Annotated in this window: 60 protein-coding genes; 19 read left to right on the top strand and 41 right to left on the bottom strand. The window is 59.7% G+C overall.

The features are described from left to right. Window positions 1–7: 7 nt before the first annotated feature. Window positions 8–616, bottom strand: a complete 609-nt coding sequence (locus ACIOYV_RS23270) for a short chain dehydrogenase (protein ID WP_401327369.1) — start codon at window positions 614–616, stop codon at window positions 8–10. A gap of 105 nt (window positions 617–721) precedes the next feature. Between ACIOYV_RS23270 and ACIOYV_RS23265 the strand changes: the two genes are divergently transcribed. Then, the gene (locus ACIOYV_RS23265; protein ID WP_401327366.1) at window positions 722–1630 is read left to right on the top strand and encodes a LysR family transcriptional regulator; all 909 of its coding nucleotides are present in this window, start codon (window positions 722–724) and stop codon (window positions 1628–1630) included. Window positions 1631–1759: 129 nt separating this feature from the next. Here ACIOYV_RS23265 and ACIOYV_RS23260 read toward each other — a convergent pair whose 3' ends face one another. After that, complete coding sequence (locus ACIOYV_RS23260; RefSeq protein WP_401327364.1) at window positions 1760–2674, bottom strand: DUF808 domain-containing protein; 915 nt, start codon at window positions 2672–2674, stop codon at window positions 1760–1762. A 135-nt stretch (window positions 2675–2809) separates the two neighbouring features. Between ACIOYV_RS23260 and ACIOYV_RS23255 the strand changes: the two genes are divergently transcribed. After that, window positions 2810–3415, top strand: coding sequence for a TetR/AcrR family transcriptional regulator (locus ACIOYV_RS23255; protein WP_046046335.1), 606 nt, complete (start codon window positions 2810–2812; stop codon window positions 3413–3415). A gap of 113 nt (window positions 3416–3528) precedes the next feature. Here the strand turns inward: ACIOYV_RS23255 and ACIOYV_RS23250 are convergent, their stop codons facing one another. Together ACIOYV_RS23250 and ACIOYV_RS23245 are read right to left on the bottom strand one after the other, a co-directional pair. Then, window positions 3529–3987: an REP-associated tyrosine transposase gene (locus tag ACIOYV_RS23250; protein WP_401327361.1), complete on the bottom strand. Its 459-nt coding sequence runs from the start codon at window positions 3985–3987 to the stop codon at window positions 3529–3531. Window positions 3988–4182: 195 nt separating this feature from the next. Next, window positions 4183–4623 carry a heme-binding protein gene (locus ACIOYV_RS23245; RefSeq protein ID WP_401327358.1) on the bottom strand — a complete coding sequence of 147 codons (441 nt, stop codon included), beginning with the start codon at window positions 4621–4623 and terminating at the stop codon, window positions 4183–4185. Between the two features lie 267 nt (window positions 4624–4890). Here ACIOYV_RS23245 and gcl point away from each other — a divergent pair, with 267 nt between their 5' ends. The 8 genes from gcl (at window position 4891) to ACIOYV_RS23205 (ending at window position 14528) form a co-directional block, all read left to right on the top strand. Continuing rightward, the gene (gcl, locus tag ACIOYV_RS23240; RefSeq protein WP_054615735.1) at window positions 4891–6666 is read left to right on the top strand and encodes a glyoxylate carboligase; all 1776 of its coding nucleotides are present in this window, start codon (window positions 4891–4893) and stop codon (window positions 6664–6666) included. A gap of 141 nt (window positions 6667–6807) precedes the next feature. Continuing rightward, a complete protein-coding gene (hyi, locus tag ACIOYV_RS23235) occupies window positions 6808–7590 on the top strand; it encodes a hydroxypyruvate isomerase (RefSeq protein ID WP_123510513.1) in 783 nt (260 codons plus the stop codon). A 149-nt stretch (window positions 7591–7739) separates the two neighbouring features. Further along, the gene (locus ACIOYV_RS23230) at window positions 7740–8633 is read left to right on the top strand and encodes a 2-hydroxy-3-oxopropionate reductase (RefSeq protein ID WP_054049420.1); all 894 of its coding nucleotides are present in this window, start codon (window positions 7740–7742) and stop codon (window positions 8631–8633) included. Between the two features lie 203 nt (window positions 8634–8836). Continuing rightward, the gene (locus ACIOYV_RS23225) at window positions 8837–10117 is read left to right on the top strand and encodes a glycerate kinase (protein ID WP_401327354.1); all 1281 of its coding nucleotides are present in this window, start codon (window positions 8837–8839) and stop codon (window positions 10115–10117) included. After that, the gene (pyk, locus tag ACIOYV_RS23220) at window positions 10107–11522 is read left to right on the top strand and encodes a pyruvate kinase (protein ID WP_401327351.1); all 1416 of its coding nucleotides are present in this window, start codon (window positions 10107–10109) and stop codon (window positions 11520–11522) included. The genes ACIOYV_RS23225 and pyk overlap by 11 nt, the downstream gene beginning before the upstream one ends. Before the next feature lie 144 nt (window positions 11523–11666). Beyond that, entirely contained in the window at window positions 11667–12581 is a 915-nt protein-coding gene (locus ACIOYV_RS23215) for an urea transporter (protein ID WP_401327348.1), read from the top strand. A gap of 21 nt (window positions 12582–12602) precedes the next feature. Continuing rightward, the gene (locus tag ACIOYV_RS23210; RefSeq protein ID WP_290027513.1) at window positions 12603–13427 is read left to right on the top strand and encodes an ion transporter; all 825 of its coding nucleotides are present in this window, start codon (window positions 12603–12605) and stop codon (window positions 13425–13427) included. Window positions 13428–13532: 105 nt separating this feature from the next. After that, window positions 13533–14528 (top strand): sulfate ABC transporter substrate-binding protein, encoded by a 996-nt coding sequence (locus tag ACIOYV_RS23205; RefSeq protein WP_054049411.1) that lies wholly within the window; start codon window positions 13533–13535, stop codon window positions 14526–14528. A gap of 195 nt (window positions 14529–14723) precedes the next feature. Here ACIOYV_RS23205 and ACIOYV_RS23200 read toward each other — a convergent pair whose 3' ends face one another. Then, entirely contained in the window at window positions 14724–15353 is a 630-nt protein-coding gene (locus ACIOYV_RS23200) for a hypothetical protein (RefSeq protein WP_401327344.1), read from the bottom strand. 235 nt (window positions 15354–15588) lie between these two features. On the opposite strand from ACIOYV_RS23200, the gene ACIOYV_RS23195 reads away from it, so the two are divergent. Further along, window positions 15589–16794: an MFS transporter gene (locus tag ACIOYV_RS23195; protein ID WP_401327341.1), complete on the top strand. Its 1206-nt coding sequence runs from the start codon at window positions 15589–15591 to the stop codon at window positions 16792–16794. Window positions 16795–16824: 30 nt separating this feature from the next. After that, on the top strand, window positions 16825–17664 hold the full coding sequence (locus tag ACIOYV_RS23190) for a hypothetical protein (protein WP_401327338.1): 840 nt from the start codon (window positions 16825–16827) through the stop codon (window positions 17662–17664). Window positions 17665–17723: 59 nt separating this feature from the next. Here the strand turns inward: ACIOYV_RS23190 and ACIOYV_RS23185 are convergent, their stop codons facing one another. After that, window positions 17724–18128, bottom strand: a complete 405-nt coding sequence (locus ACIOYV_RS23185; protein WP_401327335.1) for a type II toxin-antitoxin system HicB family antitoxin — start codon at window positions 18126–18128, stop codon at window positions 17724–17726. Then, on the bottom strand, window positions 18128–18340 hold the full coding sequence (locus ACIOYV_RS23180; protein WP_163909086.1) for a type II toxin-antitoxin system HicA family toxin: 213 nt from the start codon (window positions 18338–18340) through the stop codon (window positions 18128–18130). The genes ACIOYV_RS23185 and ACIOYV_RS23180 overlap by 1 nt, the downstream gene beginning before the upstream one ends. A 222-nt stretch (window positions 18341–18562) precedes the next feature. Here ACIOYV_RS23180 and ACIOYV_RS23175 point away from each other — a divergent pair, with 222 nt between their 5' ends. The 5 genes from ACIOYV_RS23175 to ACIOYV_RS23155 all read left to right on the top strand — a co-directional run bounded on the left by ACIOYV_RS23175 (window position 18563) and on the right by ACIOYV_RS23155 (window position 22158). Next, window positions 18563–19219 carry a peroxiredoxin-like family protein gene (locus tag ACIOYV_RS23175; RefSeq protein WP_401327333.1) on the top strand — a complete coding sequence of 219 codons (657 nt, stop codon included), beginning with the start codon at window positions 18563–18565 and terminating at the stop codon, window positions 19217–19219. A gap of 48 nt (window positions 19220–19267) precedes the next feature. After that, window positions 19268–19987 carry an SDR family oxidoreductase gene (locus ACIOYV_RS23170; protein WP_265044131.1) on the top strand — a complete coding sequence of 240 codons (720 nt, stop codon included), beginning with the start codon at window positions 19268–19270 and terminating at the stop codon, window positions 19985–19987. A 159-nt stretch (window positions 19988–20146) separates the two neighbouring features. Next, window positions 20147–21034, top strand: a complete 888-nt coding sequence (locus ACIOYV_RS23165; RefSeq protein ID WP_401327330.1) for a LysR family transcriptional regulator — start codon at window positions 20147–20149, stop codon at window positions 21032–21034. Window positions 21035–21118: 84 nt separating this feature from the next. Continuing rightward, a complete protein-coding gene (locus tag ACIOYV_RS23160) occupies window positions 21119–21586 on the top strand; it encodes a helix-turn-helix domain-containing protein (RefSeq protein ID WP_401327327.1) in 468 nt (155 codons plus the stop codon). Then, entirely contained in the window at window positions 21583–22158 is a 576-nt protein-coding gene (locus ACIOYV_RS23155) for a PIN domain-containing protein (protein ID WP_265044129.1), read from the top strand. Before ACIOYV_RS23160 ends, ACIOYV_RS23155 begins: the two co-directional genes overlap by 4 nt. Before the next feature lie 69 nt (window positions 22159–22227). On the opposite strand, the gene ACIOYV_RS23150 is transcribed toward ACIOYV_RS23155, so the two are convergent. From ACIOYV_RS23150 to ccmA, 10 genes are all read right to left on the bottom strand, one after another. Beyond that, window positions 22228–22632 (bottom strand): hypothetical protein, encoded by a 405-nt coding sequence (locus ACIOYV_RS23150; RefSeq protein WP_265044128.1) that lies wholly within the window; start codon window positions 22630–22632, stop codon window positions 22228–22230. Window positions 22633–22646: 14 nt separating this feature from the next. After that, window positions 22647–23846: a c-type cytochrome biogenesis protein CcmI gene (gene ccmI / locus ACIOYV_RS23145; protein ID WP_401327323.1), complete on the bottom strand. Its 1200-nt coding sequence runs from the start codon at window positions 23844–23846 to the stop codon at window positions 22647–22649. Then, a complete protein-coding gene (locus ACIOYV_RS23140; RefSeq protein WP_054049393.1) occupies window positions 23843–24313 on the bottom strand; it encodes a cytochrome c-type biogenesis protein in 471 nt (156 codons plus the stop codon). The genes ccmI and ACIOYV_RS23140 overlap by 4 nt, the downstream gene beginning before the upstream one ends. Continuing rightward, window positions 24310–24846 carry a DsbE family thiol:disulfide interchange protein gene (locus tag ACIOYV_RS23135; protein ID WP_401327320.1) on the bottom strand — a complete coding sequence of 179 codons (537 nt, stop codon included), beginning with the start codon at window positions 24844–24846 and terminating at the stop codon, window positions 24310–24312. The genes ACIOYV_RS23140 and ACIOYV_RS23135 overlap by 4 nt, the downstream gene beginning before the upstream one ends. Continuing rightward, entirely contained in the window at window positions 24843–26831 is a 1989-nt protein-coding gene (locus ACIOYV_RS23130; protein ID WP_054049389.1) for a heme lyase CcmF/NrfE family subunit, read from the bottom strand. The genes ACIOYV_RS23135 and ACIOYV_RS23130 overlap by 4 nt, the downstream gene beginning before the upstream one ends. A 2-nt stretch (window positions 26832–26833) precedes the next feature. Further along, window positions 26834–27289 (bottom strand): cytochrome c maturation protein CcmE, encoded by a 456-nt coding sequence (gene ccmE, locus ACIOYV_RS23125; protein WP_401327317.1) that lies wholly within the window; start codon window positions 27287–27289, stop codon window positions 26834–26836. Beyond that, a complete protein-coding gene (ccmD, locus tag ACIOYV_RS23120) occupies window positions 27286–27462 on the bottom strand; it encodes a heme exporter protein CcmD (protein ID WP_027922383.1) in 177 nt (58 codons plus the stop codon). The genes ccmE and ccmD overlap by 4 nt, the downstream gene beginning before the upstream one ends. Next, on the bottom strand, window positions 27459–28214 hold the full coding sequence (locus ACIOYV_RS23115; protein ID WP_054049385.1) for a heme ABC transporter permease: 756 nt from the start codon (window positions 28212–28214) through the stop codon (window positions 27459–27461). Before ACIOYV_RS23115 ends, ccmD begins: the two co-directional genes overlap by 4 nt. A 76-nt stretch (window positions 28215–28290) precedes the next feature. Beyond that, a complete protein-coding gene (gene ccmB / locus ACIOYV_RS23110; protein ID WP_007980754.1) occupies window positions 28291–28959 on the bottom strand; it encodes a heme exporter protein CcmB in 669 nt (222 codons plus the stop codon). Further along, entirely contained in the window at window positions 28956–29591 is a 636-nt protein-coding gene (gene ccmA / locus ACIOYV_RS23105; protein WP_401327312.1) for a cytochrome c biogenesis heme-transporting ATPase CcmA, read from the bottom strand. The genes ccmB and ccmA overlap by 4 nt, the downstream gene beginning before the upstream one ends. A gap of 211 nt (window positions 29592–29802) precedes the next feature. On the opposite strand from ccmA, the gene ACIOYV_RS23100 reads away from it, so the two are divergent. After that, window positions 29803–31368, top strand: a complete 1566-nt coding sequence (locus ACIOYV_RS23100) for a flagellar hook-length control protein FliK (RefSeq protein WP_401327310.1) — start codon at window positions 29803–29805, stop codon at window positions 31366–31368. Continuing rightward, window positions 31365–31694, top strand: a complete 330-nt coding sequence (locus ACIOYV_RS23095; protein WP_054049380.1) for an EscU/YscU/HrcU family type III secretion system export apparatus switch protein — start codon at window positions 31365–31367, stop codon at window positions 31692–31694. Before ACIOYV_RS23100 ends, ACIOYV_RS23095 begins: the two co-directional genes overlap by 4 nt. Window positions 31695–31810: 116 nt before the next feature. On the opposite strand, the gene ACIOYV_RS23090 is transcribed toward ACIOYV_RS23095, so the two are convergent. The 24 genes from ACIOYV_RS23090 to ACIOYV_RS22975 all read right to left on the bottom strand — a co-directional run bounded on the left by ACIOYV_RS23090 (window position 31811) and on the right by ACIOYV_RS22975 (window position 54492). Next, window positions 31811–32203, bottom strand: a complete 393-nt coding sequence (locus tag ACIOYV_RS23090) for a DUF2802 domain-containing protein (RefSeq protein WP_163909077.1) — start codon at window positions 32201–32203, stop codon at window positions 31811–31813. After that, window positions 32204–32689, bottom strand: coding sequence for a chemotaxis protein CheW (locus tag ACIOYV_RS23085; protein WP_008155806.1), 486 nt, complete (start codon window positions 32687–32689; stop codon window positions 32204–32206). It lies immediately after the preceding gene. 88 nt (window positions 32690–32777) lie between these two features. Beyond that, window positions 32778–33665, bottom strand: a complete 888-nt coding sequence (locus ACIOYV_RS23080; RefSeq protein ID WP_401327305.1) for a CheW domain-containing protein — start codon at window positions 33663–33665, stop codon at window positions 32778–32780. A 118-nt stretch (window positions 33666–33783) separates the two neighbouring features. Beyond that, window positions 33784–34572 carry a ParA family protein gene (locus ACIOYV_RS23075; protein ID WP_054049373.1) on the bottom strand — a complete coding sequence of 263 codons (789 nt, stop codon included), beginning with the start codon at window positions 34570–34572 and terminating at the stop codon, window positions 33784–33786. 43 nt (window positions 34573–34615) lie between these two features. Beyond that, on the bottom strand, window positions 34616–35506 hold the full coding sequence (motD, locus tag ACIOYV_RS23070) for a flagellar motor protein MotD (RefSeq protein ID WP_401327302.1): 891 nt from the start codon (window positions 35504–35506) through the stop codon (window positions 34616–34618). Window positions 35507–35521: 15 nt separating this feature from the next. After that, window positions 35522–36262 (bottom strand): flagellar motor protein, encoded by a 741-nt coding sequence (locus ACIOYV_RS23065; RefSeq protein ID WP_054049369.1) that lies wholly within the window; start codon window positions 36260–36262, stop codon window positions 35522–35524. Continuing rightward, on the bottom strand, window positions 36262–37407 hold the full coding sequence (locus tag ACIOYV_RS23060; protein ID WP_401327299.1) for a chemotaxis response regulator protein-glutamate methylesterase: 1146 nt from the start codon (window positions 37405–37407) through the stop codon (window positions 36262–36264). The genes ACIOYV_RS23065 and ACIOYV_RS23060 overlap by 1 nt, the downstream gene beginning before the upstream one ends. A gap of 49 nt (window positions 37408–37456) precedes the next feature. Beyond that, window positions 37457–39709, bottom strand: a complete 2253-nt coding sequence (locus tag ACIOYV_RS23055; protein ID WP_401327296.1) for a chemotaxis protein CheA — start codon at window positions 39707–39709, stop codon at window positions 37457–37459. 53 nt (window positions 39710–39762) lie between these two features. Next, window positions 39763–40551 (bottom strand): protein phosphatase CheZ, encoded by a 789-nt coding sequence (locus ACIOYV_RS23050; protein ID WP_054049363.1) that lies wholly within the window; start codon window positions 40549–40551, stop codon window positions 39763–39765. A 22-nt stretch (window positions 40552–40573) separates the two neighbouring features. Further along, window positions 40574–40945 (bottom strand): chemotaxis response regulator CheY, encoded by a 372-nt coding sequence (locus ACIOYV_RS23045; protein WP_003183998.1) that lies wholly within the window; start codon window positions 40943–40945, stop codon window positions 40574–40576. A 168-nt stretch (window positions 40946–41113) separates the two neighbouring features. Continuing rightward, on the bottom strand, window positions 41114–41854 hold the full coding sequence (fliA, locus tag ACIOYV_RS23040) for an RNA polymerase sigma factor FliA (protein WP_054049361.1): 741 nt from the start codon (window positions 41852–41854) through the stop codon (window positions 41114–41116). After that, entirely contained in the window at window positions 41851–42681 is an 831-nt protein-coding gene (fleN, locus tag ACIOYV_RS23035) for a flagellar synthesis regulator FleN (protein WP_003222917.1), read from the bottom strand. Before fleN ends, fliA begins: the two co-directional genes overlap by 4 nt. Before the next feature lie 116 nt (window positions 42682–42797). Next, window positions 42798–44132 (bottom strand): flagellar biosynthesis protein FlhF, encoded by a 1335-nt coding sequence (flhF, locus tag ACIOYV_RS23030; RefSeq protein WP_401327292.1) that lies wholly within the window; start codon window positions 44130–44132, stop codon window positions 42798–42800. Window positions 44133–44143: 11 nt separating this feature from the next. Next, window positions 44144–46273, bottom strand: coding sequence for a flagellar biosynthesis protein FlhA (flhA, locus tag ACIOYV_RS23025; protein WP_054049358.1), 2130 nt, complete (start codon window positions 46271–46273; stop codon window positions 44144–44146). A 378-nt stretch (window positions 46274–46651) separates the two neighbouring features. Beyond that, complete coding sequence (locus ACIOYV_RS23020; RefSeq protein WP_401327289.1) at window positions 46652–47320, bottom strand: hypothetical protein; 669 nt, start codon at window positions 47318–47320, stop codon at window positions 46652–46654. 185 nt (window positions 47321–47505) lie between these two features. Further along, on the bottom strand, window positions 47506–48645 hold the full coding sequence (gene flhB, locus ACIOYV_RS23015) for a flagellar biosynthesis protein FlhB (RefSeq protein WP_401327286.1): 1140 nt from the start codon (window positions 48643–48645) through the stop codon (window positions 47506–47508). A gap of 3 nt (window positions 48646–48648) precedes the next feature. After that, window positions 48649–49431, bottom strand: coding sequence for a flagellar biosynthetic protein FliR (fliR, locus tag ACIOYV_RS23010; protein WP_401327284.1), 783 nt, complete (start codon window positions 49429–49431; stop codon window positions 48649–48651). A 3-nt stretch (window positions 49432–49434) separates the two neighbouring features. Beyond that, window positions 49435–49704 (bottom strand): flagellar biosynthesis protein FliQ, encoded by a 270-nt coding sequence (gene fliQ, locus ACIOYV_RS23005; protein ID WP_054049350.1) that lies wholly within the window; start codon window positions 49702–49704, stop codon window positions 49435–49437. Beyond that, a complete protein-coding gene (fliP, locus tag ACIOYV_RS23000) occupies window positions 49701–50459 on the bottom strand; it encodes a flagellar type III secretion system pore protein FliP (protein WP_054049348.1) in 759 nt (252 codons plus the stop codon). The genes fliQ and fliP overlap by 4 nt, the downstream gene beginning before the upstream one ends. Beyond that, a complete protein-coding gene (fliO, locus tag ACIOYV_RS22995; protein ID WP_401327280.1) occupies window positions 50459–50905 on the bottom strand; it encodes a flagellar biosynthetic protein FliO in 447 nt (148 codons plus the stop codon). Before fliO ends, fliP begins: the two co-directional genes overlap by 1 nt. After that, window positions 50906–51364, bottom strand: a complete 459-nt coding sequence (gene fliN / locus ACIOYV_RS22990) for a flagellar motor switch protein FliN (RefSeq protein ID WP_054049344.1) — start codon at window positions 51362–51364, stop codon at window positions 50906–50908. 64 nt (window positions 51365–51428) lie between these two features. Beyond that, on the bottom strand, window positions 51429–52397 hold the full coding sequence (gene fliM / locus ACIOYV_RS22985) for a flagellar motor switch protein FliM (protein ID WP_054049342.1): 969 nt from the start codon (window positions 52395–52397) through the stop codon (window positions 51429–51431). A 9-nt stretch (window positions 52398–52406) separates the two neighbouring features. After that, on the bottom strand, window positions 52407–52913 hold the full coding sequence (gene fliL / locus ACIOYV_RS22980; protein WP_054049339.1) for a flagellar basal body-associated protein FliL: 507 nt from the start codon (window positions 52911–52913) through the stop codon (window positions 52407–52409). A gap of 202 nt (window positions 52914–53115) precedes the next feature. Further along, window positions 53116–54492 carry a flagellar hook-length control protein FliK gene (locus ACIOYV_RS22975; protein WP_401327275.1) on the bottom strand — a complete coding sequence of 459 codons (1377 nt, stop codon included), beginning with the start codon at window positions 54490–54492 and terminating at the stop codon, window positions 53116–53118. Between the last annotated feature and the right edge of the window lie 57 nt (window positions 54493–54549).

Below are 54549 nucleotides of genomic sequence, written 5' to 3'. Positions count from 1 at the left end.
GCAACTTTCAGGCATCGACCACCAGCACCTGACCGGTGATGAAACCGTCTACTGATCGCTCGAACGCCTTGCCCACCAGACTGCCCGGTACTGGCTGGAAACCAGGCATCATCTCGCCATAAACGTCCCACGCCTCGGTCAGCACGGTTGGATTAACCACGTTGATGCGGATGCCTCTTGGCAGTTCATTGGCAACGCATTTGACGAAGGTATCAATGGCACCGCTGGTGGTGGCGTCTGCGATGGCCCAAGGGATAGGTTTCAAGTTCAGGATCCCGGAGATCAAGGTGAATGATCCGCCGTCGGCAATGTACTCAGCGCCTATTTTGACCAGATTGATCTGACCTATCAGTTTGCTGCCAATGGTGGTGTTCCATTGCTCTGAGGTCATCTCCATAAACGGCGCGTACTCGCAAACACCGACTGTATTAACGACGGCATCAAACTTGCCAACCGTTTTGAATAGCTGAACGATGGACGCCGGATCAGTGATATCGACTTTATAGTCACACCCTTCCCCAGAGCGACTTGCGGTAATTATCCGATGTTTGCTCATACCCGACATTGCCGCCCGGCCCATTTTCCCCTGTGCACCCATTACAATTACAGTCTTCATAAATCACTCATCATTAGAAAAAGTATTTTGTTGAAACCGCTGGCAGTCTAAAAAACCGGCGATACAATAAAAAACAATCTTTCCTTGTAAGTGATACAAGCAATCATGGTAGACCGCATCGAAATCAAGCATATGCGCGTGTTTATGCACTTGATGAAAGAAAAAAACGCGTCGCGGGTGGGCCTGCAAATCGGCCTGTCTCAGCAGGCCATCAGTGAATACCTGAAAAAACTCCGTGAAGAATTCAACGACGTCCTGTTCGTCAGAAACAGTAATGGCCTCACGCCAACTGACTTTGCGTTCGAACTGGCGATCAAGTTTGAGCGAGTATTGGCCGAAGTCGACAAGCTGAACGACGATACGCCTTATGACCTCAAGAGTTTGAAACGCGAATACACGATCATCGCCAATGAACATGCGCAACAAGCGCTCATTCCGATATTGGTGTCGAAAGTACTAGCCAGTGCACCCAACATAAGTTTCAAGATTCTTGATTTTTACCCAGAACAATACCAAGACATGTTGTTGTCGGGGGAAGCGGATCTTTTAATTGGGTTCAAGGCCTTTATTGATCAAGGGCTTAATCAGATCGAGTTGAAAAAAGATCACTACGCCTGCGCGGTGGGCAATCGTTCAGACTTGATCAACCAGATTCACAGCCTGAAAGACCTGGAAAAATTCCCGCATGTCTCGGTCAGCAACCGGAAGGACCAGCTCAACGACACGGTGGACAGCTTTCTCAAAAAGCACGACATCTCAAGAAAGGTCATCGCGGTATTGCCTTGCTACACCTCTTTGCAACGGTTCCTGGACGCCAACGACGTCATTACGTTCCTGCCCTCGGCGCTGGCCCCGGGGGCCAATCTCAAGCTACTCGATCTTGACGACCAACCCGAGAGCTTCGACATTGTCGCCGCGTGGCATGGCAGGTCGTCACACAATCAGTTTCACAAGTGGATGATTGAAACGCTGTTGGGTTTGAATAGAGAGAACCAGTTTTCAGGACACCTCTAATCCAATGTGGGAGCGGGCTTGCTCGCGAAAGCGTTGTTTCAGTCAACATTTCTGTTGAATGTGACACCGCTTTCGCGAGCAAGCCCGCTCCCACATTGGGTTGTGGTTATCTCTGGAGATAACCAGCTTTCAGCCTTTCACCGATTTCCAGATTTTGCTCACCAGCATGACACCGGCCAACACAATGGCACCCGCCACAATCCCCGCCACGGCATTCAACAACGTCGGCACGATGAACCCGGCCCCGCCGGCACTCGCGCTAACGCCTTCAATCCAGTGATGCACCACCGGCACGCCATGGGTCAGGATTCCGCCACCGACCAGGAACATCGCCGCTGTACCAATCACCGACAGACTTTTCATCATGTACGGTGCCGCACGCAGGATCGCGCCGCCGATGCTTTTGGCCATCTGCCCTGGCTTCTGAGTCAGCCACAGACCGAGGTCGTCGAGTTTGACAATGCCCGCCACCAGGCCATAGACGCCGATGGTCATGACGATGGCGATGCCCGACAGCACGATCACTTGCTGGGTCAGCGAGGCGTCGGCCACGGTGCCGAGGGTGATGGCGATGATTTCCGCCGAAAGAATGAAGTCAGTGCGAATTGCGCCTTTGATCTTGTCCTGTTCGAAGGCCACCAGATCGGTAGCAGGGTCAGCCACGGCCTCGACCAGTTGCGCATGCTCGGCGTCGTCTTCAGCCTTGCTGTGCAGGAATTTGTGCGCCAGTTTCTCGAAACCTTCGAAACACAGGTAGGCACCACCGACCATCAACAACGGCGTGACCAGCCACGGAATGAACGCACTGATGGCCAATGCCGACGGCACCAGGATCAGTTTGTTGCGAAACGAGCCCTTGGCCACGGCCCAGACCACCGGGATTTCCCGTTCGGCGCGTACACCACTGACTTGCTGGGCGTTGAGCGCCAGGTCGTCACCGAGCACGCCGGCGGTTTTCTTGGCGGCCATTTTGGTCATCAACGCCACGTCGTCGAGGACGGCGGCAATGTCGTCGATCAGCACCAGCAAACTGCTTCCTGCCATGAATCAGGTTTCCTTCGAATAGTGAATGCCGCGCAGCATAGCGCGAGCCGATGCGCTGCGGGGCATTCTTGAGCGCCGCGCGAGGCCGGTGCTACCATGCGCAACCGCCAGAACAGGCAAGGAACCACCTGGTTTATGAGCACTATCCGCGAGCGCAACAAAGAACTGATCCTGCGTGCCGCCAGTGAAGAATTTGCCGACAAGGGCTTCGCTGCGACCAAAACCAGTGATATCGCGGCCAAGGCGGGATTGCCCAAGCCCAACGTCTACTACTATTTCAAATCCAAGGAAAACCTCTACCGCGAGGTCCTGGAAAGCATCATCGAGCCGATCCTGCAGGCCTCGACACCGTTCAACGCCGACGGCGTGCCCAGCGAAGTGCTGAGCGGCTACATCCGCTCCAAGATCCGCATCTCTCGCGACCTGCCCTTCGCCTCCAAGGTGTTCGCCAGCGAAATCATGCACGGCGCCCCGCACCTGAGCGCCGACCTGGTGGAGCGCCTCAACGGCCAGGCCAAACACAACATCGACTGCATCCAGACCTGGATCGACCGCGGCCAAATCGCCCCCATCGACCCCAACCACCTGATGTTCAGCATCTGGGCCGCGACCCAGACCTACGCCGACTTCGACTGGCAGATCTCGGCGGTGACGGGGAAGGCGAAGCTGGATGAGGCGGATTATGAGGCGGCGGCGCAGACGATAATTCGGTTGGTGTTGAAGGGATGTGAGCCGGATTGATACACCGCAGCGTGGCCTTCGCGAGCAGGCTCGCTCCCACATGAGATTTGTGAACACTGGAGATCCAATGTGGGAGCGAGCCTGCTCGCGAATGAAGGCAACCCGGTTTCAGTTCAAACCCAAATCGCATCCCACAGCGGATAGTCACCATACTTGGCAACCAGCCCTGCCCTCACTGGGTTGGTGACAACATATCGAGCAATATTCACCAAATTTTCCTCACGGCGCAGTGCTCGATCATGAAAGCCTCTCTGCCATAGACCAGTCTTGCGACCGGTGGCCAGTTTCACCGCTTTGGTACTCAGAGATTTGGTCCTTTGCATCAGCCCGCTCAGTGAGCCCCGCTGCAACTCAATCAGCCAATGAATGTGATCTGGCATAACAACCCAGGCCAGTGAGTTGGCACAGCCCTGATTCTGAGCAGCTCGGAATTGTTCGACGACTAATCGGCCCAAGAATAAGTCTTTGAAGACTGGCTCTCTGCCAAAAGTGTTGGTGGTTAAAAGATAAATTCGGTTCTGTTCGGCATAGCGCCCAATGCGCAGGCGATGTGAAGCAGCTAGATCCGGCATTCCTTTGCCCTTTCATGATTAAGTCATGAAGAAGGCTAGACCTGTAAATGCCAAAGGGTGGGGCAGACTTTTAGCAGGATGTGTCTGGGAAATTGCCTTCGCGAGCAGGCTCGCTCCCACAGGGGATTTTTGAATACTGAAGATCCAATGTGGGAGCGAGCCTGCTCGCGAAGGCGGTCAATCAATCACCACAAATCAAGCAGTAACCCCCGCATCCGCCCGCAACCCCTGCGCTTCAATCGCGCTGATCGCACATTGCTCATCCACATCCGACAGATCCCCGCTAATACCCACCGCTCCCAGCACGTTCCCTTCCTGATCCCGGATCAACACACCACCCGGTGCCGGCACCACGCTGCCCTGCCCCAGGCTATTGAGTGCAGCAATAAACGCCGGCCGCTGTTGTGCATCCAGCGCCAGCAAACGGGAGCCTTTGCCTAGCGCGATGGCGCCCCAGGCTTTGCCGATGGCGATTTGTGGGCGTAGCAGGCTGGCGCCGTCTTCGCGTTGCAGCGAGATCAGGTGACCGCCGGCATCGAGTACCGCGATGGTCAGTGGTGCTGCGGATATTGCACGCCCTGCGGCGATGGCCTGGTTGGTCAGGCTGACTGCGTCTTTCAAGGTTAAAGCGCTCATGGTGCCGTCCTCATTTTGTTATTGGAAAACGGTGGGGCTGCGGTTTTGTGCCGCAGTCCGATGCAACAAATAGAACACAATAGATTATTTATTTGTATACAATAATTCTCGAAAAGCGCGACATGCGACGAAAAGCCACAGCAGAACGGGCTTCCGACGAATGAAACAGTCGCTTGAGAAAATGGATTGACCTGCGCCGTCCGCCGTGAATACACTCTGCGCAAAGCCACTTGTATACAATTACAAAACGTAAGAGGCACCAAAACCATGAGCAAAATGAGAGCAATCGAAGCCGCCGTTCTGGTGATGCGCCGTGAAGGGGTTGATACCGCTTTTGGCATCCCGGGCGCCGCGATCAACCCGCTGTACTCCGCCCTGCAGAAGGTCGGTGGCATCGATCACGTGCTCGCTCGCCACGTTGAAGGCGCTTCGCACATGGCCGAGGGCTACACCCGCACCAAGGCCGGCAACATCGGCGTGTGCATCGGTACTTCCGGCCCGGCCGGCACCGACATGGTCACCGGCCTGTACAGCGCTTCGGCCGACTCCATCCCGATCTTGTGCATCACCGGCCAGGCACCCCGGGCGCGCATGCATAAAGAAGACTTCCAGGCTGTCGACATCACCGCCATCGTCAAGCCAGTGACCAAGTGGTCCACCACGGTCATGGAACCGGGCCAAGTGCCGTACGCGTTCCAGAAAGCTTTCTACGAAATGCGCTCCGGCCGTCCAGGTCCAGTGTTGATCGACCTGCCGTTCGACGTGCAGATGGCCGAAATCGAATTCGACATCGACGCCTACGAACCACTGCCGCTGGCCAAGCCCACCGCTAACCGCGTGCAAATCGAGAAGGCCCTGGCCATGCTCGACCAGGCTGAGCGTCCATTGCTGGTAGCCGGTGGCGGCATCATCAACGCCGACGCCAGCGAATTGTTGGTGGAGTTCGCCGAGCTGACCGGCATCCCGGTCGTCCCGACCCTGATGGGCTGGGGCACGATTCCGGACGATCACCCGTTGATGGTCGGCATGGTTGGCCTGCAAACCTCGCACCGCTACGGCAACGCGACCATGCTGAAATCGGACATGGTGCTGGGCGTCGGTAACCGTTGGGCCAACCGTCACACCGGCTCTATCGACGTCTACACCGAAGGCCGCAAGTTCATCCACGTTGACATCGAACCGACCCAGATCGGCCGCGTGTTCACCCCGGACCTGGGCATTGTGTCCGACGCCGCTGCTGCGCTGACCGTGTTCATCGAAGTCGCTCGCGAATGGCAAGCCGCCGGCAAGCTGAAGAACCGCAGCGCCTGGCTGCAAGACTGCCAGCAGCGCAAGGCCAGCCTGCACCGCAAGACCCACTTCGACAACGTGCCGGTCAAGCCGCAGCGTGTGTACGAAGAGATGAACCAAGTGTTCGGCAAAGACACGTGCTACGTCAGCACCATCGGTCTGTCGCAGATTGCCGGCGCGCAGTTCCTGCACGTCTACAAGCCGCGTCACTGGATCAACTGCGGCCAGGCCGGCCCGTTGGGCTGGACCATTCCGGCGGCGCTGGGCGTGGTCAAGGCTGATCCGACCCGCAAGGTCGTGGCACTCTCGGGCGACTATGACTTCCAGTTCATGATCGAAGAATTGGCGGTGGGCGCGCAGTTCAAGCTGCCGTACATCCACGTTGTGGTAAACAATTCGTACCTGGGGCTGATCCGTCAGGCCCAGCGCGGTTTCGACATGGACTACTGCGTGCAGCTGTCCTTCGATAACCTGAACGCTCCGGAACTCAACGGTTACGGTGTCGATCACGTCGCAGTCGCCGAAGGCCTCGGTTGCAAGGCGCTGCGTGTGTTCGAACCAGGTCAGATCCAGCCTGCCCTGCGCAAGGCCCAGGAACTGATCGAAGAGTTCAAGGTGCCGGTGATCGTCGAGATTATCCTGGAGCGCGTGACCAACATTTCCATGGGCACCGAGATCAACGCCGTCAACGAATTCGAAGACCTGGCGCTGGTCGGCAACGATGCGCCAACCGCGATTTCGTTGCTCGATTAACAGCTTAACGCTTCCCCTGTAGGAGCGAGGCTTGCCCTCGAAGGCGTCGTACCATTCAACATTGATGTCGACTGACACGACGCCTTCGCGGGCAAGCCTCGCTCCTACAGGGGGGAGCCCAAACATACACGGGAGACCACCATGCCGCGTTTCGCAGCCAACCTGTCCATGCTGTTCACCGAACAGGATTTTCTTGCCCGTTTTGAAGCGGCCGCCAAGGCCGGTTTCAGTGGTGTCGAATACCTGTTCCCTTACGACTTCAGCTCCGCCGAGATCAAGGCCAAGCTCGACGCCAACGGTCTGACCCAAGTGCTGTTCAACCTGCCGGCCGGTGACTGGGCCAAGGGCGAACGCGGTATCGCGTGCCTGCCGGATCGGGTCGAAGAGTTCCGCGCCGGGGTCGATCTGGCCATCGCTTACGCCAAGGTGCTGGGCAATACCCAAGTCAACTGCCTGGCGGGTATCCGTCCACAAAACGTCGATGACGCCACCGTGGAAAAAACCTTCGTCAGCAACCTCAAGTACGCCGCCGACAAGCTGCAAGCGGCGGGCATCAAACTGGTGATGGAAGCTATCAACACCCGCGACATTCCCGGTTTCTACCTGAACAACACGGCGCAAGCCCTGTCGATTCGCGAACAGGTCGGCAGCGCCAACCTGTTCCTGCAATACGACATCTATCACATGCAAATCATGGAAGGCGACCTGGCCCGCACCCTGCAATCGCACCTGGGCGAGATCAACCATGTGCAGTTGGCGGACAACCCTGGCCGCAACGAACCGGGCACCGGTGAAATCAACTACCGCTTCCTGTTCGAACACCTCGATCGCATTGGTTATCAGGGTTGGGTGGGTTGCGAATACAAGCCGCTGACCACCACAGAAGCAGGCCTCGGCTGGCTGAAAACCCATAACGCGATCTGATCTGACACCGCGTCATCGTTCTTCGCGGGCAAGCCTCGCTCCTACAGGGGGCCAGGCTGTCTGTAGGAGCGAGGCTTGCCCGCGAAGGCGCCCTCGCTGACACCCCACGAATTTTGCGAACAGAGCAATAAAAACAAGAGGATTTTCTCATGGCTAAAATCGGATTTATCGGCACCGGCATCATGGGCCACCCAATGGCGTTGAACCTGCAGAAAGCCGGTCACAGCCTGTTCCTGTCGGCGCACCACGACGCTGCCCCGGCTGATCTGATTGCCGGTGGCGCTATCGCCCTGGCCAACCCGAAAGAAGTCGCGCAAGAAGCCGAATTCATCATCATCATGGTGCCGGATACCCCGCAGGTCGAAGACGTGCTGTTCCGCGCCGACGGCATCGCTGCCGGTGTTGGTAAAGGCAAAGTCGTGATCGACATGAGCTCGATCTCGCCGACCGCCACCAAAGCGTTCGCCGCCAAGGTCAACGAAAAAGGCGCCCAGTACCTCGACGCGCCAGTGTCCGGCGGCGAAGTCGGCGCCAAGGCTGCGAGCCTGAGCATCATGATCGGCGGCGATGCTGATGCCTTCGAACGCGCCCTGCCGCTGTTCCAGGCCATGGGCAAGAACATCACTCTGGTCGGCGGTAACGGCGACGGTCAGACCGCGAAAGTGGCGAACCAGATCATCGTTGCGCTGAACATCCAGGCCGTGGCCGAAGCCCTGCTGTTTGCTTCGAAAAACGGTGCCGATCCAGCCAAGGTACGTGAAGCGCTGATGGGCGGTTTCGCTTCGTCGAAGATCCTCGAAGTGCACGGCGAGCGCATGATCAAAGGCACCTTCGACCCGGGCTTCCGCATCAGCCTGCACCAGAAGGACCTGAACCTGGCCCTGCAAGGCGCCAAGGAACTGAACATCAACCTGCCGAACACCGCCAACGCCCAGCAAGTGTTCAGCACCTGCGCGGCCATCGGTGGCAGCAACTGGGACCACTCGGCGCTGATCAAGGGCCTGGAACACATGGCGAATTTCTCGATTCGCGACAAAAAATAAGCCATCCCCCTCTCCCCTGTAGGAGCGAGCTGTGGCGAGGGGGCTTGCCCCCGTTTGAGTGCGTAGCACTCATAAAATCTTTAATACGTCAGAGATTTTGGGGCTGCTTCGCAGCCCAGCGGGGGCAAGCCCCCTCGCCACAGACCTCGCTCCTACAGGGGTTCGAGTCGTCTTCTAATAACAAGAAATTCCGGGAGCCCGCCATGTCGGTCGATCCGCAACACCTGCTGCGCGAACTGTTTGCCACAGCCATCGACGCGGCCCATCCGCAGCAAGTCCTCGAAGCCTATTTGCCCAAAGATCGCAGCGGTCGCGTGATCGTGATCGGCGCCGGCAAAGCCGCAGCCGCCATGGCCCAAGTGGTCGAACGTTGCTGGCAGGGCGAAGTCTCCGGCCTGGTGGTCACCCGCTACGGCCACGGCGCCCCGTGCGAAAAAATCGAAGTAGTCGAAGCCGCGCACCCTGTACCGGACGCCGCTGGATTGGCCGTGGCCAAACGCGTGCTGGAACTGGTCAGCAACCTGAGCGAAGACGACCGGGTGATCTTCCTGCTCTCTGGCGGTGGCTCGGCGCTGCTCGCCCTTCCGGCCGAAGGCATCACCCTTGCCGACAAGCAGTCGATCAACAAAGCCCTGCTCAAATCCGGCGCGACCATCGGCGAGATGAACTGCGTGCGCAAGCACCTCTCGGCGATCAAGGGTGGCCGTCTCGGCAAAGCCTGCTGGCCGGCAACTGTGTATACCTATGCGATTTCCGATGTGCCGGGCGACCTCGCGACGGTCATCGCTTCCGGCCCGACTGTGGCCGATCCGAGCACCTCCGCCGAAGCCCTGGCGATCCTCAAGCGCTACAGCATCGAAGTCCCGGCCTCGGTGCGCACCTGGCTGCAAAGTCCGGAATCGGAAACCGTCAAACCCGGCGATCCGAGCCTAGCCCGCAGTCATTTCCAATTGATCGCCCGCCCACAGCAATCCCTGGAAGCGGCGGCGGTGAAATGCCGTCAGGCCGGTTTCAGTCCGTTGATCCTCGGTGACCTGGAAGGCGAATCCCGGGAAGTGGCGAAAGTCCACGCCGGCATCGCTCGGCAAATCGTGTTGCATGGCCAGCCATTGGCGGCGCCGTGCGTGATTCTGTCTGGCGGCGAAACCACGGTCACCGTGCGCGGCAATGGACGCGGCGGGCGTAACGCCGAGTTCCTGCTGAGCCTGACCGACAGCCTCAAAGGCCTGCCCGGCGTCTACGCCCTGGCCGGCGACACCGATGGCATCGACGGCTCCGAAGATAACGCCGGTGCAATCATGACCCCGGACAGCTACGCCCGCGCCGCCGCCCTCGGTCTGAGCGCCAGCGACGAGTTGGATAACAACAACGGCTACGGCTATTTCGGGGCGCTCGACGCGCTGATCGTCACCGAGCCGACCCGCACCAACGTCAACGACTTCCGCGCCATCCTGATCCTCGAGAGCACAAAAAATGACGCCTGATAAAAAGGTCAAAATCCTCGCCACCCTCGGCCCGGCCACGGACGGGATCGATGACATCCGCGAGTTGGTCGAGGCCGGGGTCAACATCTTCCGCCTGAATTTCAGCCACGGCGATCACGCCGACCATGCCCAGCGTTATCAGTGGATTCGTGAAGTCGAGCGCCAATTGAATTACCCGCTCGGGATTCTGATGGACCTGCAAGGCCCGAAACTGCGGGTCGGCAAGTTCGCCGACGGCAAGGTGCAATTGCATCGCGGCCAGGCTCTGCGCCTGGACCTCGACCCGACGCCGGGGGATGAGCGCCGGGTCAACCTGCCACACCCGGAAATCATCGCCGCCCTCGAGCCGGGCATGGACCTGCTGCTGGACGACGGCAAGTTGCGCCTGCGGGTAATCACCAAATATGCCGACGCAATCGACACCACGGTGTTGAATGGCGGTGAATTGTCGGACCGCAAAGGCGTGAACGTGCCGCAAGCGGTGCTCGACCTGAGCCCGCTGACCGCCAAGGATCGTCGCGATCTGAGCTTCGGTCTGGAGCTGGGTGTGGACTGGGTCGCGCTGTCATTTGTGCAGCGTCCGGAAGACATCCGCGAAGCCCGCGCGCTGATCGGCGACAAGGCGTTTTTGATGGCGAAGATCGAGAAGCCGTCGGCGGTCACGCAGTTACGGGAAATCGCCGAGTTGAGCGACGCGATCATGGTCGCTCGCGGTGATCTGGGCGTGGAAGTACCGGCCGAGAGCGTGCCGCAGATCCAGAAAAACATCATCACCGTTTGCCGCGAACTCGGTAAGCCAGTGGTGGTGGCGACGCAGATGCTCGAGTCAATGCGCTTCTCCCCGGCCCCGACCCGCGCCGAGGTGACTGACGTTGCCAACGCCGTAGCCGAAGGTGCGGACGCCGTGATGCTGTCGGCGGAAACCGCATCCGGCGAATACCCGCTGGAAGCCGTGCAGATGATGAGCAAGATCATTCGTCAGGTGGAGAATGGTCCGGACTATCAGACGCAACTGGACGTGAGCCGGCCGAAGGCTGAAGCGACCGTGTCCGATGCAATCAGCTGTGCGATTCGTCGGATCAGTAATGTGCTGCCAGTGGCGGTGCTGGTGAACTACAGCGAGTCCGGCACCTCGAGTTTGCGTGCCGCGCGGGAGCGGCCAACGGTGCCGATCCTGAACCTGACGCCGAACCTGCAAACCGCTCGCCGCCTGACCGTGGCGTGGGGCGTGCACTCGGTGGTGAATGACCGGCTGCGGCAGGTCGATGAGGTGTGCTCGACGGCGCTGGAGATTGCTCAAGCGCAAGGGATGGCACAGCGCGGCGATACGTTGTTGATTACCGCGGGTGTGCCGTTTGGGCAGCCGGGGTCGACTAACTCGTTGCGTATAGAGACGTTGATTTAGCGCCTGTACCGGCCTCTTCGCGGGCAAGCCTCGCTCCTACAGATTTTGTGTCGGCCGTGATGATTGGGAACGACTCAAACCTGTAGGAGCGAGGCTTGCCCGCGAAGAACGATGACGCGGTCCACCTGACAAACAAAAAATAAAATGCCTGCCAACCACTTCAACACCCACTGCCCCGACTGGGCCACTGCCCTGTTCAACGGTTTCAGTCAGATCTTCCTCCAGCGCCATCCGCTGTTTGGCCTGCTGTGCCTGTTGGCGATTCTTTTTACCGCGCCGGCGCTGCTCGGCGGTGCGCTGCTGGGCGGGGTCGCCGGGTTGCTCACCGCGCAACGTCGCGGCTATGCCAAGGCTGATCGACAGGCAGGGCTGTTCAGCTATAACGGTGTCTTGCTTGGCCTGCTGCTGAGCCTGTATTTCCCGTGGTCCGCCCTGTTGCCTTTGATGATCATCGCCTGCGGCGGCCTGAGCGCGATGCTGACTCAGCAGTGGCTCAAACGCGCGCGGCTCAGCCAATATTTGCCGGCCTACACCACACCCTTCGTGGGGATGAGCTGGTTGCTGCTGTGCTTCGCCACACCGTCGACCACGGCGCATCTGATCGAAATCAACACGCTTAACATGCTCGCGGCGCCCCTCAAAGGCCTTGGCCAGGTGATGTTCCTGGGACATCCACTGGCCGGTGCGATGATTGCCGCCGGTTTGCTGATCGCTGATCGCCGCGCTTTCTGCTGGGCGTTGTTCGCGTCCGTCGCAGGCATGGGCTGGAGCCTGCTGCACCACGATTTTTACAGCGCATTGCTGGGGCTCGGCAGCTATAACGCCGTACTCGCCGCCCTCGCCTTCAGCTCGCAGCGCCAGAAGTCATGGCTGCCGTTGCTCGGCATTGCGGCGGCGCTGTTGCTGACGCCGGTGTTTGCCGCCATCGGTCTGCCCACGCTGACCGCGCCGTTCATCCTCGCCTGCTGGCTGGTCCGTGCCGCCACTCAAAAGCTCGGCAACGCCACAGTCGTCCGTGAGCCTTGCGCTCCTGGGGAGAATCAACCTAGGCTTCGCTGATTCTCGGTTCAGGCGGTATCCATGGACAGCAGCAAAAACTGGCGTGAAGAGCTTTACGTCATGGTTTTCCAAAGCGACACCAAGGCGGGGCGTCGCTTCGACGGCATCCTGCTGTTGATCATCCTCGCCAGCATCATCATCGTGATGCTCGACAGCATCGACTCGATCCACAAGAACTACGCCAACGTGCTGGCGTACATCGAGTGGGGCTTCACGGTCATCTTCGCCATCGAATACGGCCTGCGCCTGTACTGCTCGCCCAAGCCGTTGCGCTATGCGTTCAGCTTTTACGGGCTGGTGGATTTGCTCGCCATCGTGCCCGGCATCCTCGCGCTGTATTACGCCGATGCGCAGTACCTGCTGATTATCCGGATCATCCGGATGCTGCGGATTTTCCGCGTGCTCAAGCTCAGCCCGTACCTCAAGCAAGCCAACTATCTGATGTCGGCGCTGCGCGGCAGCAAGCAGAAGATCGTGGTGTTCCTGGTCAGCGTCTGCACCCTGGTGACGGTGTTCGGCACCTTGATGTACGTGATCGAAGGTCCGGAACACGGTTTCACCAGCATTCCCAAAGGCATCTATTGGGCTATCGTGACGTTGACCACGGTGGGCTTCGGCGACATCGTGCCGAAGACGCCGTTGGGCCAGGTCATTTCGTCGTTGGTGATGATCACCGGTTACTCGATCATCGCTGTGCCAACGGGGATTTTCACCGCCGAACTGGCCAACGCCATGCGCGGCGAACAACTGCAACACGACTGCCCGGTGTGCAAGAAAAACAGTCACGAGCATGGGGCGGCATTTTGCTCGCGGTGTGGCAATGCGTTGTTTAAGAAACTGGAATAAGCAAAGTGCTTTTTAATCTTTAAAGGACTATGCGAGCCCGGCTATAGTCGCTGGCAAATTGCCTCACTTTTAATAAAAACACTTATTTCGAACAAGGAATGCGCAGTGAAAAAACTCTTTGGCGCCTCACTTCTGGCCGCTGGCCTGGCACTGACCAGCGTGGCTCAGGCCGCACCGACCCTGCTTAACGTTTCCTACGACGTGATGCGAGATTTCTACAAGGACTACAACACTGCGTTCCAGAAACACTGGCAAGCCGAGCACAACGAAAACATCACCCTGCAGATGTCCTTCGGCGGCTCCAGCAAACAAGCGCGTTCGGTGATCGACGGCCTGCCGGCTGACGTCATCACCATGAACATGGCCACCGACATCAACGCCCTGGCGGACAACGGCAAACTGGTCCCGGACAACTGGGTCACTCGCCTGCCGAACAACAGCGCGCCGTTCACCTCGGCCACAGTGTTCATCGTGCGCAAAGGCAACCCGAAAGCCCTGAAAGACTGGCCCGACCTGCTCAAGGACGGCGTGCAAGTGATTGTGCCTAACCCGAAAACTTCGGGTAATGGCCGCTACACTTACCTCTCGGCCTGGGGCTACGTGCTGAAGAACGGCGGCGACGAAAACAAGGCCAAGGCCTTCGTCGGCAAACTGTTCAAACAAGCGCCTGTGCTGGACACCGGCGGCCGCGCAGCCACCACAACTTTCATGACCAACCAGATCGGCGACGTGCTGGTAACCTTCGAAAACGAAGCGGAGATGATTGCCCGCGAGTTTGGTCGCGATCAGTTTGAAGTGATCTACCCGAGTGTTTCGGCTGAAGCCGAGCCGCCAGTGTCTGTCGTCGATAAAGTCGTCGACAAAAAAGGCACCCGCGCCGCTGCTGATGAATATCTGAAGTACCTGTGGTCGCCGGAGGGTCAGGAAATTGCTGCGGCAAACTACCTGCGTCCGCGTGATCCAGCGGTGTTGGCCAAGTACACCGATCGTTTCCCGAAAGTTGATTTTCTCTCGGTAGAAAAGACCTTTGGTGACTGGCGCACCGTGCAGAAGACCCACTTCAATGATGGCGGGGTTTTTGATCAGATTTATGCGCAGTAACAGCTGAGCAGCCATGAAAAAGGCGACCTGCAGAGGTCGCCTTTTTTGTGCCCGAACAACAGATTTGTATTCACTGGAGATCCCCTGTGGGAGCGGGCTTGCTCGCGAAGAGGACGTGTCAGTCGACATTAATGTTGCCTGACACACAGCCTTCGCGAGCAAGCCCGCTCCCACAGGGGGATTGTGACTCGGCGTTTACATCGGCGGCGTCACGCCATCCTTGCCTGCCGAAATCGACTGCGCCGTCAGCGTTCCATCCGCGCTCTGGGTCACGAACGTCACGATCTTCACCCCGACCTTCAGCAAGCTGCGATCCCCCGGCATCAGGTTGACGATCGGCACATCTTCCGGCACCAGAATCTTCTGCTGGCCACCCTTGTAGTTGACGGTCAATGTGCGGCCATTGCTGACCACCAGATCACCGACGCTGCCATTGGTCATACTGCTGCCCTTAGCCAGATCAAAGGGCCGATGGCCGTCGCCGCTACCGGCCAGTTCCGGCGGGAAGACGTGGACTTCCAGCGCCTTGAGGGTGCCGTCATCCTGGGGAATGGCCGCCGAGCCGATGTAGCTGCCAGGCTTGATGTCTTCGATATTGGCCAGGGTGACCGCGCGGACCTTGGTGTCGTTGGTCAGCTTGATGACCACGTTCTCGCCGCTGTTGGCGTGGACTTTCAAGCTGTCGGCGCTGACGCCGGTGATCTCGCCGCGCACGCCGATGCGCATGCCCGGTGCTTCGGCGGCCTGGGCGGCGCCCGCCGTGAACAAACCGATCAAGGTAACCACTGACGCACCGCGAATCAGGTGACGAAACATCGCATTCATGGAAGTGCCTTCCTGTTATGAAACGTGAAGAGAGAACATAAGCACGCTATCGAACAAGATGTAAGTGAATGTATCATCAGACCTCAATGTTTTGACGCCAGGCTCACCGGTGGACATCACGCGCGTCCGTCACTCATTCCGCAATGGAATGATTACTATCACTCCAACCTCTCTTCCGCCGTTCCAGTCAGCCAATTAGCCTGCGCGCATCCTCTTTTGCTCAGCGAGACACGTTATGAACCCAGCGACCCAGGTGCCCCACGGCGCCACAACAATGACCAAAGGCATGGTGCTGCTGTTTGCCTTCTGCTGTGGCGCCATCGTTGCCAACATCTACTACGCCCAGCCGATCATTGGTTTGATTGCGCCGGACATCGGCCTGACCAGCACCATGGCCAGTTTCATCGTGTCGCTGACCCAGATTGGGTATGCGCTGGGCCTGTTTTTCCTGGTGCCGCTGGGTGACCTGCTGGAAAATCGCAAGCTGATGATCATCACCACGCTGGTCGCGATTGCCAGCCTGCTGGGTGCGGCGTTTACCGATCAGCCGAATGTGTTTCTGTTGATCTCCTTGCTGGTGGGTTTCAGTTCGGTGTCGGTGCAGATCCTCATTCCTTTGGCCGCACATCTGGCGCCGGAAGAATCTCGCGGCCGCGTGGTCGGCGGGATCATGGGCGGTTTGCTGCTGGGGATTCTGCTGGCGCGGCCGGTATCCAGCGTGGTGGCGGACCACTTCGGCTGGCGCGCAATGTTCATCATCGCGGCGGCGTTGATGGCGGCGATCAGCATCGTGCTCGCGTTGACGATTCCCAAGCGCCAGCCTGATCACAATGCTTCATACGGCCAGTTGCTCGGTTCCCTGTGGACCTTGCTGCGCCAACAACCGGTGTTGCGTCAGCGGGCGTTCTACCAGGGTTGCATGTTCGCCACGTTCAGCCTGTTCTGGACCGCCGTGCCACTGGAACTCGCACGCAATCATGGCCTGAGCCAAACCCAGATCGCGATCTTCGCCCTGGTCGGCGCCATCGGTGCCATCGCCGCGCCGATTGCCGGACGCCTGGCCGATGCCGGCCACACCCGCATCGCCTCACTGCTGGCCCTGGTGTTCGCCAGCCTGAGCTTCCTGCCCGCATTCATCCACCCGCTCTACAGCGTCATCGGCCTGGCCGTCACCGGCGTGGTCCTCGACTTCTGCGTACAGATGAACATGGTCCTCGGCCAACGCGCGGTCTACGCCCTCGACGCCAAAAGCCGCAGCCGTCTGAACGCGCTCTACATGACCAGCATCTTCATCGGCGGCGCGTTCGGCTCCTCGGTGGCCAGTGCGGTGTACGAGCATGGCGGCTGGTTGTGGATAGTGATTGTGGGTAGCGCGTTTCCGTTGTTGGCGTTGTTGCGGTTTTTGAGTGTTTCGCGCGTCGCAGAGCCCGTGCCGGCCTGATCGAGACCGCTATCGACGCAGCGGGCGTGGATGTTTATCCTCACGCCCGCTCAGGTGCCTGTAATCATCCAGGCACACATGGAGTTGCCGTCGAACAGCGCAGTCAAGGAAGATTTCCCCCTCATGTCTTCAAAAAACCCTGAGCGTCTGCGACGCCAGCGCAAGGCGTTGCGCGATAAAGAACGCAAAGCCAACCCTCCTCCCGTGGCTGAAACAGACTTCACGCAAGTTATCGCCGAACTGAAGGAAGAACAACGAACCCGGTACGAGAGTCGTTTTGCCACCAACTTTGTGGTGTGGACGTTGGCAGTGGTGTTCTACGCCATCGTCATGCTGGTGATGTTCTACAACCCGGGAATCTGGCTTGGCAATCAGAGCTGGGCCTGGAAGATTGGCAAATACTTTCTGCCGATGATGACCTGGCCTTATCTGCTGAACTTGTTGTTTTCCAGAGTGGGGGTGGTGCGCGCCTGGGGCCTGTCCGTTCTCGCCAGTTGCATATGGTGGTTCGGCTGCCTGTTTCTGCAGTTCGGCGAGAAGGCGGTGGTGATGTACAACGAAGCGTCGCCACCGCAGACCGTTACAGCGTGCATGGACTCCATCAGGAGAACCTATTCCTTCGAATTTATGAGCACCCGGCAAAGGAACAAGCCACCCCCGGGAATCGCCTACACAACCTTTCGCCTCAGCCCACAAAACAGCAGCATCAGCCCGTTCACCAGTGCAGACACACGGGGACATGTTGACGAGTCCTACACCGGCGAAGTTGAAATAGCCCTGAGTCAAAGTGCACTGGGAACGTCGATCAGGGAGCTGATCAGCCACCATGGCATGACTGACCTTTGCAGACCTCCCGATCAAGCGCGATGACACGTTGATCGCTCACGGGCATGCCCTTCGCCGGCTTGCCCGTGAACGTGTTGTTTCATTCAATGCCGAACCAATTTTTCCATCGCCGCATCCGCCAAAAAGGAGGAGCGGCTTTTGACGTTATGCTCCCGTACATAGCGGTCAATACGCTGGATGACATAACCGGGCAGCGTCACATTGACCTTCTCGGTCTTGCCCATGTAAGGCGCAATGTCCAGTTCCAGCATTCCCCAGCCCATATCAGCAAACTCGGGATTGCCACGGTGTGCGGCCGCTGAAGTCGGCATAGGAATCGGCTCTCCGTCAGCCGCCATTTCCTGCAGCATTATGTGAGCAACCTCGATTGCAGCGTTATAGGCGTCTTCAAACGTATCCCCGGCAGTGACAGCGCCCGGAATATCGGGGATCTGAATACCGATGGCGGTGTTCTCGTCGCCCCACTCGATACAGATGGGATATTGCATTATGGATCTCCTGTGTAACTGGCAGGCGGGCAATACAGCCCGGCTCGCCTCCTGATGCTTTTAACCGTCCCGATCGGTAAATCCTTTTTCGGGTGCGGGACGGGGATCGTGTATGGGTTGTAACGGTGAGTGAAGATGTGATGACTGCCGGTGACCCGGTCCAGTGTCCAGCCCGCCTCCTCCAGCTCCTTGATCAATAGCCTGCTTTGCACCACCAGCCTCCTTGCTCCGGCCTAACAAAAGTAACTCTAGAGTTATCTTTATTCAAGCATGAAAACTGGAAGCACGACGTTCGGTTGTTTTACAGAGTGTGATTCGAGACACGACATTCCCCCAAAGAATGAATCCTATGCCCCTCACCCACGTTCCCCGCCCCCCCGCCCAAGGTCACCATTGATCCCAGCCAACCGGCTTCCTCTTCAAGGATTACGATCATGACCCTGCAAGCAAAGCTCGATGCGTTCAAAGCCGATTTCAAGGCCGGTAAACCGCCCTACAACGCTCCGGCTGAAATCCACCCGATCATGGAGCGCGCCACCGCTGAGTTGATTGCGTCCGGCGCGGCGGGCAAAGCCCTGAAGGTCGGGGATAAGGCGCCGTTGTTTACGCTCAAGGACCCCGACGGCAACCCTGTGTCCTCCGCCGATCTGCTGGCCAAGGGTCCGTTGGTGCTGACGTTCTATCGCGGTGTCTGGTGCCCGTATTGCAACATGGAGCTGCAAGCCTTGCAGGCGTTCCTGCCGACGTTGCAGGAAGCTGGGGCGAACCTGGTGGCGATCTCGCCGCAGATCGCCGCCAACAGCCGCAAATCGGTGCGCACCAACGGGTTGGAGTTCCCGATCCTGAGCGACACTCACAACGATGTGGCGCAGGCTTTCGGTCTGCGTTTCGCGTTGCCCGATTACCTGGTCGAGTTGTACAAGAATCTGCGCAACGACTTGCCCACCTTCAACGATGACCCGTCCTGGACCCTGCCGATGCCGGCGCGTTATGTCATCGGTCGGGATGGCGTGATCCGTTACGCCGAGGTCAACCCGGATTACACTCAGCGGCCAGAGCCTGAAGCGATGCTGGATGCGCTTCGCGGCTGAACCGATCAAGTGCCGCGTTACCCGCGGCACATCCTGATAGGAGTTGTCATGACCCGACGTACATTTCTCATCACCGGCGCCAGCAAAGGTATTGGTCGTGCCGTGGCCGAGCACTTGGACCGTGCCGGTCATCGCGTGGTCGGGATTGCCCGGACACCCGACCTGTCGTTTCCCGGCACGCTGTTTCCACTCGACCTGAGCGACCGGACGCTGACCCGGGAAGTATTGGCCGATCTGGCCAGCCAGTACGAGTTCGATGGGCTGGTGAACAACGTCGGCCTGGTCCGACCGCAGGTGTTGGGGGAAATCGACCTCGACACCTTTGACGATGTGATGCGGGTCAACCTGCACTCGGCCCTGCAAGCAACCCAAACGCTGCTGCCGAACATGCGCGCCAAAGGCTGGGGCCGAGTGGTGAACATTTCCAGCCTGACGGTGCTCGGGATCACCCAGCGCACGGCGTATGCGGCGGCGAAAGCGGCGCTGGTCAGCTTCACCCGATCCTGGGCGCTGGAACTGGCGCAAACCGGGATCACGGTCAACGCCGTGGCACCCGGCCCGACGGAGACGGAGCTGTTCCGCGAGAACAATCCGATCGGCAGCGAAGGTGAAGCACGTTATCTGGCTAGCGTACCGATGGGTCGGTTAGGGCAACCGGAAGAAATCGCTTCGGCGATTGCCTTTCTGTTGTCCGAGCAAAGCGGGTTTATTACCGGGCAGACGTTGTTTGTCGATGGTGGTGCTTCGGTAGGCAAAGCGGCGTTTTGATGGTTTTTTTCAGATCACATAAATCCCCTGTGGGAGCGAGCCTGCTCGCGAAAGCGGTCTGACAGCCGCCATAGATGTTGAATGACATGTCGCCTTCGCGAGCAGGCTCGCTCCCACATTAGATTTATGACAGTCACCACATTTGCACAAGGACTCAAGATGGACCGCCTCGGCGCAATGGAAACCTTCGTCTACGTGGTGGAAACCGGTTCGTTTTCCGCGGCGGCCCGGCGTCTGAATATCGGCCAGCCCGCCGTGTCGAAAACCATCGCGCAACTGGAAACCCGTCTCGCCGTGCGATTGCTGTTGCGCTCGACCCGTGGCCTGACCCCCACCGAAGCCGGGCTGGCTTTCTTTGACCGGGCCAAACGCGCCATCGAAGAAGCCGACGAGGCCGACAACGCCGCTCGCGGTGCCGCCAGCGGGCTGACCGGCAACTTGCGGATCTGTGCCGCCGTGACCTTCGGCCGGTTGCACATCGTCCCGCACCTGGGGCCGTTTCTCGAACAGAACCCTGAACTGAACATCGACCTGATGCTCAATGACCGCAATATCAATCTGGTGGAAGAAGGCGTCGATGTGGCCCTGCGCATGGGCGCTTTGAGCGACTCCGGCCTCACCGCCCGCAAGATCGCCGAGTGCCGGCGCGTGGTGCTGGGCACACCGCAGTATTTCGAAAAACACGGCAAACCGGCCTGCCCTGCCGATCTGACTAAACATCAAGCCGTTGTTTACAGTTTGGGCGGCGGCGCGAATTGGCCCTTCAAGCAAGGCGACGAAGAACACCCGGTGATCATCAGCGGCCGCATCCGCGTCAACGCCGCCGAAGGCCTGCGTGAATCAGTGCTGGCTCATCTGGGGCTGACCATGGCGTCCGAGTGGATGTTTGCGCCGGAACTCGCCAGTGGTGCAGTCGTGGAAGTGATGAGCGATTGGGAGTTGCCGAATCAGGACCTGTGGGCGGTGTTTCCGACGGGAAGGATGGCCAGTGCGAAGGCGCGGGCGTTTGTGGATTACGTTCAGGGGTTACTGGCGAAAGAGTCTTAAACACGCTTAAGTTTCGTTTATTGCGATTTTCGTTTGATTCGAATAGCCTTCCCAACATCGATACTCAGAATGTTGGAAACCATCATGTCTTTAGTCATCCATCCACCGGTCAATCTGCCCATAGCCCGCGAAGTTCAAGCTGCCATCGAAGGCCAGCGTGCGCTCTCTGCGTATCTCGCGACGCAATTCGAAACCCAACGCATCCAGATTTTCGACGAACAAAATGAAGCTCACAACGTCGAGCTACCGACTTCAGCCCTGCGATTGCTGGTCGACATCCTGGCCGCATTAGCAGAAGGCAATGCCGTCAAAGTCGTCCCGGTTCACGCGGAATTGACCACCCAGGAAGCAGCAGACCTGCTCAACGTCTCACGTCCGCACCTCATCAAACTGCTGGAGTCCGGCGAGTTGTCCTACCACAAAACAGGCAAGCACCGACGTGTGCGCTTTGCCGATTTGATGGATTATAAAAACCGGCGCGACACCGCCAGCGAGCAAGCAATGACGCTTCTCGCCGAGCAAGCACAAGCGTTAAGGACAGGATACGAGTGAGGCACTCCCCGTTTACCGCTGTATATGACGCATGTGTTTTGTACCCTGCCCCTTTGAGAGACTTCCTGATGTGGCTCGCGCTCTCGGGACGTTTCAGGGCGCGATGGTCACTGGAGATACACAACGAATGGAAGCGCAATCTGTTGAAGAACCGTCCAGACCTGACCACGGAACAACTGGATCGAACCTCCGAGTTAATGGATCAAGCCATCCCCGACGCCAATGTCTCTGGATACGAAGACCTGATTGAAGGACTAACGCTGCCGGACATGAATGACCGCCATGTCCTGGCAGCCGCCATTCGCTGCAATGCCAGCGTCATCGTGACCTTCAACCAGAAAGACTTCCCCTGCACATCGCTGGAGCCTTTTGGAGTGGAGGCGCAGCACCCTGACGAGTTCGTCGACAACCTCTTTGATCTGGACCCGGCAGCCGTTGTCGGTGCTGCCCAACGGCAACGCAAACAACTGAAAATGCCGCCGATGGATGTCAGTACCTATCTCGACCTTCTGTCACGACAAGGCTTGGTTCGGTCAGTCGAGACGCTGACCACCTACCGCACCATTCTTTGATGTCCCAGTGCGCTGGATCTTTTCGTATTTCAGACAGTAAAACGGCGATCCGAAGATCGCCGTTCTTATTCATTCCCCGAACTGTCTGCCCAACCCACCCGGCACGCCGTGGATGTCGGTGTCTTCCCACGGGCCGTTCGGGCTGATGGAGCGGCTCCAGCCGTTGTTCCAGCGGTAGTAGGTGCGCTGACGGTAGAAGGTGTTGGGTTGGTCGTCGAGGACGTAGACGCCCATCTTCGCATCCCAATGGCTGTTGCCACCCGGTGGCGGGGCGAAGCTGGCGGAGGTGCGAGGCAGCGGTTTGGCGGGTTTGGCCGGGATACTTGGCTTGCTCGGCGTTGGCGTCGGTGACGGCGTCGGGCTGGGTTGCGACGGCGGGATCGGCGGCAGGGTTTGTTGCGGTGGCCGTTGGACCGCACAAGCGCTTAACCCCAGGACGAGACTGAGCAGGGTGATACGAGCGATGGCGGTCATGTGGGCGCTTCCTGTTATTTATCCGGGCTGTCGATGGTCAGTTGCTGCTGCGCGGTGGTGCTGCTGGCCAGGGGCTGGCTGCGACCGATCCATTCGCCGGCAGTCGGTTGGCCGGCGCGGGAGATGCGCGCAACCAGTTGGACTTCAGGGAAGTTCGACAGTTTCAACTGCGGCATCATTGCATCGGCATCGCCCAGTTCGACGGTGGCCGGCAGGTCAGCCACGGTCAGGCGTTTGGCCGCCAATGGCGCCGGAGGACCGGAGGTGGCGCGGGCGAAGATGAACACGCTGTCGCCCGGTTGCACCTTGGCTTTCAGGTCGGCCGCAAGGTCCACACGCACCTTGAGCAACGCGCCTTTGACGGCCGGCGCCTGGACAACTTTGCCGCCGCTGGCTTCGAGCTTCTCGGTGGCCCGGGCGATCCCGCCTTGCAGTGCGCCACGGGAATTGTCGTCCGGCGGCAGTTGCGCCAGCAGGCGATTCCAGTAGTCGATGGCGTCCTGATAGCGCTGGGCTTCAAACGCGGCGATGCCAAGCAGGCCAAGGCTGGTGACTTCTTTCGGATCGGCTTTCAGCGCTTCGTCGGTCAGGGCCTGGATCTTGTCCGACCACTTCTTGCCATCGGCGAAGTACTGGGCCTGAGCCCACTGGCCGAGCAGTTCCGGTTGGCGACCGGCAAGGTTCACCGTGCGCTCGAAAATCTTCGCTGCGTCAGCCGGACGATCCTGAGCCATGTACGTGCGACCGAGGAAGTACAAGCCTTCCGCCGAGTCTGGCTGAGCCGCAACCGCACGCTCCAGGCGATGGGTCATTTCTTCCATCGACTGCGGTGCCTGGGAGAATTCCCGGGTCAGTTCGACTTTATCGCTGGCACCGAAATGCAGGTACAGCCCAAGGCCCAACACCGGCACCAGGATCGCGGCCAGCAACGGCAACGATTTACCGAGGCGAGACACGCGCGGCGCGGCAACGCCTTCGGTGTCGGCCAACAACTCACGCGCCGCTTCGGCACGACCGCTGTCCATTTGCGCGGCGTCGAGCACGCCCTCTTCCTGCTGAGTCTGCAACTCAGCCACGCGCTCTTGATACAGCGCGACGTTCAGGGCAGTACGATCCTCTTCGAGTTGAGCGCGACGAACGCGCAAAACCGGGATCAACAAAAAACTCAGGGCAACCAGAAGTAGCAGACCTGCAGCGAGCCAGAAATCAATCATTCTTGGTTTTTTTCCAACAGGTGGTCGAGGCGCTCACGCTCCTCGGCAGAAAGCGTGTCCGGGGTGTCAGCGCGTTGCACGCGACGACGGCGGACGATCACGGCGATAACCACGAAGCCGCCCAGCAACAGGCCGGCGGGGCCGAACCAGAGCAAGGCAGTCTTGGCGTTCAGAGCGGGTTTGTAACGGACGAAATCGCCGTAGCGATCGACCATGAAATCGATGATCTGCTGGTTGTCCTTGCCCTCGCCGAGCATGCGGAAAATCTCTTTGCGCAGGTCGGCGGCAATCGGTGCGTTGGAATCGGCAATGTCCTGATTCTGGCACTTGGGGCAGCGCAGCTCTTTGGTCAGCTCGCGGAAACGTTCGCGGTCGCCTTCTTTGGCGAATTCGTAGGTATCGATGGCCGCGTGCGCCACGCCGGCCATGCTCAAGCCCAATACAGCGGCGGCAATCCAGCGCTTCATGGCTTGGCCTCATCGACCAGCGCCTGATACTTGGCCGCCAGTTTTTCGCGCCAGACCTGTTCGTCGATCACGCCGACGTACTTGTCGCGGATGATGCCCTTGGCGTCGATGAAGAAGGTTTCCGGCGCGCCGTACACACCGAGGTTCAGGCCCAGGGTGCCTTCGTCGTCGCGGATATCCAGTTGATACGGGTTATGGAATTCGACCAGCCACTTCAAGGCGTCGACGTTGACGTCCTTGTAGTTGATGCCGTAGATCACCACGCCCTTCTCGGCCAGTTTGTTCAACACCGGGTGCTCGACCCGGCATGAAATGCACCAGGTGCCCCAGACGTTGACCAGCGCCGGTTTGCCGAGGATGTCGGCCTTGGTCAGGGTCTTGTCGCCCTGCACCGCTGGCAGGGAAAACTCCGGGAACGGCTTGCCGATCATCGCCGAAGGCAACTCGGCCGGGTCCAGGTACAACCCGCGATACAGGAAAACAGCCACCACCAGAAAAATCGCCAGTGGCAACAGCATCAACCAACGTTTCATGCAGTGGCTCCCGTCATGCCGAGCGCTTCACGCACGCGGCTTTTCACCTTGACTCGATAACGTCGATCCAGTGCCGCCAGCAACCCGCCGAAACCGGTGAGCAAGCCGCCGAACCAGATCCAGCGCACGAACGGTTTGACGTGCACGCGCACAGCCCAAGCGCCATCGCCCAGCGGTTCGCCGAGGGCGACGTAGATATCACGGGTGAAGCCGGCATCGATCCCGGCTTCGGTCATCACCGAGTTCTGCACGGTGTAGAGACGTTTTTCCGGGTGCAGCACGCTGACTTCCTTGCCGTCGCGGATGACCCGCACGGTGCCCTTGTCGGAGGTAAAGTTCGGCCCTTCGAAGTGCTTGGCGCCTTCGAAAATGAAGTGATAACCGGCCAGGTCCATGGACTCGCCCGGCGCCAGGCGCAAGTCACGCTCGGCACTGTTCTGGCTCGACAACACGACCCCGAGGGCGCACACGGCGATGCCCAAATGCGCAACCTGCATGCCCCAATAGCTGCGGGTCAGGCTCGGCAGGCCTTTGATCAAACCTTTGTGGCGAGTCTTGTCGAGGATGTCGCGCACGCCAGCCAGCAATACCCACGCAGCGAGCATGAACGTCGCGATCACTGCCCAGTTGAAATCGCCGTAAGCGACGCCGGCCACCACGGCCAGCGCGGCGCTGCCGAGCAATACCGGGGTCAGCATGCCCACCAGCCATTTGACCGGCGTGTCTTTCCAGCGCACCAGCATGCCGACCGCCATCACCACCATCAACAACGCCATCAACGGAATGAACAGCGCATTGAAGTACGGCGGGCCGACCGACAACTTGGCGCCGGTCATCGCATCGAGGATCAGCGGATACAAGGTGCCGAGCAGGATCATCGACGCCGCCACCACCAGCACCAGGTTGTTACCCAGCAACAGGGTTTCCCGGGACCAGAGGTTGAAGCCGACATGGCTCTTGACCACTGGCGCGCGCAGAGCGAACAGCGTCAGCGAACCACCGACCACAAACAGCAGGAAGATCAGGATGAACACACCGCGCTCAGGATCGGAGGCAAACGCATGCACCGAGGTCAGTACACCGGAACGCACCAGGAAGGTCCCGAGCAGGCTCAACGAGAACGCCGCGATGGCCAGCAACACGGTCCAGCTCTTGAACACGCCACGTTTTTCCGTGACCGCCAAGGAGTGAATCAACGCCGTACCGACCAGCCAAGGCATGAAGGACGCGTTTTCCACCGGATCCCAGAACCACCAGCCGCCCCAGCCGAGTTCGTAATAGGCCCACCACGAACCGAGCGTGATGCCGATACCGAGGAAGGCCCAGGCGACGATGGTCCACGGACGCGACCAGCGTGCCCACGCCGCATCAAGTCGACCGCCGAGCAGCGCGGCGATGGCGAAGGCGAAAGCCACGGAGAAACCGACATAACCCATGTACAGCATCGGCGGGTGCACGATCAGACCGATGTCTTGCAGCAATGGATTGAGGTCGCGACCGTCCGCCGGGATCTGCGGCAGGATCCGCGCGAACGGGTTCGAGGTCAGGATCAGGAACATCAGGAAGCCGGTACTGATCATGCCCATCACCGCGAGTACGCGGGCGAGCATGACTTGCGGCAACTGCCGGGAGAACACCGACACCGCGAAGGTCCAGCCACCGAGGATCAAGGCCCACAGCAGCAACGAACCTTCGTGGGCGCCCCACACGGCGCTGAACTTGTAGTACCACGGCAATGCGCTGTTGGAGTTGCTGGCCACATAGGCAACCGAGAAATCGTCGGTCATGAAAGCGTAAGTCAGGCAACCGAAGGCGAATACCAGGAAAGCGAACTGACCCCAGGCCGCCGGTTGCGCCAGGCTCATCCACAAGCGGTCGCCACGCCAGGCGCCCATTAGCGGGACCACGGCCTGAACCAGCGCGAAACACAGCGCGAGGATCATGGCCAACTGGCCCAATTCGGGAATAAACAGTGCAGAGGTCATCATCAACCCTCCTTGGCTTGGGTAGGCGCCGACTGACCGCTGTCTTTCAGGGCCTTGGTCACTTCGGGCGGCATGTATTTCTCGTCGTGCTTGGCCAGCACTTCGTCGGCCACCACCACGCCGTCAGCGTTGAGTTTGCCCAGGGCGACAATGCCCTGCCCTTCGCGGAACAGGTCCGGGAGGATGCCGCGATAGGTGATGGTCACGGATTTGTTGAAGTCGGTGACGATGAATTTCACGTCCAAGGAATCACCGGAGCGTTGCAGCGAGCCCTTCTCGACCATGCCGCCGGCGCGGATGCGCGTGTCTTGCGGGGCTTCGCCGTTGGCGATCTGGGTCGGGGTGTAAAACAGATTGATGTTCTGCTGCAGGGCGCTCAGGGCCAGGCCGACGGCGGCGCCGACACCGACCAGGATCGCGAGAATGATGATAAGACGCTTTTTGCGCAGCGGATTCACTTGCCGTTCTCCCGGCGCAAACGACGCGCCTCTTGTTGCAGATACCGCTTGCGGGCCAGGATCGGCGCCGCCACGTTGAGGACCAGCACTGCCAGGCAGATGCCGTAGGCTGACCAGACATAAAGGGCATGATGGCCCATGGCGAGGAAGTCGCCGAATGAAGCAAAACTCATCGAACGGCCTCCAGACTGTTCTGCACTTCAGCTTTCACCCAGCTCGCCCGGGCTTCGCGCTTGAGCACTTCAAGGCGCATGCGCAGCAACAGCACCGCGCCGAAGAAACAGTAGAAACCCAGCACCGTCAGCAACAGCGGCAGCCACATCTCGGCGGGCATCGCCGGTTTTTCAGTGAGGGTGAACGTCGCGCCCTGGTGCAGGGTGTTCCACCACTCCACCGAGTATTTGATGATCGGGATGTTGATCACGCCAACAATCGCCAGCACCGCGCAGGCCTTGGCCGCACTGTCACGATTGCTGATGGCGTTGCCCAGCGCAATGAGACCGAAGTACAGGAACAGCAGAATAAGCATGGACGTAAGTCGCGCATCCCACACCCACCACGAGCCCCAGGTCGGTTTGCCCCAGATCGCGCCAGTGACCAGCGCCACGGCGGTCATCCAGGCGCCGATCGGGGCCGCGCATTGCAGGGCGACGTCGGCCAGTTTCATCTTCCACACCAGCCCGACCACGCCGCACACCGCCAGCATCACGTAGCAGGACTGGGCCAGCATGGCGGCCGGAACGTGGATATAGATGATGCGAAAGCTGTTGCCTTGCTGGTAGTCCGGTGGCGCAAAGGCCAGGCCCCAGACCACGCCGACGCTAATCAGCAGCAACGCCGCGACGCTCAGCCACGGCAGCAGTTTGCCACTGATGCCATAAAACCATTTGGGCGAGCCGAGCTTATGAAACCAGGTCCAGTTCATTACTGTTTCCATCACGGGTGCTCTTCGCTATTGAAGAGCCAAGGGTCTTTACTGGTTAAATTTTAACCAGACCTCATTATTCGCCGACGCTGATCTTCAGGCCAGCAGCTATTGCAAAAGGTGTCAGGGTTATCGCCAGGGCGGTCAGGCTACCAAGCCACAAGAGATAACCGGTCGCCGGCATGCCTTGGAGTGCGGCCTGCAAGGCGCCACTGCCAAGAATCAACACCGGGATGTACAGCGGCAGAATCAGCAGCGCCAACAACAGGCCACCACGCTTCAATCCGACCGTCAGGGCCGCGCCCACCGCACCGAGCAGGCTCAGCACCGGTGTACCCAGCAATAACGAAAGCAGCAACACCGGCAGACAAGCGGCAGGCAAACCGAGCATCAACGCCAGCAGTGGAGCGAGCAAAACCAGTGCCAGACCGGAGAAGGCCCAGTGTGCCAGTACCTTGGCCAAAACCAGAAGAGCCAGGGGGTGCGGCGAAAGGACCCACTGTTCAAGGGATCCATCTTCGAAATCACTGCGGAAGAGCCCGTCCAGCGAGAGCAGGACCGATAAAAGTGCCGCCACCCAGACCAATCCCGGAGACAAGGTTTGCAACAATTGAGACTCGGGTCCGACCGCCAACGGGAACAACGACACCACGATGGCGAAGAATACCAGCGGATTGGCCAGCTCTGCCGGACGGCGAAACAACAAGCGAGCCTCACGGGCGACCAACAGGCCGAAAACACTCATACGGCCCAGTTCCCCAGATCAATGTCGCGATAGCCGGCCGGCATCCGGCTCAGTGTGTGGTGAGTGGTCAAAATCACCATGCCGCCGCGCTCGCAGTGGCCGGCCAGGTGTTCTTCGAGTTGCGCCACGCCCTGCTTATCGAGCGCGGTGAAAGGTTCGTCGAGGATCCACAGCGGTGGACTGTCGAGGTAAAGACGCGCCAGGGCCACGCGGCGTTGCTGGCCGGCGGACAAGGTGTGGCAAGGCACATCCTCGAAACCACGCAGCCCGACAGCGGCCAGGGCTTGCCAGATCGCTTCGTGGCTCGCCGGCTGGTGCAAGGCGCAGAGCCAGCTAAGGTTTTCTTCCGGGGTCAGCAAATCCTTGATCCCGGCGGCATGCCCGATCCACAGCAGGTTGCGCGCCAGTTCGCTGCGTTGCTCGTTCAGCGGCTGACCATTGAGCAACACGTGACCGGCGGTCGGTTGCATCAGCCCGGACAACAAGCGCAATAAACTGGTCTTGCCGCTGCCATTCGGCCCGCTGATCTGCACCATTTCGCCACTGGACAGTCTCAATTCGAGATTTTCGAAGAGCAGCCGAAGGTCTCGCTCACAGGCGAGGTCGACGGTTTGAAGGACTGGACTGGTCAAGAGATCACTGGGCCTTTACGTTTCAGGTCGGCGGTTCAAGTCGGCAGTGGCGCGGCCGCTAAAGAGATGCAGCATAGATGCATTGGCGGCCGGTTTTAGAGAGCTGCGTCAAAACAATTGCAATGTTTTCACCGCTCTCTCAAAGACGGGCGGCATTATACATGCCATGCCTTACTCTAAAGAGCGCATTTTCCGAAGGTTGTGACCGCGTATGACAGGCGAAATGAACATCCTCCCGGTCCCCCAGACCACACCGACGGCCACGCGCCCGATGGTGGTCAGTGGCGACCTACTCAAGCTGCTGACGCCGATGGAGGGCCTGATCAGTGCCGGCCAGACGGCCAGCGCCGAGGTGCTGTCGCTGAAGCAGGCGGATCAGACTTTTCAACTGTTGCTCAAGGTCACCGTCGATGGCGGCCGCCAGACCACGGTGCAGGCCACCAGTACGCAACCGCTGCCCACCGGCACCAACCTGGCGATTACCCAGCCGTCCGCCAGCAACCTGGCGATTACGGTGCAACAGGCGATTGCCTCCAGCGTTGCCACCCTCACCCGCATCGATACCGCGCAACTGCCGGTCGGCACGTTGCTGCAAGGCAAAGTACTGACTTCACAGGTATTGCCGCAGACGCCGGGGCAACCGACCGTTTTTCGTTCAATGGTGAGCCTGCTCAACACCGCGCTGAGCGGCAGCACCTTGACCATCGACAGTCCGCAACCGCTGCGCATCGGCACGTTGTTGAGCGCCCTGGTGCAGGACACGCAGACGTTGAAATTCCTGCCGCTGAGCAATCGCCAGGACCAGTTGGCGGTCTCGCAGCAACTGACCACCCAGCAAAGCCGCCAGGGTTCGCTGGACGGCTTGCTCAGCGCCTTGCAGAACCTGCCGCAGTCCGACGAAACCTCCGCCGACCTGCAAGCCGCCGTGAACAAATTGCTCGCCGGCCTGCCCGACGTGCAACAACTGAGCACACCGAAGGGCCTGGCCCTGGCGCTGGCCAACAGCGGTCTGTTCCTCGAAACGAAATTGCTGACCGGTCAGACCCCGACGCTGGCCCCGGACATGAAGGCCGACCTGCTCAAGCTGATCGCGCAACTGACGCCGCCCAACACCAACCTCGGCGCCGTCATCGCCGCCAACACCCTGGCCCAGGCGATGCCGAGTTTTGTACGTAGCGCGTTGGGCATGCTCGGTCAGGTCAGCGCCAAACCGTCCCCCACCAGTTTTCCGCTGCCCGACCGGCTGTTGCAGAGCCAGGACGGTGAAGGCGATCTGGAGCATTTATTGCGCCTCGCCGCTGCGGCGGTTTCGCGCCTGCAAAGCCATCAATTGTCGAGCCTGGAACAAACCGGCGTCACCGACGATGGCCGGTTGATGAGCACTTGGCAGCTGGAAATCCCGATGCGTAACCTGCAAGACATCGTGCCGTTGCAGGTCAAGTTCCAGCGCGAAGAAGCCCCGGAAAAGCAACCGCAAAACGAACGCCGCGAAGAGCGCGAACCGAAACAGCAACTGTGGCGGGTCGAGTTGGCGTTCGACATGGAGCCGCTTGGCCCGCTGCAAGTTCAGGCGCAGTTGATCCAGGGCAGTCTGTCCAGTCAGCTATGGGCTGAGCGGCCGTACACCGCGAGCCTGATCGAAAGCAATCTGTCAGCCCTGCGCGAGCGCTTGTTGGCATCCGGCCTGAACGTCGGCGATCTGGATTGCCACCTCGGCACACCTCCCCAAGGCGCGCAAACCCGCCTCGAACAACGCTGGGTCGACGAAACCGCATGAGAAACCCCAACGCCCCACGCCAGGCCATCGCCCTCAAATACGACGGCAGCCACGCCCCGACCCTCACGGCCAAGGGCGACGAAGAACTGGCTGAAGCCATTCTGAAGATTGCCCGTGAATGCGAAGTACCGATCTACGAAAACCCCGAGCTGGTAAGGCTGCTGGCGAAGATGGAGTTGGGGGACAGTATTCCGGAAGAGTTGTACCGCACGATTGCGGAGATTATTGCGTTTGCGTGGAACCTGAAGGGCAAGTTTCCTGAGGGACAGGATCCGAATGCGCCAATGGTCGAGAAGGATATTACTGATCGCGGGGATGATTATTGATGTGTGTTGAATGCAAAAGATCGCAGCCTCGTTTTACTCGACAGCTCCTACATTGGGATTGCGTACACCCTGTAGGAGCTGTCGAGTAAAACGAGGCTGCGATCTTTTGATCTTTCTCAGTTCTTGTGCAACTTACGCATCAACTCAGCCTCAGCCTGGGTCAACCCGCAAGACTGAGTCAGTTCATCAACGGTGGCGCCCATGCCCACCAATCGCGCCGCCTGGGCAAACGACAGGCTCGACGGGTCGCGTTGTTCCAGCTGCGCCAGTTTTTCCGGCAACGGCGAAACCACTGCGCGCAGTTCGTGCAGGTCTTCACCCATGCGCACATTGCCGCTCTGGTAATTGTCGACGCGTTTGGCCAGGTCCTTGATGCGCTGATCGCGCAGCGCATCACCCTCGGCCTGTTGCGCCGCGATCAGTCGCTGACCGCGGATGTACGCCAGGAACATCGCCAGCGTGCCTGCCCAAAACAGGAACAGGACAATGACAGCAACCTCAAGAATCAATCAGATGTTCTCCAGATCCGACCATTCTTCTTCGCTCATCATCTTGTCGAGTTCGACCAGGATGAGGAGTTCGTTGTTCTTGTTGCACACGCCCTGAATGAACTTGGCGGATTCTTCGTTACCGACGTTCGGCGCGGTCTCGATTTCCGACTGACGCAGGTAAACCACTTCGGCGACGCTATCGACCATGATCCCGACGACTTGTTTGTCGGCTTCGATGATGACGATACGGGTGTTGTCGCTGATCTCGGCGTTCATCAGGCCGAAGCGCTGACGGGTGTCGATCACGGTAACCACATTGCCGCGCAGGTTGATGATGCCCAGCACGTAGCTCGGGGCACCCGGGACCGGGGCGATTTCGGTGTAACGCAGGACTTCCTGAACGCGCATCACGTTGATGCCGTAGGTTTCATTGTCCAGTTTGAAGGTTACCCATTGCAGGATCGGATCTTCAGAACCTTTTGCATTCGTCGCTTGATTACTCATACCCTGACCCCTCGAAAAACCGCTTCTGGCGGTGTGTGTTCTGTTGGCGGCGTTCAACAACGCCGTCGCATACTTGTTATGTCGGCAGCTATGTCGGTTTGTGTAGCGGCTTGCTGCCGCCCATGTGCTTTGCCCCGCCGCTGGCGATCAACTCGGCCAGTGCGGAAACGTCCAGCAATGCACACATGTGCTCAATCACCGTGCCGGCGAGCCATGGCCGCTGACCTCGGTGACTTCTCCATTTGATTTCGTTCGGGTCCAGGCGCAACGAGCGGCTGACCTGATGCACCGCCAGCCCCCACTCGTAGCCCTGCACCGAAATAACGTATTGCAAGCCCTGGCGGAAGTCGTCGCGATAGCGATCCGGCATGACCCAGCGCGCGGTATCCAGCACTTTCAGGTTGCCGGCCTGGCTCGGCAGGATCCCGAGGAACCATTCCGGCTGACCGAACAGCGGCGTCAGCTCGTGGCCGGCCAGTGAATAAATCGAGCCCAGGCACACCAGCGGCACGGCCAGGGTCAGCCCGGCGACATCGAACAGCAGGCATTCGAATGGCTCGGCGGCCCAGGACGGACGACCATCGGTTTCCACCGGTGGCGGCGTGTTGCTCGGCGGCAAGTGGACTTCAACCACCGGCGGCACCAGGGCTTGCAACAGCGGCGCGATGGTCGAGACCGGCGCGAGGATCGGTGCCGGGGCTTCGATCACGGCGAGCGGTGCTTTCTCAACGACCGGCGCAACCACTGGCGCCGCAACGGCAGGCGCCGGGCGCGCATCACGCGCCTGTTCTTCGAGCAAGGCCAACTGGAACTCGTCCAGCGCGGCTTCGACCTCGACCGTTTCAACGACCTCGATGACTTGCGCCACCGCTTCGACTTCCAGCGGCAACTCTTCAGTCGCCTCCATCAACAGGTTGTCCAGATAAGACTGGAGCGCGAGTTGTGGACGCGAAGTGGTTTTTACCGGGCGATTCATGCGAACACCGCCCTTGTAGGAGCATGGCTTGCCCGCGAAGAACGATGACGCGGATTATTTGTTAAGACCGAGGTGTTGCCTTCGCGGGCAAGCCTCGCTCCTACGGGAATAGGGTTCATCAGGCCACCGCCGGGACAAGTTGTGCGGTCAGCAGATGCTTGAGCAGCGCGCGATAGGCGAGAACGCCGCGGCTCTTGCCGTCGAATTGAGAAGGCGTGACACCCGCCCGGCTCGCATCACGCAGGCGGGTATCCACCGGAATGTAGCCTTGCCAGATTTCTTCCGGGTACTTATCGCGCAACACACGCAAAGTCCCGAGGGACGCTTGAGTGCGGCGGTCGAACAACGTCGGGACGATAGTGAATGGCAGCGCCTGTTTGCGGGAACGGTTGATCATCGCCAGGGTGTTGACCATGCGTTCCAGGCCTTTGACGGCCAGGTGCTCGGTCTGCACCGGGATCACCAACTGCTGGCTCGCGGCCAGGGCGTTGACCATCAACAAGCCAAGCAGCGGCGGGCTGTCGATCACCGCGTAATCGAAGTCTTGCCACAATTGCGCCAGACTCTTGGCGATCACCAGGCCCAGGCCACTCTGGCCCGGCGACTGACGTTCAAGGGTCGCCAGTGCGGTGCTCGACGGCAGCAGGGAAATATTTTCGTGACTGGTGGGCATCAACAACTGGCCGGGCAAGCCCTGGGGCACGCTGCCCTTGTGCAGGAACAGGTCGTAGCTGCTGTGTTCCAGGCTGTCGGGGTCGTAGCCGAAATAGCTGGTCATCGAGCCGTGCGGGTCAAGGTCCACCATGACCACGCGCTTGCCCGCCTCGGCCAGTAACCCGGCTAAAGCGATAGAGGAAGTGGTTTTACCAACACCACCCTTTTGATTGGCAACTGCCCAGACTCTCATTCGGATTGTTCCTCCCGGTCGATCAGCTCGACCGAGAAATAGCTCAATGTGTTAATGCGGGTGACGGAGAATTGACGGCGCTCTCTCGTCCCGGCGACTTGACCGGGGTCGGTGCAGTTTGTGTGCCAGCACGCTTCAACGCGGCATCCGGTTTCGCATTCGCGGTTCCGGTGCCCGTCAGGCTGCGGCGTACATCGAGATTTCGCGAAACAACCAGTACCACCCGACGGTTGCGCGCGCGGCCTTCAGCAGTGGCGTTATTGGCCACGGGCTGGAACTCACCGTAGCCCACCGACGCCAGGCGCCCGGGGTTCACACCCTGCATCGCCAGCATGCGCACGATGCTTGCCGAACGGGCCGAGGACAGTTCCCAGTTGGTCGGATACTGCGAAGTGCGGATCGGTTGATCGTCGGTAAAGCCTTCGACGTGGATAGGGTTGTCGAACGGCTTCAGGATCCCCGCGACCTTGTCGATGATGTTGAACGCCTTGTCGCTGGGCATCGCATCGCCGCTGGTGAATAACAGGCTGGAGTTGAGTTCGATCTCGACCCACAACTCGTTGCCGCGCACGGTCATCTGATTGGATTTGATCAAGTCGCCGAACGCGGCGCTGATGTCATCGGCAATGCTTTTCAAAGGATCGCTGGCACCGGAGATACCAGCGTCAACCTGCTCACTGTCCTTGACCAGCGGCTTGGCCGGGGTCACGGTCACTGGCCGTTCTTCACCGATCGGGATCGGCTTGAGGGCACGGTCCGAGTCAGTGAACACGCCGATCAACGCTTCCGAGATAACTTTGTACTTGCCTTCGTTGATCGAGGAGATCGAGTACATCACCACGAAAAAGGCGAAGAGCAAGGTGATGAAGTCGGCGTAGGAAACCAGCCAACGTTCATGGTTTACATGTTCTTCAGGTTGCCGGCGACGAGCCATATTCCGTTACTCCCATCAATCCATGAAGCCCTGAAGCTTCAACTCAATAGAGCGAGGGTTTTCACCTTCGGCGATCGACAGAATCCCTTCCAACAACATTTCGCGATAACGCGACTGGCGCAACGCGATGGACTTGAGCTTGGCCGCCACCGGCAGCAACACCAGGTTGGCACTGGCCACGCCGTAGATGGTCGCGACGAATGCCACGGCAATGCCGCTGCCCAGTTGCGACGGGTCGGCCAGGTTGCCCATGACATGGATCAGGCCCATGACCGCACCGATGATGCCGATGGTCGGCGCGTAGCCGCCCATGCTTTCAAAGACTTTGGCCGCTTCGATGTCGCGGCTTTCCTGGGTGTAGAAATCCACTTCCAGGATGCTGCGAATCGCTTCCGGCTCGGCGCCGTCCACCAGCAATTGCAGGCCTTTGCGCGAGTAGTTGTCCGGTTCGGCGTCAGCCACCCCTTCCAGACCGAGCAGGCCTTCCTTGCGGGCGGTAAGGCTCCAGTTCACTACACGATCGACGCCACCGGCCAGATCCACACGCGGTGGAAACAGAATCCAGGCAAGGATCTGCATGGCGCGCTTGAATGCGCTCATCGGCGACTGCAACAGCGCCGCACCGACGGTCCCACCGATCACGATCAACGCCGCCGGGCCGTTAGCCAATGCGCCGAGATGACCGCCTTCAAGGTAGTTGCCACCAATGATGGCGACGAACGCCATGATGATCCCGATAAGGCTCAGTACATCCATCAGATACAAGCCTCGACCAGGTGCTTGCCAATGTCGTCCAGGCTGTAAATCGCGTCCGCGAGGTCAGCTTTGACGATGGCCATCGGCATGCCGTAGATCACGCAACTGGCTTCATCCTGGGCCCAGATCGCACTGCCGCCCTGCTTGAGCAGGCGCGCGCCTTCACGACCGTCGGCGCCCATGCCGGTCAACACGACCGCCAGAACTTTGTCACCGTAGGATTTGGCCGCCGAACCGAACGTGATGTCCACGCACGGTTTGTAGTTCAGACGCTCGTCGCCCGGCAGGATTTTCACCGCGCCACGGCCATCGATCATCATTTGCTTGCCACCCGGTGCCAGCAGCGCCAGGCCAGGACGCAGGATGTCGCCATCCTCGGCTTCCTTGACGTTGATGCGGCACAGCTTGTCGAGGCGTTCGGCAAAGGCCTTGGTGAAGGCTGCCGGCATGTGCTGGATCAGCACGATCGGCGCCGGGAAGTTGGCCGGCAACTGGGTCAAGACCCGTTGCAGCGCAACCGGGCCGCCGGTGGACGTACCGATGGCCACCAGTTTGTAGGCTTTGCGTTTCGGTGCTGGCGACGACGGGCCGGCAGACGCTGGCGCACGGGTCGGCAAAGGTGCCGGAGCCGGACGCGCAGGCGCACTGCTGCCATACGTGCTGCCGTAGCTGCTGGTGCTCGAAGGCGCCGGCGCCGGCGCGGCCACCGGGGCCGGGGTCGGGGCACTGTAGGTATTGGCGCGACGGTTACTGCGCGAAATGCTCAGGATCTTTTCGCACAGCAGTTGCTTGACCTTCTCCGGGTTGCGGGAGATGTCTTCGAAATTCTTCGGCAGGAAATCCACCGCACCGGCATCCAGCGCATCCAGGGTGACCCGGGCGCCTTCGTGCGTCAGCGAGGAGAACATCAAGACCGGAGTCGGGCAGCGCTGCATGATGTGCCGCACCGCCGTGATGCCATCCATCATCGGCATCTCGTAGTCCATGGTGATCACGTCTGGCTTGAGGGCCAGCGCCTGATCAATCGCCTCTTTTCCGTTGGTTGCCGTACCGACAACCTGGATGTTCGGATCCGCTGAAAGAATTTCCGAGACGCGGCGGCGGAAAAACCCCGAATCGTCCACCACCAGGACTTTGACTACCATAAACACTCCGTTAGACGCAGCGGGGCGTTGTCGCCCCGCTGCGGCAGAATCAAATACGCCGTGCGGCGTAACGCTTGAGCATGCTCGGGACATCGAGAATCAGCGCGATGCGGCCGTCACCCGTGATGGTGGCGCCGGACATGCCCGGGGTTCCCTGGAGCATTTTGCCCAATGGCTTGATGACCACTTCTTCCTGGCCCACCAGTTGATCGACGACAAAGCCGATCCGCTGGGTGCCCACCGAAAGGATCACCACATGGCCCTCGCGCTGCTCTTCATGAGCGGCGGAGCTGACCAGCCAGCGTTTGAGGTAGAACAAGGGCAGTGCCTTGTCCCGCACGATCACCACTTCCTGACCGTCCACCACGTTGGTGCGCGACAGGTCGAGGTGGAAGATCTCGTTGACGTTCACCAGCGGGAACGCAAACGCCTGGTTGCCGAGCATGACCATCAGCGTCGGCATGATCGCCAGGGTCAATGGCACCTTGATGACGATCTTCGAGCCTTTGCCCTTGGTCGAGTAGATATTGATGGTGCCGTTGAGCTGGGCGATTTTGGTTTTCACCACGTCCATGCCCACGCCACGACCCGACACATCGGAGATCTCGGTTTTGGTCGAGAAACCCGGTGCGAAGATCAGGTTGAAACAGTCCGACTCGCTGAGACGGTCCGCAGCATCCTTGTCCATCAAACCTTTCTTGACCGCAATACCGCGCAGAACATCGGCATCCATGCCCTTGCCGTCATCAGAGATGGACAGCAGGATGTGGTCGCCTTCCTGTTCGGCAGACAGAATCACCTTGCCGCTGCGAGGCTTGCCCATCGCTTCGCGTTCGCTCGGCTCTTCAATACCGTGGTCGACCGAGTTGCGCACCAAGTGGACCAGCGGGTCGGCCAGGGCCTCGACGAGGTTCTTGTCGAGGTCGGTTTCTTCGCCGACCAGCTCCAGGTTGATCTCTTTCTTGAGCTGGCGAGCCAGGTCGCGAACCAGGCGCGGGAAGCGCCCGAAGACTTTCTTGATCGGTTGCATCCGGGTCTTCATGACCGCGGTTTGCAGGTCGGCCGTGACCACGTCGAGGTTCGACACAGCCTTGGACATGGCTTCGTCGCCGCTGTTGAGGCCCAGACGGACCAAGCGGTTACGCACCAATACCAGTTCGCCGACCATGTTCATGATTTCGTCGAGACGCGCGGTATCAACCCGCACGGTGGTCTCGGCTTCACTGGCCGGTTTTTCCGCTGGCGGCGCAGAAGGCGCGGCGCGAGCCGGTGCCGGTGCAGGCGCTGCGGCCGGTTTCGGCGCTTCAGCTTTAGGCTCGGGCGCTTTGGCCGCCGGTTTCGCGGCAGCCGCAGGTGCCTTGGCGGCAGGCGCTGTAACCACAGTGCCGGTGCCGACTTCGGTGAACTTGCCTTTGCCGTGCAATTCGTCGAGCAGCGATTCGAATTCGTGATCGGAGATCAGATCACCGCCGGCCGCTTTAGCGGTAGGCGCAGCCGGGACCGGTGCCGAAGCAATCGCCGATTCCAGCGCATCCACGGCAAAGTTGCCCTTGCCGTGCAATTGATCGAGCAGTGCTTCGAATTCGTCGTCGGTAATGTCCGAGCTGTCGCCGGCCGCTTTCGGGGCTGCCGGGGTTGCCGGTGCAGCAGGCGCTGCCACCGCATCGACCGCGAACTGGCCTTTGCCGTGCAACTGATCGAGCAACGACTCGAACTCGGCGTCGGTGATTTCGTCGCTGGCCGCGGCATTGCTGCTCGGCGCTGGCGCAGCTACCGGGGCTTCGGCCTGAGCCTTGACGGCGTTCAGCGAGTCCAGCAGTTGTTCGAATTCGTTATCGGTAATGTCGCCCGACTCGCTTTCAGCGGCCGGTTCTTCCACCGCTTCGGCAACCGGGGCTGCTTCGTCGGCGGTTTGCGGCTCGGCCAGACGGGCCAGTGCCGCAAGCAATTCTGGAGTGGCAGCCGTGATCGGGCTGCGTTCGCGGACTTCGGTGAACATGCCGTTCACCGCATCCAGCGCTTCGAGAACCACGTCCATCAGTTCCGAGTCGACGCGTCGTTCACCCTTGCGCAGGATGTCGAACACGTTCTCGGCGATGTGACAGCACTCCACCAGCTCATTGAGCTGGAGGAAGCCGGCGCCCCCTTTTACAGTGTGAAAACCGCGAAAAATTGCATTGAGCAAGTCCGCATCATCTGGTCGGCTTTCCAGCTCGACCAGCTGTTCGGACAGTTGCTCTAGAATCTCGCCGGCCTCAACCAGGAAATCCTGAAGGATCTCTTCATCGGCGCCGAAGCTCATTAAGGGGGTGCTCCCAAGGTCTAAAAACCTAAAAAACCTAAAATGCTAAAACTCTAAAATCCTAGGCTGGATAACAAATCGTCCACATCGTCCTGACCGGACACAACGTCTTCTCTTTTATCGGCATGAATCTGCGGACCTTCACCCTGAGAGAGATGTTTTTGCGGATCTTTTTCAGCAAGCATCGCTTCACGGTCATGTTCGATACCCGCAAAGCGGTCTACCTGGCTGGCCATGAGCACGAGCTTGAGCAGGTTGCTTTCAACTTCGGTGACCAATTGGGTCACGCGCTTGATCACTTGACCGGTGAGGTCCTGGTAATCCTGAGCCAGCAGAATGTCGTTCAGGTTGCTCGACACCACGCGATTTTCTTCGCTGCTGCGTGTCAGGAAACCGTCGACCCGCCGGGCCAGCTCACGGAACTCTTCAGCCCCGACTTCGCGACGCATGAAGCGTCCCCAGTCAGTGCTCAAGGCCTGGGCTTCCTGGCTCAGGCCATTGACCAGCGGCGTGGCGTTTTCCACCAGGTCCATGGTGCGGTTGGCAGCGGCCTCGGTCAGCTTGACCACATAACCCAGACGCTCGGTGGCATCCGTGATCTGCGAGACTTCCTCGGCTTGCGGCATGTTCGGGTCAATCTGGAAATTGACGATCGCGCTATGCAGCTCACGAGTGAGCTTGCCCACTTCCTGATACAGGCCGCGGTCACGGGTCTGGTTGAGCTCATGGATCAGTTGCACAGCGTCGCCGAACCTGCCTTTTTCAAGGCTTTCGACCAGTTCGACCGCATGTTTTTTCAGGGTCGATTCAAAATCGCCCTGTGAAGATTCGTTATGCTCCATAGCTCCCCCGTGGCGCAGTTGCTCAACCGATGCGTTCGAAAATCTTTTCGATTTTTTCTTTCAACGCCTGGGCCGTGAAGGGTTTGACCACATAGCCGTTAACACCGGCCTGGGCCGCTTCGATGATCTGCTCGCGCTTGGCTTCAGCGGTCACCATCAGCACTGGCAAGTGCTTGAGTTTTTCATCGGCGCGCACGTGGCGCAGCAGGTCGATGCCGGTCATGCCAGGCATGTTCCAGTCTGTTACCAGAAAGTCGATGCTGCCGCTGTTGAGAACCGGAATGGCAGTGGTGCCATCGTCAGCCTCGACCGTGTTGGTGAACCCAAGGTCACGCAACAGGTTTTTAATGATCCGCCGCATCGTTGAGAAGTCATCAACGATGAGGATTTTCATGTTCTTGTCCAATTCGACCTCCAAGCAGTCTTAAACGCGCCCAGCACCTGGACGCGCCATTTCAATCAATCCGGCAAAGCACTCAAATGACTGTCTGGAGCACAACAGATCGAGACCGCTGCAGTTCAACACCACACCAGCCTCGTTCGCAGTGTCCCCACACTGCCTTCAGCGCGCTCGCCACTCCCCCAAACGCCCCCGCAAGCGGGCCGCGCACTGGCTGTGTAACTGGCTGACACGCGATTCGCTGACACCCAGGACCTCACCGATTTCCTTGAGGTTCAGCTCTTCGTCGTAGTACAGCGCCAACACCAGTCGCTCACGCTCCGGCAAATTGGCAATCGCGTCCGCCAATGCAGCCTGGAAACGTTCATCTTCCAGATCGCGCGACGGCTCCATATGAGCACTGGCGCCATCCTCGTGCAGCCCTTCGTGTTCGCCGTCCTGCAACAGGTCGTCGAAACTGAAGAGGCGGCTGCCCAAGGTATCGTTCAAAATCCCGTAATAATCGTCGAGACTCAATTGGAGTTCGGCCGCAACCTCGTGATCTTTAGCGTCACGGCCGGTTTTAGCTTCAATCGAGCGAATTGCGTCGCTGACCATACGGGTATTGCGGTGGACCGAACGTGGTGCCCAGTCCCCCTTGCGTACTTCATCGAGCATCGCGCCACGGATTCGAATGCCCGCGTACGTTTCGAAACTCGCGCCTTTGCTGGCGTCATATTTGGTCGACACTTCAAGCAGGCCAATCATCCCGGCCTGGATCAGGTCTTCCACCTGGACACTGGCCGGCAAACGCGCCAGCAAGTGGTAAGCAATGCGTTTAACCAGTGGCGCATAACGCTCGATCAGCTCGTATTGCGAATCACGCGCCGATTTCTTGTAGAGGTTGTAGCCACTGGCTGTCATAGGACGGGTCCTGCGGTCTGTTGCACGAGACGCTCGACGAAAAATTCCAGGTGCCCGCGCGGGTTGGCCGGCAGCGGCCAGGTGTCGACTTTCTGGGCAATCGCCTTGAAGGCCAGGGCGCACTTGGAGCGCGGGAAGGCTTCGTAGACAGCACGTTGCTTCTGCACGGCCTTGCGCACGCTTTCGTCATAAGGCACAGCACCGACGTATTGTAAGGCGACGTCGAGGAAGCGGTCCGTGACCTTGGTCAACTTGGCGAACAGGTTGCGACCTTCTTGCGGGCTCTGGGCCATGTTGGCCAGGACGCGGAAGCGGTTCATGCCGTAGTCGCGGTTGAGCAATTTGATCAGGGCGTAGGCATCGGTAATCGACGTCGGCTCGTCACACACCACCAGCAACACTTCCTGGGCTGCGCGAACAAAACTGACTACCGAGTCACCAATACCCGCAGCGGTGTCGATCACCAATACGTCGAGGTTATCGCCGATATCGCTGAAAGCCTGGATCAGGCCGGCGTGTTGGGCCGGGCTCAGATGCACCATGCTCTGAGTGCCGGACGCGGCCGGCACGATGCGGATACCGCCGGGGCCTTGCAACAGAACGTCGCGCAGCTCGCAGCGGCCTTCGATCACGTCGGCCAGGGTACGTTTGGGCGTCAGTCCCAGCAGAACGTCGACGTTCGCCAGACCCAGATCGGCGTCCAGCAGCATGACGCGCCGGCCAAGCTCTGCTAGAGCCAGGGACAAGTTCACTGACACGTTAGTCTTCCCGACGCCACCTTTGCCGCCGGTCACCGCGATCACCTGTACGGGATGCATGCTGCCCATGTTATTTCTTTACCTTGTCTTGCATAGACGGAGGCCACATTACTGGCTGCGCGTTCATCAACTGAACAATGCATGGCAGACCATCGATGTAGGTACAAAAACTGTTCATTAGTACCTCAGCCAACCTGCTTGGTCGGGCTGTGGTAAATATCAGCGAACATGTCAGCCATGGCTTCTTCGCTGGGTTCTTCCTGCATTTGCACGCTGACCGCGCGACTGACCAACTGGTGACGCCGCGGCAGATGCAAATCATCTGGAATCCGTGGGCCATCGGTGAGGTAAGCCACCGGCAATTCATGACTGATGGCCAGGCTCAACACCTCGCCCAGACTCGCCGTCTCATCCAGTTTAGTCAGGATGCAGCCGGCCAGCCCACACCGCTTGTAGCTGTGATAAGCAGCGGTTAGAACCTGTTTCTGGCTGGTGGTTGCCAAGACCAGATAATTTTTCGATTTGATCCCGCGACCGGCCAGGCTTTCGAGCTGCATGCGCAGTGCCGGATCGCTGGCCTGAAGGCCTGCGGTATCGATCAGAATCACACGCTTGCGCAGCAACGGGTCCAGCGCCTGCACCAGGGACTGGCCCGGATCGACGTGGGTCACCGACACATTAAGAATGCGACCCAGCGTCTTGAGTTGTTCCTGAGCGCCGATGCGGTAGCTGTCCATGCTCACCAGCGCGATGCTCTGCGCGCCGTACTTGAGCACATAACGCGCCGCAAGCTTGGCCAGCGTGGTGGTCTTGCCCATGCCGGCTGGGCCGACCATCGCAATCACGCCGCCCTCTTCCAGTGGCTCGACTTCCGGTGTGGCGATCATCCGCGCCAGGTGCGCCAGCAACATGCGCCAGGCCTGACGGGGTTCTTCAATATCGGTAATCAGCGCCAGCAGGTCGCGGGACAACGGGCCGGACAAGCCGATGCGTTGCAGGCGACGCCACAGGTTGGCCTGGGCCGGACGGCTGCCTTGCAGCTGATTCCAGGCCAGCGAGCCGAGTTGCACTTCCATCAATTCGCGCAGGCTGTTGAGCTCGAAACGCATCGAGTCGAAAGCCCGTGGGTCAACACCGCCGGCGGCTGGCGCAGGGGTCGGCGCTGCACGACGAGGTTCGGAATACGTGGGTTCGATCAGCGGCTCGGCGGCGGTCAACGGCAGGCCGGCGAACAACTGGCGATTGGTGGTCTTGTCGCCGTTGGTCTCGCCTTCACCACGCAGGCTCAGTTCGGCCTGGGCAGTGACGATGCGCGACTGGGTCTTGCGCAGCTCATCCTCGAGTTCCATGTTCGGAACACGCGGGGCCAGCGCCGACAGTTTGTAATCCAGGGCAGCCGTCAGCTCCACACCGCCGGCGATCCGGCGGTTGCCAATAATGGCCGCGTCAGCGCCCAGCTCATCACGAACCAGTTTCATGGCCTGACGCATATCGGCGGCGAAAAAACGCTTAACTTGCATAAACCACTACCTCAGCCGTTGGGCCCTACTGTCGCAACGATGGTCACTTGCTTGTTGTCAGGGATTTCCTGATACGCCAACACGTGCAAACCCGGGACTGCCAGCCTGCCGAAACGCGACAACATCGCACGAACCGGACCGGCTACCAGCAGAATCACCGGTTGACCTTGCATCTCTTGACGCTGTGCCGCATCGATCAACGAGCGTTGCAGCTTCTCTGCCATGCTTGGCTCCAGCAGAACGCCCTCTTCCGAGCCTTGTCCTGCCTTCTGAAGACTATTGAGCAATATTTGTTCCAACCTTGGCTCCAAGGTGATAACTGGCAGCTCCGACTCAGTCCCTACAATGCTTTGGACGATTGCGCGGCTTACGCCGACGCGCACAGCGGCCACCAGCGCGGCAGTATCTTGACTCTTGCTGGCGTTGTTGGCGATGGCCTCGGCAATGCTGCGAATGTCGCGAACCGGCACTTGTTCGGCGAGCAACGCCTGCAAGACCTTGAGCAGTTGCGACAGCGACACCACGCCCGGCACCAGCTCTTCAGCCAGTTTCGGCGAGCTTTTGGCCAGCAATTGCATGAGTTGCTGCACTTCTTCGTGGCCAATCAGCTCACTGGAGTGCTTGTACAGAATCTGGTTCAAGTGGGTTGCCACCACCGTACTGGCATCCACCACGGTGTAGCCGAGGGACTGCGCCTGGGCGCGCTGGCTGATTTCGATCCAGACCGCCTCCAGGCCAAAAGCCGGATCTTTGGCGGTAATGCCGTTCAGCGTGCCGTAGACCTGGCCGGGGTTGATCGCCAGCTCGCGATCCGGGTAAATCTCGGCTTCAGCGAGGATCACGCCCATCAGGGTCAAGCGATAGGCGCTCGGCGCCAGGTCGAGGTTGTCACGAATGTGCACAGTCGGCATCAGGAAGCCCAGGTCCTGGGACAGCTTCTTGCGCACGCCCTTGATCCGCGCCAGCAACTGACCACCCTGGTTACGATCCACCAGCGGAATCAGGCGATAGCCGACTTCCAGGCCGATCATGTCGATCGGGGTCACGTCATCCCAGCCAAGTTCCTTGGTTTCCTGGGCGCGGGCCGGGGATGGCAGCAGCTCTTGTTGACGCTTGACCTCTTGCAGGGCCTGGACCTTGACCACGCTCTGCTTCTTCCAGAACAGGTACGCGCCGCCGCCCGCCAGGGCCGCCATGCTGAGAAAGGAGAAGTGCGGCATGCCGGGCACCAGGCCCATGACTGCCATCAAACCTGCCGCTACCGCCAACGCTTTGGGCGAGGCGAACATCTGGCGACCGATCTGCTTGCCCATGTCTTCCGAGCCGGAAGCACGGGTCACCATGATCGCCGCTGCTGTAGATAACAACAGTGATGGCAATTGCGCCACCAAACCGTCACCGATGGTCAACAGCGCGTAAACCCGACCGGCATCGCCGAAGGTCATGCCGTGCTGGAAGATACCGACCGCCATGCCGCCGATCAGGTTGATGAACAGAATCAGCAGGCCGGCGATGGCGTCACCGCGCACGAATTTGCTGGCACCGTCCATGGAACCGTAGAACTCGGCTTCCTGGGCGACTTCCATGCGGCGCAATTTGGCTTGGTTTTGATCGATCAGGCCGGCGTTGAGGTCGGCGTCGATGGCCATTTGTTTGCCGGGCATCGCATCGAGGGTGAAGCGCGCGCTCACCTCGGAAATCCGCCCGGCACCCTTGGTCACTACGACGAAGTTGATGATCATCAAAATCGCGAAGACCACGATACCGACCACGTAGTTACCGCCGATCACCACCTCACCGAAGGCCTGGATCACCTTACCTGCTGCGGCGTGACCTTCCTGACCGTGGAGCATTACCACCCGCGTGGAGGCCACGTTCAGCGCCAGGCGCATCAGTGTCGCCACCAGCAGGATGGTCGGGAAAACCGCGAAATCCAGTGGCCGCAAGGCGTAGACGCAGACCAGCAGCACGACGATCGACAAGGCGATGTTGAACGTGAAGAACACGTCCAGCAGGAACGGCGGCACTGGCAACATCATCATGGCCAGCATGACCAGCAGCAACAGCGGCACACCCAGATTGCCCCGACTCAAGTCGGCGACGTTTGTGCGAGCACTGTTGATTAACTGAGAGCGATCCACCGGTTTTCCCCGTTCCTTTAAAGCAAACTTTTGACGCCTGAAGCAGACGCAGAGCGGCTACTGCAAGAAGCCTTCCAACTTTTGCGGGGTTCGGAAATAGAGGTTGATCGCTCCCACGCTCTGCCTGGGAATGCAGCCAGGGACGCTCTGCGTCCCATCAAAAGCCGAACGCGGAGCGTCCGAAGAGGCATTCCCACGCAGAGCGTGGGAACGATCTTAAACAGCGGTATTCAAGCGAAATTTCCAGACATTTGCTCGCCCTACACAATCCCTTGTGGGAGCGAGCCTGCTCGCGAAGGGCCATCAGTTTCAACATCAATGTTGACTGACAGACCGCTTTCGCGAGCAGGCTCGCTCCCACAGGGTAAAACCGGCCAATCACTCCGCCGCCAGAATCTGCCCAGGCAATATTTCGCCGAAACTGAGTTCACGGCCCTTCATGTACCGTGTGCCCCTGTACATGCTCTGGCCCTCAACCTCAACGAGGTCCTCTTGGGCATACATGAAAATCGCCATTGTTGTTGGTGCCACGTCGGTCAGCAGCGTATCGCCTTGCAGCAAATTGAGCGCCCATTGGAAGCGAATAATTGGCAGGTCGGCGGTATCGATCTGGCGTGCCGGGTCTTCCCATCGAAAGTCGGTCTGCGCGGTGATTCGCAACTTTCCGTCTACACGTGTGAATTCAGGCTTGCTGTAACGCTGCTCCAGCCCGAGCCCGCCGTTTGACCACTGATCCATGTAGTAGCCGGGGCTTGTGAACACGTCGAACAGCGCCTTGTTGTCCCGAATGTCACCAGCGGCGCCGAAAAAATAGTTATAGGAGTAATGGTAGGCCAGCCCGTCCAGCTCTGGCCGAATGGCGTTGATCGGATTGTCCAGATACCCCGGAATATAAACATTCGCCATTTGCACAAAGTGGGTGAAGTCGAGGCTCATATCGAAGGTAACCGAGTAGCTGATGGTTCGCTCACCGGCATTTCTCTTCAGCTCTCCCTCAACGAATGCCAGCTCCATCCCTTGCAGTTTTCTATATTCGCGTACGGTCATGACTTGCCCCTCTCAACCTTGAATGGTGTTCATTCATGACATCGTTTGAGGGGCGACTCGTCTACTGTCAGAACTAACAGGTGCGTGGGCTTTTCGGACAGTCGGGAGGTTGCTGGAAGATCACAGCGCCCCCATGAAATGCGATTCCCTGTAGGCGCTGTCGAGCGCAACGAGGCTGCGATCCTTTAAGAATCGCGACGCAAATCCGGCGGGATCGGCAGGTCGTCCTTGAGCGGATCCGGGCGTTTGCCCTTGCCGGCGCGGTGCTGGCGGATCTGGTAGACGTAGGCCAACACCTGGGCAACGGCCAGGTACAAGCCACCAGGGATTTCCTGGTCGAGTTCGGTGGAGTAATAGATAGATCGCGCCAGGGCCGGCGATTCGAGCAGCAGCACTTCGTTGGCCACGGCGATTTCGCGAATCTTCAGGGCCAGGAAGTCGCTGCCCTTGGCGAGTAGCATTGGCGCCCCGCCCTTCTCAGGGTCGTACTTGAGCGCTACGGCGTAGTGGGTCGGGTTGGTGATCACCACGTCGGCATCCGGGATTGCCGCCATCATCCGGCGCTGGGACATCTCGCGCTGCAGCTGACGAATCCGCTGTTTGACCTCCGGCCGCCCTTCCTGATCCTTGTGTTCGTCGCGTATTTCCTGCTTGGTCATCAGCAGTTTCTTGTGGCTTTCCCACAACTGCACCGGCACATCGACCGCCGCGATGATGATCAACCCGCAGGCCATCCACAACGTGCTCCAGCCCACCACTTGCAGGCTGTGAATGATCGCCAGTTCCAGCGGTTCGTGGGCGATGCGCTGCAAGTCATCGATGTCCGACGACAACACCGCCAGGGCCACGAACAGCACGATAATGAACTTGGCAAATGCCTTGAGCAGCTCCACCAGGGCCTTGGTGGAAAACATTCGCTTAAGGCCGCTGAGCGGATTCATGCGGCTGAACTTCGGCGCCAGGGAGCCGAACGCAAACAACCAGCCGCCCAGGGAAATCGGACCGATGATCGCCGCCAGCACCAGCGAGATCATGATCGGCTGAATCGCCCACAAGCCGATTTGCCCGGAGTGCAGCAAGTAATTGGCCATGGACTTCTGATCCATGATCACTTCCCGGGGCAGGGTGAAGTTGATGCGCATCAACTCCATCATGTCCTGGGCCAATGCACCGCCGAAAATCAGCAGCGCAGCGGAACCGACCAGCATGATCGCCAGGGTGTTGAGCTCCTTGGAACGCGCAACCTCGCCTTTGTCGCGGGATTCTTTCTTGCGCTTGTCCGTGGGGTCTTCTGTTTTGTCTTGACCGCTTTCGCTCTCAGCCATGACTCAGCGCGCCTGTGCCAGTTCGCGTAAAAACTGCAAGGCCTCGACGGCCATGGGTTGATACTGGTTGAGAATGTCGCCCAGGCTGACCCAGAGAATGAACATCCCGAGCACCAGGGTCAGCGGAAAACCGATGGAAAAGATGTTCAGTTGCGGCGCCGCCCGGGTCATCACGCCAAATGCGATGTTGACCACCAGCAACGCAGTGACCGCCGGCAACACCAGCACCAACGCCGCGCCAAGGACCCAACCGAGCTTGCCGGCCAGCTCCCAGAAATGATTGACCATGAAGCCACTGCCGACCGGCAGCGTGGTGAAGCTTTCGGTGAGGACTTCGAAGACCACCAGGTGGCCGTTCATCCCCAGGAACATCAGCGTCACCAACATGGTGAAGAACTGCCCGATCACCGCCACCGACACGCCGTTGGTAGGGTCGACCATGGACGCGAAGCCCATGCCCATCTGGATCGCGACAATCTGCCCCGCCACCACGAACGCCTGGAAAAACAGCTGCAAGGAGAAACCCAGCACCGCGCCGATGATGATCTGCTCGCCAATCAGCAGCAGCCCGCTGAGGTCCAGCGGGTTGACTGGCGGCATTGGCGGCAGCGCCGGTGTGATCACCACCGTAACCGCCAGGGCCAGATACGCCCGCACGCGCCGGGGCACCAGGGTCGTGCCAAAAATCGGCATGACCATCAGCAATGTGCCGACGCGAAACAGCGGCAACATGAACGTCGCCACCCAGGTGCTGATCTGGGTATCGGTCAGTTGTAGCAGTGACATGGCTTAGCCGATGACCATAGGAATACTGCCGTACAACCGCTGGATGTATTCCATGAAGGTCTGCACCAGCCACGGGCCGGCGACGATCAGCGTCACCAGCATCACCAACAGGCGCGGCAGGAAGCTCAAGGTCTGTTCGTTGATCTGGGTCGCCGCCTGGAACATGGCGACCAACAAGCCCACCAGCAGGCTCGGAATCACCAGCACCGCGACCATCATCGTGGTCAACCACAGCGCATCCCGGAAGATGTCTACGGCGACTTCTGGCGTCATGGCGAAACACCTCCGAAACTGCTGGCCAATGTACCGATGATCAACGCCCAGCCATCCACCAGCACGAACAGCATGATCTTGAACGGCAGGGAAATGATCAGTGGCGAGAGCATCATCATGCCCATGGCCATCAGCACACTGGCCACGACCAGGTCGATGATCAGGAACGGAATGAAGATCATGAAGCCGATCTGGAACGCGGTTTTAAGCTCCGAGGTCACGAACGCCGGCACCAGGATGGTCAGCGGCGCCTGATCAGGCGTGGCAATGTCCGTGCGCTTGGACAGGCGCATGAACAGCTCCAGATCGCTGGTGCGGGTCTGGGCCAGCATGAAGTCCTTGATCGGCACTTGCGCCTTGAGCACGGCGTCCTGCGCGGTCATTTTCTCCGCGAGGTACGGCTGCAAGGCATCGTTGTTCACTCGGTCGAAAACCGGCGCCATGATGAACATGGTCAGGAACAGCGCCATGCCGGTGAGGATCTGGTTCGACGGTGTCTGCTGCAAGCCCAGGGCCTGACGCAGGATCGAGAAGACGATAATGATTCGGGTGAAACTGGTCATCAGCATGACGAACGCTGGAATGAAGCTCAGCGCGGTCATGATCAGCAGGATTTGCAGGCTGACCGAATATTCCTGCGCACCCTGTGCGTTGGTGCCCAGGGTGATGGCCGGGATCGACAACGGATCGGCGGCAAATGCCAGCGGCGCCGCCAGCATCAGGGCCAGGGTCAAGACGATGCGGAGCGCACCCATTACTTCTTATCCTTCTGATCCTTGCCCAACAGTTCCATCAGGCGCTGGGCAAATTCCGGGGTCGATTTTTCCGTCGCGCTCGGCACGTGCACCGGCTCTTTGAGCACGTGCAATGCGGTGATGGTGCCAGGGCTCAGACCGAGCAGAATCTGCTCGTTGCCGACCTGCACCAGCATCAACCGATCACGCGGGCCCAAGGCGCGGGAACCGATGATATCGATCACCTGACCCTTGCCGGCGGGTCCGGCTTGCTGCACCCGACGCAACAGCCAGGCGAGGAAGAAGATCAACCCCAGCACCAGCAGCAGGCCGAAGACCAATTGCGTCAATTGCCCGGCCATGCCGCTGCTGGCTACCGGTGCGGCGGAGGCCGTCGCAGTGGCCACCGGCTCGGCAGCCAAAGCGCTGAGCGGCAATGCCAGTACAAACCCCAGAACCTTGTTCACTTAGCGCAGCTTCTTGATACGTTCGCTTGGGCTGATCACGTCCGTCAGGCGGATGCCGAACTTCTCGTTGACCACAACCACTTCGCCGTGGGCGATCAGGGTGCCGTTGACCAGCACGTCCAGCGGCTCACCGGCCAGGCGATCAAGCTCGATCACCGAACCCTGGTTGAGTTGCAGCAGGTTACGGATGTTGATGTCGGTGCTGCCGACTTCCATGGAAATCGACACCGGGATGTCGAGGATCACATCCAGGTTCGGGCCGTCCAGGGTGACCTGCTCGTGGTTCTTCGGCACGCTGCCGAACTCTTCCATCTGCAGACGGTTGGAGGCCGAGCCACCAGTGTCGGCGGCCAACAGGGCATCGATATCGTCCTGGCCGGCATCACCGGTTTCTTCCAGTGCGGCAGCCCATTCATCAGCCAGTGCCTGGTCGTCCTGGGCGTTCATATCGTCGTTCATCGTGTGTCCTCGGTAACTCTTCGATCAGAAGCAGTCATGTGGCAAATAGGGATTGGAGCGCCGGTCAGCGGCGCTCGATCGGCTCGATCACCTGCAACGCGAGGTTGCCTTTGTGCGAGCCCATCTTGACCTTGAACGCAGGCACGCCGTTGGCGCGCATGATCATTTCGTCCGGCATCTCGACCGGGATGATGTCCCCCGGCTGCATGTGCAGGATGTCGCGCAGGCGCAACTGGCGGCGGGCCACGGTGGCGCCAATCGGCACATCCACGTCCAGCACGTCCTGGCGCAGGGCGTTGACCCAGCGCTCGTCCTGGTCATCGAGGTCCGACTGGAAGCCGGCATCGAGCATTTCGCGCACCGGCTCGATCATCGAGTACGGCATGGTCACGTGCAGGTCGCCGCCACCGCCATCGAGTTCGATGTGGAACGTGGACACCACAATCGCTTCGCTCGGGCCGACGATGTTGGCCATGGCCGGGTTCACTTCCGAGTTGATGTACTCGAAGTTTACTTCCATGATCGCCTGCCAGGCTTCTTTCAAATCGATGAAGGCCTGCTCCAGCACCATGCGCACCACACGCAGCTCGGTCGGGGTGAATTCACGCCCTTCGATCTTCGCGTGACGGCCATCGCCGCCGAAGAAGTTGTCCACCAGTTTGAACACCAGTTTGGCGTCGAGGATGAACAGCGCGGTGCCGCGCAACGGCTTGATCTTGACCAGGTTGAGGCTGGTCGGCACGTACAGCGAGTGCACGTATTCGCCAAACTTCATCACCTGCACGCCACCGACGGCAACGTCTGCCGAGCGGCGCAGCATGTTGAACATGCTGATGCGGGTGTAGCGGGCGAAACGCTCGTTGATCATTTCCAGGGTCGGCATGCGTCCGCGGACGATCCGATCCTGGCTGGTCAGGTCGTAACTTTTGACGCTGCCGGGTTCGGAAGCGGTATCGGTCTGTACCAGACCATCGTCGACGCCATGCAACAGCGCATCGATCTCATCCTGGGACAGCAGGTCCTGCACGGCCATGTCGTGTTCCTACTGCAGTACGAAATTAGTGAAAAGCAACTGTTCGATCACCACTTTGCCGAGCTCTTTCTGCGCCACTTCCTGGACGCTGGCGGTGGCCTTCTGACGCAACATTTCCTGGCCGACCGGGGTCGCGAGAGTGGCGAAATCCTGGCCGGAGAACAGCATGACGAGGTTATTGCGAATGACCGGCATGTGCACTTTCAGCGCCTCCAGATCCGCCTGGTTGCGACCCTGCATGGTGATACTCACCTGCATGTAGCGCTGGCGGCCGTTCTGGTTGTAGTTGGCGACGAAGGCCGGCGCCATCGGCTCGAAAACTGCGGGTTGCTTGCCGGCCGGTGCGGTTTCAGCCGCCACCGCAGGTTTGCTCTGGGCACTGTGCATGAAGTACCAGGTGGCCCCCACGGACAAACCGATCGCCAGCAGCACCGCCACTACGATCGCAATGATCAGCTTGAGTTTGCCTTTGGTTGCAGGGTCTTTAACCACTGCTGCTGCTTCGCTCTTCGCCATGCCAATAATCCGTCACTATTCAGGTTTTCACAGTTGCACGGCAAGGCAAGAGCAAGTGTTATGCCAGAAGTTGCGGGGAGAGCGTGGAGGCGTTGGAGAAACACTGTAGGAGCGAGGCTTGCCCGCGAAGAACGATGATGTGGTTTAACTGATAAACCGCAGCGCCTTCTTCGCGGGCAAGCCTCGCTCCTACAGGGGGGGATCAGGCGTAATAGTCGACGGCGCTGGAGCCGATGACGCTGGTGGTGCTGGCGGCGACTTCGGCAATGCTCGGCACAATCTCGTCATCCATGCCATCCACCCGACCGCCACTGGCGCTGGTGCGACCGCTCTGCCCTTGTTGGGCCTGTTGATCCTGCCCCTGGCCCTGCCAGCCACGGGACTGGTCGGACACGTTGACATCGACCTGGCCCATGCCCTGTTGCGCGAACATGTCACGCAGGCGATGCATTTGCCCGTCCAGTGCTTCGCGCACGCTCGGGTGAGCACTCATGAAGGTCACTTGGGTCTGCTGGTCCGGCACCATGTTCACCCGAATATCCAGGCGTCCCAGTTCGGCCGGTTGCAACTGAATGTCGGCGGCCTTGAGGTTGCTGCTGGACAGGTACATGACCCGGTTCACCACTTCTTCGGTCCAGCCACTCTGATGCATGGCGATCGGCTGGTTGACCGGCAGCGCATTGGCGGTTTTCGGCGTGGCAGCCTGAGTCAATGCCGCAAGACGGCTGGCGAAATCATCGACCCGGGTATCGCTGCTGGAAGACGTCAGGTCCTTGAGACCTTCATTAAGCAAGCCGCTGAAAGCCTTTTCGCCGCCCTGGCTGGTGCTGTCCTTGTCGCCTTTCACATCGAGCATGGTAGCCATGCCGGCGGCGAAGTTTTGCGCCGAAGTCAGGTCGCCGTCGGCGGAGGCCTGGGCCGGTGTCGCTTTGGATTGAGACTGGCTGGAAGCAGAGACATGACCACTCTGCTCCATGGCCATGCGCAGGGCTGGCAGCGCATCAAGAGGATCGGCCTCCGGATCGAAATCCGTGTCGGTGGTCACGGCAGCTTGCGCCGGCACGGCAGTCACAGCGGCAGCAACAGCCGGCAATACGTCCTGCGGTTGTTCGGTCGTGACTACGGCTGGCGTCTGCGCCACTGGCGCGGGAGTGACTGGCGCCACCGCTTGCATCACGGCAGGATCCAGCGCCGGGTCAACCGGCGGAGTATCGACCGCGACCGGAGTATCGGTAGCATCGGTGTCACTGTCGCTGGCGCTCTGGTCGTCCGTGGATGACGGCGCCGGTTTATCGGCGGGCAAGGATTTGCCGCTATCGGCAACGGTCGGCTTCGAGGCGGCAGACTTATCGTTGCTGACGTCCTTTTTTGCCGGGCTGTCCGGGGTTTTGTCCTTGCCCGGTTTGACTGGTGCATCAGCCACCACGGAGGGCTTGTTCCGGGCCTGATTGGCGAAGACGTTAGCGAAGCTGGATGCTTTATCCCCAGGCTCAGCGGCCACTGCCGGCGTATTGGCGGTGGCGGTTTGAGGCTTGGCCTTGGCAGCGGCCTGAAGAAGCGAATTGGGGGTAACGGGCATGACGCGGTCTCCGCTGCACTGGGATCGTATGTACAGTTGAGGGAGATAACTGCAAAG

Source organism: Pseudomonas sp. NPDC087342, from assembly GCF_044744265.1.
In the GTDB taxonomy this organism is placed as follows: Bacteria; Pseudomonadota; Gammaproteobacteria; order Pseudomonadales; family Pseudomonadaceae; genus Aquipseudomonas; species Aquipseudomonas nunensis.
The sequence above is the reverse complement of the archived record's forward strand: the minus strand, read 5'-3'. Positions and strand labels throughout refer to the sequence as shown.

What these genes read in the sequence shown, in the direction of transcription:
- ACIOYV_RS23270 (WP_401327369.1), bottom strand. Translation starts at nt 616, where the DNA reads ATGAAGACTGTAATTGTAATGGGTGCACAGGGGAAAATGGGCCGGGCG.
- ACIOYV_RS23265 (WP_401327366.1), top strand. Translation starts at nt 722, where the DNA reads ATGGTAGACCGCATCGAAATCAAGCATATGCGCGTGTTTATGCACTTG.
- ACIOYV_RS23260 (WP_401327364.1), bottom strand. Translation starts at nt 2,674, where the DNA reads ATGGCAGGAAGCAGTTTGCTGGTGCTGATCGACGACATTGCCGCCGTC.
- ACIOYV_RS23255 (WP_046046335.1), top strand. Translation starts at nt 2,810, where the DNA reads ATGAGCACTATCCGCGAGCGCAACAAAGAACTGATCCTGCGTGCCGCC.
- ACIOYV_RS23250 (WP_401327361.1), bottom strand. Translation starts at nt 3,987, where the DNA reads ATGCCGGATCTAGCTGCTTCACATCGCCTGCGCATTGGGCGCTATGCC.
- ACIOYV_RS23245 (WP_401327358.1), bottom strand. Translation starts at nt 4,623, where the DNA reads ATGAGCGCTTTAACCTTGAAAGACGCAGTCAGCCTGACCAACCAGGCC.
- gcl (WP_054615735.1), top strand. Translation starts at nt 4,891, where the DNA reads ATGAGCAAAATGAGAGCAATCGAAGCCGCCGTTCTGGTGATGCGCCGT.
- hyi (WP_123510513.1), top strand. Translation starts at nt 6,808, where the DNA reads ATGCCGCGTTTCGCAGCCAACCTGTCCATGCTGTTCACCGAACAGGAT.
- ACIOYV_RS23230 (WP_054049420.1), top strand. Translation starts at nt 7,740, where the DNA reads ATGGCTAAAATCGGATTTATCGGCACCGGCATCATGGGCCACCCAATG.
- ACIOYV_RS23225 (WP_401327354.1), top strand. Translation starts at nt 8,837, where the DNA reads ATGTCGGTCGATCCGCAACACCTGCTGCGCGAACTGTTTGCCACAGCC.
- pyk (WP_401327351.1), top strand. Translation starts at nt 10,107, where the DNA reads ATGACGCCTGATAAAAAGGTCAAAATCCTCGCCACCCTCGGCCCGGCC.
- ACIOYV_RS23215 (WP_401327348.1), top strand. Translation starts at nt 11,667, where the DNA reads ATGCCTGCCAACCACTTCAACACCCACTGCCCCGACTGGGCCACTGCC.
- ACIOYV_RS23210 (WP_290027513.1), top strand. Translation starts at nt 12,603, where the DNA reads ATGGACAGCAGCAAAAACTGGCGTGAAGAGCTTTACGTCATGGTTTTC.
- ACIOYV_RS23200 (WP_401327344.1), bottom strand. Translation starts at nt 15,353, where the DNA reads ATGAATGCGATGTTTCGTCACCTGATTCGCGGTGCGTCAGTGGTTACC.
- ACIOYV_RS23195 (WP_401327341.1), top strand. Translation starts at nt 15,589, where the DNA reads ATGAACCCAGCGACCCAGGTGCCCCACGGCGCCACAACAATGACCAAA.
- ACIOYV_RS23190 (WP_401327338.1), top strand. Translation starts at nt 16,825, where the DNA reads ATGTTTATCCTCACGCCCGCTCAGGTGCCTGTAATCATCCAGGCACAC.
- ACIOYV_RS23185 (WP_401327335.1), bottom strand. Translation starts at nt 18,128, where the DNA reads ATGCAATATCCCATCTGTATCGAGTGGGGCGACGAGAACACCGCCATC.
- ACIOYV_RS23175 (WP_401327333.1), top strand. Translation starts at nt 18,563, where the DNA reads ATGACCCTGCAAGCAAAGCTCGATGCGTTCAAAGCCGATTTCAAGGCC.
- ACIOYV_RS23170 (WP_265044131.1), top strand. Translation starts at nt 19,268, where the DNA reads ATGACCCGACGTACATTTCTCATCACCGGCGCCAGCAAAGGTATTGGT.
- ACIOYV_RS23165 (WP_401327330.1), top strand. Translation starts at nt 20,147, where the DNA reads ATGGACCGCCTCGGCGCAATGGAAACCTTCGTCTACGTGGTGGAAACC.
- ACIOYV_RS23160 (WP_401327327.1), top strand. Translation starts at nt 21,119, where the DNA reads ATGTCTTTAGTCATCCATCCACCGGTCAATCTGCCCATAGCCCGCGAA.
- ACIOYV_RS23150 (WP_265044128.1), bottom strand. Translation starts at nt 22,632, where the DNA reads ATGACCGCCATCGCTCGTATCACCCTGCTCAGTCTCGTCCTGGGGTTA.
- ccmI (WP_401327323.1), bottom strand. Translation starts at nt 23,846, where the DNA reads ATGATTGATTTCTGGCTCGCTGCAGGTCTGCTACTTCTGGTTGCCCTG.
- ACIOYV_RS23140 (WP_054049393.1), bottom strand. Translation starts at nt 24,313, where the DNA reads ATGAAGCGCTGGATTGCCGCCGCTGTATTGGGCTTGAGCATGGCCGGC.
- ACIOYV_RS23135 (WP_401327320.1), bottom strand. Translation starts at nt 24,846, where the DNA reads ATGAAACGTTGGTTGATGCTGTTGCCACTGGCGATTTTTCTGGTGGTG.
- ACIOYV_RS23130 (WP_054049389.1), bottom strand. Translation starts at nt 26,831, where the DNA reads ATGACCTCTGCACTGTTTATTCCCGAATTGGGCCAGTTGGCCATGATC.
- ccmD (WP_027922383.1), bottom strand. Translation starts at nt 27,462, where the DNA reads ATGAGTTTTGCTTCATTCGGCGACTTCCTCGCCATGGGCCATCATGCC.
- ACIOYV_RS23115 (WP_054049385.1), bottom strand. Translation starts at nt 28,214, where the DNA reads ATGAACTGGACCTGGTTTCATAAGCTCGGCTCGCCCAAATGGTTTTAT.
- ccmB (WP_007980754.1), bottom strand. Translation starts at nt 28,959, where the DNA reads ATGAGTGTTTTCGGCCTGTTGGTCGCCCGTGAGGCTCGCTTGTTGTTT.
- ACIOYV_RS23100 (WP_401327310.1), top strand. Translation starts at nt 29,803, where the DNA reads ATGACAGGCGAAATGAACATCCTCCCGGTCCCCCAGACCACACCGACG.
- ACIOYV_RS23095 (WP_054049380.1), top strand. Translation starts at nt 31,365, where the DNA reads ATGAGAAACCCCAACGCCCCACGCCAGGCCATCGCCCTCAAATACGAC.
- ACIOYV_RS23085 (WP_008155806.1), bottom strand. Translation starts at nt 32,689, where the DNA reads ATGAGTAATCAAGCGACGAATGCAAAAGGTTCTGAAGATCCGATCCTG.
- ACIOYV_RS23080 (WP_401327305.1), bottom strand. Translation starts at nt 33,665, where the DNA reads ATGAATCGCCCGGTAAAAACCACTTCGCGTCCACAACTCGCGCTCCAG.
- ACIOYV_RS23075 (WP_054049373.1), bottom strand. Translation starts at nt 34,572, where the DNA reads ATGAGAGTCTGGGCAGTTGCCAATCAAAAGGGTGGTGTTGGTAAAACC.
- motD (WP_401327302.1), bottom strand. Translation starts at nt 35,506, where the DNA reads ATGGCTCGTCGCCGGCAACCTGAAGAACATGTAAACCATGAACGTTGG.
- ACIOYV_RS23065 (WP_054049369.1), bottom strand. Translation starts at nt 36,262, where the DNA reads ATGGATGTACTGAGCCTTATCGGGATCATCATGGCGTTCGTCGCCATC.
- ACIOYV_RS23060 (WP_401327299.1), bottom strand. Translation starts at nt 37,407, where the DNA reads ATGGTAGTCAAAGTCCTGGTGGTGGACGATTCGGGGTTTTTCCGCCGC.
- ACIOYV_RS23055 (WP_401327296.1), bottom strand. Translation starts at nt 39,709, where the DNA reads ATGAGCTTCGGCGCCGATGAAGAGATCCTTCAGGATTTCCTGGTTGAG.
- ACIOYV_RS23050 (WP_054049363.1), bottom strand. Translation starts at nt 40,551, where the DNA reads ATGGAGCATAACGAATCTTCACAGGGCGATTTTGAATCGACCCTGAAA.
- ACIOYV_RS23045 (WP_003183998.1), bottom strand. Translation starts at nt 40,945, where the DNA reads ATGAAAATCCTCATCGTTGATGACTTCTCAACGATGCGGCGGATCATT.
- fliA (WP_054049361.1), bottom strand. Translation starts at nt 41,854, where the DNA reads ATGACAGCCAGTGGCTACAACCTCTACAAGAAATCGGCGCGTGATTCG.
- fleN (WP_003222917.1), bottom strand. Translation starts at nt 42,681, where the DNA reads ATGGGCAGCATGCATCCCGTACAGGTGATCGCGGTGACCGGCGGCAAA.
- flhF (WP_401327292.1), bottom strand. Translation starts at nt 44,132, where the DNA reads ATGCAAGTTAAGCGTTTTTTCGCCGCCGATATGCGTCAGGCCATGAAA.
- ACIOYV_RS23020 (WP_401327289.1), bottom strand. Translation starts at nt 47,320, where the DNA reads ATGACCGTACGCGAATATAGAAAACTGCAAGGGATGGAGCTGGCATTC.
- flhB (WP_401327286.1), bottom strand. Translation starts at nt 48,645, where the DNA reads ATGGCTGAGAGCGAAAGCGGTCAAGACAAAACAGAAGACCCCACGGAC.
- fliR (WP_401327284.1), bottom strand. Translation starts at nt 49,431, where the DNA reads ATGTCACTGCTACAACTGACCGATACCCAGATCAGCACCTGGGTGGCG.
- fliQ (WP_054049350.1), bottom strand. Translation starts at nt 49,704, where the DNA reads ATGACGCCAGAAGTCGCCGTAGACATCTTCCGGGATGCGCTGTGGTTG.
- fliP (WP_054049348.1), bottom strand. Translation starts at nt 50,459, where the DNA reads ATGGGTGCGCTCCGCATCGTCTTGACCCTGGCCCTGATGCTGGCGGCG.
- fliN (WP_054049344.1), bottom strand. Translation starts at nt 51,364, where the DNA reads ATGAACGACGATATGAACGCCCAGGACGACCAGGCACTGGCTGATGAA.
- fliM (WP_054049342.1), bottom strand. Translation starts at nt 52,397, where the DNA reads ATGGCCGTGCAGGACCTGCTGTCCCAGGATGAGATCGATGCGCTGTTG.
- fliL (WP_054049339.1), bottom strand. Translation starts at nt 52,913, where the DNA reads ATGGCGAAGAGCGAAGCAGCAGCAGTGGTTAAAGACCCTGCAACCAAA.
- ACIOYV_RS22975 (WP_401327275.1), bottom strand. Translation starts at nt 54,492, where the DNA reads ATGCCCGTTACCCCCAATTCGCTTCTTCAGGCCGCTGCCAAGGCCAAG.